The organism is Streptomyces sp. NPDC046925, from assembly GCF_040644915.1.
Classification (GTDB): Bacteria; Actinomycetota; Actinomycetes; order Streptomycetales; family Streptomycetaceae; genus Streptomyces.
In genome coordinates this window covers 389,291-442,795 of the sequence record NZ_JBEYWZ010000005.1, presented here as the reverse complement: position 1 = coordinate 442,795, position 53,505 = coordinate 389,291, and the positions used below count along the sequence as shown (strand labels likewise).

Genomic DNA, 53,505 nt, shown 5'->3' with positions numbered 1-53,505 from the left:
GGTTGAAGAGGCAAGATGCGCCATCGGTCAGTGATCCGCGCCCTGGAAAAACCCTATGGAGGGATCCTCGGGAGTTCCCACGAGCAGGGACCCCACCAGGTTCTTACAAGCTCTCAGCGCCCTTCAGAGGCTCTCAGCGGGGAAGTCCCCGCCACCCCTCCGGGTCCACCCCGCCCGGCACGGGAGCCCCCGCGTCGTACGGCTCGCGCGTGAAGAAGAACGACCCCAGGTCGAGGTGACTCACCGTCCCGTCGGGTCGATGCACCGCCCGCAGGACCTCCCCGGCGAAGTAGCCGTCGAGCCCGGTCCACGTGCCGTCGCCGTTCGGCCGGAACCGCGACCCGCGACCACCGCCGCCGAGGGGCGACAGATTCAACGCTCCCTCGGCCTGCGGGCGCAGGCCGAAGATGCTCGTCCCCCAGTACCAGGGGCCCGCAAGTTCCAGCAGGGCCGGATCCAGCTCGGGCAGCGGCCGCCACGCCTCGGGGATGCGCGGCTCGGCCTCGGCCACGATCTTCAGCAAGTCGAAGGCCAATGCCGTCACAGGAGGGCCGGACGTGCAGTTGGTCAGCGTGACCGCCACCAGACCGTCCTCCTCGCTCGCCCACAGCCCCGCCATGAATCCGGGCAGCGAGCCCCCGTGACCGACCAGGGTGCGTCCCTCCCCGCGGATCAGCTGCGTGCCCATGCCGTACGTCACGTCCCAGTCCCCCGGCTGAGCGGGTGACGCCGGCGCCCGCATCTCACGTACCGAGTCCGCGGACAGCACCCGGTCGTCCCCCTGCAACAGGAAGGCACCGAAGCGCGCCAGGTCCGCCGTCGTGGACCACAGCTGCCCGGCAGGCGCCATGAGGCCCAGGTCTTCGGCAGGCTCGGGCATCATCACGTCCGCCCAGGGATGGACCGCCCAGCCGCCCGCATGCGGCGCCTGTGGCTGCGCGCTCGTACGGTCCAGGCCCAGCGGCTCCAGGATCTCGCGGCGCAGCACGGCTTCCCACGCGTCGCCCCGCAGCGCCTCGACCAGCGAACCGAGCAGCGTGTAGCCGGGGTTGGAGTAGTGGAACCGTCGGCCGGTGGGGTGCTTGAAGGGCTGCTCGCCGAGGACGTCTCCCAGCTCGGGGCGCTGCGATCCCGGCGTACGCTCCCACCACTCCCCGGGGGTCTCGGCCGCCAGCCCGCTGGTGTGCGCGAGGAGTTCCGCGATGGTGGCGTCACCCGCGGCCGTTCCCGGAAGGTGCTTCTCCAAGGGGTCGGAGAGGTCAAGGACGCCCTCGTCCCGCAGCCGCATCACCAGCACGGCGGTGAAGGTCTTGGTGATCGAGCCGATGCGGTACTGCACGTCCTCGTCCGGTGCGTGCCCCTCGACGCAGGTGCGCCCCTCCGTCCACACCAACTCGCCGTCCCTGAGCACCGAGGCGACGAGTGAGGGCGCCCGTCCCTCCGCCTGGGCGGTGGCGACGCGGTGCAGCAGGGCTCGGCGGGTGGTGGGCAGCAGCTCTTCACGGGGAGATGTCATGGCCCTAGTCCACCCGCGCAGAAGCCGTGAGTCGAGCGAATTCCGCCGTGCGCCCTACGCGGACCGCGTACCCGTGGCCTTGAAGAACGTGTAGTGGAAGGTGCCGTCGTCGTCGGCGGTCCTGCGCAGATCGGCGATCCCGTGCTCCCAGTCGGCTTCGGTGATGAGGGCGGCGGCCAGCGCGTCGTCCCTGACGGATTCGATCATGGCGATGAACGTACTGCGGGTGAAGCCGTCAACCAACTCGGGCCGGGTCCTGTCCGCATAGACGGTGCACGGCCGCACGCGGACGTCGTCGTATCCGGCCTGCGCGATGAGCGGTTGCAACTGCCGCCCGACCAGGGAGTTTCCACCGCCGTCGGCCTGGAGCCGGACCAGGCAGTCGATCGTCGCGCGGGCGTAGGCGCTGTCGGGGTGGAAGAACGCCGAACCGTGATCCCCCTCGATGACGGTGATGGTCCCGCCGGGCCGCAGCAGCCGCCGCAGTCCGGCGAGCGCCTGCTGGGCCGCGGCCAGATGCTCCAGGACGAAGCAGACGAAGATGTGGTCGAACTCGGCGTCCGGGAAGGGGAGAGCGAAGAGGTCCGCACGGCACCACCGCACATCGGCGTCGGGCGCGTGCGCCGTGACGCGGGCACGGGCCTTCGCCAGTGAGTCCGCCGAACGGTCGACGGCCGTGAAGTGCGCACCGGGACTGGAGTCGACCAGGTGGACGGTCTGGGCGCCGACCCCGCAGCCGACCTCCAGGACCCGGCTCCCCGCGGGATACGCCGTCCCGTCGTGCAGCAGCGCGGCGAGTGTGTCCGCCTGGTCCCCCAGCCTGCGGGCCTCACGGGGCGAGTATCCATGGACGTAGTCAACTGCCGTTCGGGCGGCGGGTTCTGGCGTCGGGAGGGTGGTGCCGGTGGTTGCGGCTGCTGCTGTCTGCATGACTTCACCCTGCTGCCACTATGGCCCGGTGAACAGGTCCAATGACCGTGCTGCCGACCGGTCCATAACCGCCGACGGGGTGGAGCGCGCAGCGCAGGAGGCCGGCTCCGCGTCCGTCTCTGGTTCCGTGCCTGGTTCCGTGTCCGGACCCGCATCTGGTTCCGGCTCCGGCTCCGGGACGTACGCGGCACCGGCGGGCGCGGACTTCCTTCAGCTGCGCATCGACGATGCCCCCGCGGGCGGACGCGCGGACTGGCTGGCCCGGCAACTTCGCCTCGCGATAGCGGACGGCCGCCTGGCGGTGGGCAGCAAGCTCCCGGCGACGCGGGTCCTTGCAGGCGAGCTCCGCGTGTCCCGCGGCGTGATCACCGAGGCCTATCAGCGCCTCGGCGAGGACGGGCACGTTGCCGGGCGCGGCAGGAACGGCACCGTGGTGGTCGCCGCACCGGCGAAGGCCCGGCCCGCCGTCTCCGCGGTCCCGCCTCCGCCTCCTCCTCCGGACGCTCTGTTCGGTGCCCCGCCCGGCACGGACATCTTCGACGCGCTGCGGGACACTCCGGCCCGCATCGACTTCTCACCCGGCGTTCCCGACCTCGCCGCGTTCCCCCGCACCGCATGGCTTCGCGCCGAACGCACCGTACTCAGAGAGCTTTCGGCGTCCGCCTTCGGATACGGCGACCCGCGCGGAGCACCGGCGCTGCGGATCGCCGTCGCCGACTGGCTGGCCCGCAACCGGGGCATCCGCGCCGATCCGGCCGACATCGTCATCGCCGCGGGCACGGCCCAGACCCTCACCCTGCTCGGCCGGGTACTGCACGACGACGGCCTGCGCGCGGTGGCCGTGGAGGACCCCGGCTCGCTCGGAGCCCGCCAGCATCTGCGCAACGGCGGCCTCGACACCCCGCCGGTCCCGGTCGACGCCGACGGCATCCGCGTCGACGAACTGCGTGCCACGGATGCCTCCGCGGTGCTGCTGACTCCGGCGCACCAGTTCCCGACGGGGGTCGTGCTCGGCGGCGAACGGCGTCGCGATCTGATGCGCTGGGCCACCGAGCGCGACGGGCTGATCATCGAGGACGACTACGACGCCGAGCACCGCTACGACCGCGCTCCGGTCCCCGCCCTGCGCTCCCTGCTCGCCGAACATGTCTGCTACGCCGGGAGCGTGTCCAAGCTCCTTGCGCCTGCCCTGCGCATCGGCTGGGTCCTCGCGCCGCCGAAGTACCGGGACGCGCTGGTCGCCGCCAAACGCTTCGCCGATCTCGGCAACGCCGTGCTGCCGCAGCTGGTCCTGGCTCAGCTGATGGAATCCGGAGCCCTGGAACGCCAGCTGCGCCTGCTGCGCGGCCGCCACCGACGCCGCCGGGACGCGATGATCGCCGCGGTCCGAACCCATCTGCCGCACGCCGTCGTGCATGGCGCCGCGGCGGGCCTGCACCTGACGATCACCTTCGACGCCGGCTTCAGCGACACGGACCTCGCCACGGCGGCCCTCGCCCGCGGTGTGAAGGTCCATCCCCTGTCCTGGCACGGCCAACGACCGCACCGCCCCGGCCTGGTACTCGGCTACGCCGCGCCCACCGCCACCGACATCGCCGAGGGCATGGCGACCCTCGGCGAAGCCTTGCGGCACCTGCGCCGACGCACCGACGTCCCTGCTACGTCTGCGCCATGTCCACGAAGCGGGAGTAATGGCCCTGGAAGGCGACGGTGATCGTCGCCGTCGGGCCGTTACGGTGCTTGCCGACGATGATGTCCGCCTCGCCCGCGCGCGGTGATTCCTTCTCGTACGCGTCCTCGCGGTGCAGCAGGATCACCATGTCCGCGTCCTGCTCGATCGAGCCGGATTCACGCAGGTCGGAGACCTGGGGCTTCTTGTCCGTGCGCTGCTCGGGACCACGGTTCAGCTGCGAGAGCGCGATGACCGGGACTTCGAGCTCCTTGGCGAGCAGCTTCAGGTTTCGCGACATGTCCGAGACTTCCTGCTGGCGGCTCTCGGCACGCTTGGAACCACCGGACTGCATCAGCTGCAGATAGTCGATGATCACCATCTTGATGTCGCTGCGCTGCTTGAGGCGACGGCATTTCGCGCGGATCTCCATCATCGACAGGTTCGGGGAGTCGTCGATGTAGAGCGGAGCCGCCGAGACCTCGGGCATCCGGCGTGCGAGCCGGGTCCAGTCCTCGTCCGTCATCGTGCCGGAGCGCATGTGGTGCAGCGCCACCCGTGCCTCCGCGGACAGCAGACGCATCGCGATCTCGTTGCGCCCCATTTCCAGGGAGAAGATGACGCTGGGGAGGTTGTGCTTGATGGACGCGGCGCGCGCGAAGTCCAGCGCCAGCGTGGACTTACCCATGGCGGGACGGGCGGCGATGACGATCATCTGGCCGGGGTGCAGGCCGTTCGTCAGCGAGTCGAAGTCGGTGAAGCCCGTGGGCACACCGGTCATCTCACCGCTGCGCGAACCGATCGCCTCGATCTCGTCGAGCGCGCCCTCCATGATGTCGCCGAGCGGGAGATAGTCCTCGCTGGTGCGCTGCTCGGTGACCGCGTAGATCTCGGCCTGGGCGCTGTTGACGATCTCGTCGACGTCTCCGTCGGCCGCGTATCCCATCTGGGTGATGCGCGTGCCCGCTTCGACGAGACGGCGCAGGACCGCCCGCTCGTGGACGATTTCCGCGTAGTACTCGGCGTTCGCCGCCGTCGGCACCGTCTGCACCAGCGTGTGCAGATACGAGGCCCCGCCCACCTTGGTGATCTCGCCGCGCTTGGTGAGCTCCGCCGCGGTGGTGATCGGGTCGGCCGGCTCGCCCTTGGCGTACAGGTCGAGGATCGCCGTGTAGATCGTTTCGTGCGCCGGGCGGTAGAAGTCGTGGCCCTTGAGCACCTCGACGACATCGGCGATGGCGTCCTTGGAGAGCAGCATGCCGCCCAGCACCGACTGCTCCGCGTCGAGATCTTGCGGCGGTACGCGCTCGAAGGCGGTGCCTCCGCCGTCCCAGCCGCCGCCTTCACGGCCGCGGTCGTGCTGCTCGTCGCGGTTCCTGCCTCCGTCGCGGCGCTGGCGGGAGGCGGGCAGACGGTCACTGGGACCGCTGTCGGCCCAGGGGTCGTCCAAGGGCTCGGAGATACTCACCGGGCCACCTCCCTCACGTCCGCCGAGCGGACCTCGCCGTGCCCTTCTTTCTTACGGCACGACACTGACAAATGAGCGGCCCAACTCCGGTTCTGACGCGTCGGTTTTACGGGCTTTCCGAGGTCGGATCACGAGGGGGGCGCCGCACTACGGTAGGGCCGTGGGCACCGTCAGCCAATCTGGTTATCCACAGGCGGTGTGGATGACGGGCGCGTTGCTGTGGAGAACTCAGCCAAACCTGTGCACGGCCCGGTGGACAGGCCTGTGAACAAGCACTCAGCGCTCTCCACAAATACAGTCTGACCTGCGACTTTCCCGTCCACTGGCTGTGCAGAAGAAAAACTTTCCCCATCGGCCCAAGATCGTGCCGAACAGCGCTCCGAAGAGTGCCCCGCTCCAGACTGAGTAAGGGTCTTTCGGGCATTGCATCTCTTACCTGTGGAAGATTAGATTGGTGCCCATGACACAGGCTCCCGCGGCGACCAAGGCCGCTCGGCGACAGCATGACCGCGAGATCATCGCGCTCGCCGTTCCCGCCTTCGGCGCACTCGTCGCCGAGCCTCTCTTCGTGATGGCCGACAGCGCCATCGTGGGGCATCTCGGCACCGCACAACTGGCCGGACTCGGCGTCGCCTCGGCGCTCCTCACCACCGCCGTGAGCGTCTTCGTCTTCCTCGCCTACGCGACCACGGCCGCCGTCGCCCGCCGAGTGGGCGCCGGAGATCTCCAGTCCGCCATCCGCCAGGGCATGGACGGCATCTGGCTCGCTCTCCTGCTCGGCGCCGCCGTCATCGCCGTCGTCCTTCCCTCCGCACCCGCGCTCGTGGAACTCTTCGGCGCATCGGACACCGCGGCCCCGTACGCGATCACCTACCTCCGCATCTCCTCGCTCGGCATCCCCGCCATGCTCGTCGTGCTCGCCTCCACCGGTGTGCTGCGCGGGCTGCAGGACACAAAGACCCCGCTGTACGTGGCGATCGGCGGCTTCGTCGCCAACGGCGTTCTCAACGTCGGCCTCGTCTACGGCGCCGGCCTGGGCATCGCCGGTTCCGCCTGGGGCACCGTCATCGCCCAGTGCGCGATGGCAGCCGTGTACCTCTTCGTCGTCGTACGCGGCGCCAGACGCCACGGCGCCTCACTGCGCCCCGACGCCGCCGGCATCAGGGCCTGCGCCCAAGCAGGCGCACCCCTTCTCGTCCGTACGCTCTCGCTGCGGGCGATCCTCATGATCGCGACGGCGGTGGCCGCACGCCTCGGTGACGCCGATGTGGCCGCCCACCAGATCATCCTGTCCCTGTGGAGCCTGATGGCTTTCGCGCTCGATGCCATCGCCATCGCCGGCCAGGCGATCATCGGCCGCTACCTCGGGGCGAACGACGCCCAAGGCGCACGCGACGTCTGCCGCCGCATGGTGCAGTGGGGCATCGGCTCAGGGGTCCTGCTCGGCGTGCTGATCGTCCTCGCTCGTCCGCTGTTCATCCCGCTCTTCACCGGCGATTCCGTCGTCCAGGACGCCGCCCTGCCCGCGCTCGTGGTGGTGGCCATCGCCCAGCCGGTGTGCGGCATCGTCTTCGTCCTCGACGGTGTCTTGATGGGAGCGGGCGACGGCCCCTATCTGGCGTGGGCGATGCTCGCCACACTGGCGGTCTTCGCTCCGGTGGCGCTCCTGGTGCCGGTCCTCGGCGGCGGCCTGGCCGCCGTCTGGGGAGCGATGACGCTGATGATGACGGTCCGCATGCTCACCCTGTGGCTGCGCACGCGCTCCGGCCACTGGATCGTCACCGGCGCCACCCGCTGACACACGCCCGGCCGTTTCACGTGAAACAGCCGCGTTCCGTGAAACACGTTGGGCCGCCCCCCAGAGGGTGCGGCCCAACGGTTGCTTCAGCTCTGCCAAGCGCAGCGCTTAGGCGGAGACGACCTCGATGTTGACCTGAGCGGCAACCTCGGGGTGCAGACGCACGGACGTCGCGTGGGCGCCCAGCGTCTTGATCGGCGCGCCGAGCTCGACACGACGCTTGTCGATCTTCGGACCACCAGCGGCCTCGATCGCCGAAGCGACGTCAGCCGGGGTGACGGAACCGAAGAGACGACCGGCGTCGCCGGAGCGGACGGCCAGACGGACCTTGACGCCCTCGAGCTTGGCCTTGACCTCGTTGGCCTGCTCGATGGTCGCGATCTCGTGGATCTTGCGAGCACGACGGATCTGCTCGACGTCCTTTTCGCCACCCTTGGTCCAGCGGATCGCAAAGTTCCGCGGGATCAGGTAGTTGCGGGCGTAGCCGTCCTTGACGTCTACGACCTCGCCGGCGGCACCGAGGCCGGAGACCTCGTGGGTGAGGATGATCTTCATTATTCGGTCACCCTTCCCTTATCGCGCGGTGGACGTGTAGGGCAGCAGCGCCATCTCACGGCTGTTCTTCACGGCCGTGGCGACGTCACGCTGGTGCTGCGTGCAGTTGCCGGTCACGCGGCGGGCACGGATCTTGCCGCGGTCGGAAATGAACTTCCGCAGCATGTTCGTGTCCTTGTAGTCCACGTACGTGACCTTGTCCTTGCAGAATGCGCAGACCTTCTTCTTAGGCTTGCGCACAGGCGGCTTCGCCATGGTGTTTCTCCTGTGTGATCAAGAAGTGTGGGAACGGCCCACCCTTGGCCCTGAGGCCTAGAAGGGGGGCTCGTCCGAGTAGCCGCCGCCGGAGCCGCCGGAGCTTCCGCCCCAGCCACCGCCGCCGCCCTGCTGCTGGCCGCCGCCGGCCGGCGCACCGGTCGCCCAGGGGTCGTCGGCGGGAGCACCGCCGCCACCCTGCTGCTGACCGCCACCGGAGCCGCCGCCCCAGTTGCCGCCGCCCTGCTGGCCGCCACCGCCGCCGAATCCGCCGCCGCCCTGGCCGCCTCGACCGGTGGTCTTGGTGACCTTGGCCGTGGCGTTCTTCAGGCTGGCGCCGACTTCCTCGACGTCCAGCTCGTAGACCGTGCGCTTGATGCCCTCACGGTCCTCGTAGGACCGCTGCTTCAACCGGCCCTGCACGACGACGCGCATGCCTCGCTGAAGCGACTCCGCGACGTTCTCCGCCGCCTGACGCCAGACCGAGCAGGTAAGGAAGAGGCTCTCGCCGTCCTTCCACTCGTTGGTCTGACGGTCGAAAGTGCGGGGAGTGGACGCGACACGGAACTTCGCGACCGCCGCACCGGACGGGGTGAAGCGCAGCTCGGGGTCATCGACAAGATTGCCGACGACCGTGATGACGGTCTCGCCTGCCATGGGGGAACCTCTCGGCGGGTTTGCTGCTGGCTGCTTTTGCTGCTGCTACTCGGATCCCGATTACCGCTGAGCTAGAAAGCTCAGTGGGTCTCGGGACGGAGGACCTTGGTCCGGAGGACCGACTCGTTCAGGTTCATCTGGCGGTCGAGCTCCTTGACGACCGCAGGCTCGGCCTGCAGGTCGATGACCGAGTAGATGCCCTCGGGCTTCTTCTTGATCTCGTACGAGAGACGACGACGGCCCCAGGTGTCGACCTTCTCGACCTTTCCGTTGCCCTCACGGACGACGGAAAGGAAGTTCTCGATCAACGGGGAGACAGCGCGCTCCTCGAGATCGGGGTCGAGGATGACCATCACTTCGTAGTGACGCATGTGGAACCCACCTCCTTTGGACTCAGCGGCCACGGTCGTTCCGTGGCAGGAGGGTCGTGATGCGTAAGCAACGGTATCGGCAGCCACTGACAATCGGGCTTCCCGGATCAGTAGGCCGATCGGGAGTCCCTGCCATGGTCTGGGCAGACACCGGTGCAGACGGTACACACTACCCGCACCCGGGCTTCCGGTTGAAATCCGGCTACCGGAGGGGAGAATCTGTACACATCGGGTGTGCATGGCGCTACGATGCGCCGCCTTACGCAGGAGGTGCCTTATGGCACAGACGTTGCGACCGAATACCGCTGGTTCCCTCTTCGCCACGGACGGCAAGGGCCATCCCATGCAGGACGCGCTGGTCGGCGTGACCCTGGTGCTGGGCGTGGTCGCCTTCGTCACGGCGATGTTCCACAACCTCCATCTGCTCAGTTCATGGGCCGGCCTGCTGGGGATCGCCACGGGCACGTGGGGACATGTCATCTCGGAAACGACCCGCGAGCGCTTTGGCCTGATCATCGGCCTCGGCGCCTCGGCAGTCGGATTCTTCCTGGGTATGGCCCACGGCGGACTCTTCGGCGGGCTCTGGTAACCGCCGCTCGACGCCCCCGCCCGGCATAGGCCGGGGGCGTAGGTGCCGTACGCCCAGACGGGGCGCTCTCGGGGCACAGTAGGCTTCGGCGCGAGAGCCGGAGCCCCTGTACCCATGGGGACACACCAGCCCGAGGAGCGCCCCGAATGAGTCTGACCCTGAGGACCATCAGTCGCGAGCAGCATCTGGCGTATATCCAGAGCCTGCCGTCGGCAAGTCATTGCCAGGTCCCGGCATGGGCGGATGTGAAGAGTGAATGGCGTTCGGAGAACCTGGGCTGGTTCGACGACCGGACCGGCGAACTCGTCGGCGCGGGCCTCGTGCTCTACCGGCAACTGCCCAAGGTGAAGCGTTACCTGGCCTACCTTCCCGAGGGCCCGGTCATCAATTGGTACGCACCCAACCTGGACGACTGGCTGCAGCCGATGCTCGCGCATCTGAAGCGGCAGGGCGCCTTCTCCGTGAAGATGGGCCCGCCGGTCGTCATCCGGCGCTGGGACGCTCCCGCGATCAAGTCGGGCATCCAGAACCCCGAGGTGAAGCGCCTGCGGGACGTGGAGGCCTCGCACATCGAACCGCGTGCCTTCGAGGTCTCCGACCGGCTGCGGAAGATGGGCTGGCAGCAGGGCGAGGACGGCGGCGCCGGCTTCGGTGACGTACAGCCGCGTTATGTCTTCCAGGTGCCGCTGGCCAATCGTTCCCTGGACGAGGTCCTCAAGGGCTTCAACCAGCTGTGGCGACGCAACATCAAGAAGGCCGAGAAGGCCGGCGTCGAGGTCGTCCAGGGCGGCTACGAGGACCTCGCCGAATGGCAGCGCCTGTACGAGATCACCGCGATCCGCGACAAGTTCCGGCCGCGGCCGCTGGGCTACTTCCAGCAGATGTGGCAGGCCCTCAACTCCGAGGACCCCAACCGCATGCGGCTGTACTTCGCGCGGCACAACGGCGTGAACCTGTCCGCGGCGACGATGCTCGTCGTCGGCGGGCACGTCTGGTACTCCTACGGCGCGTCGGACAACATCGGCCGCGAGGTCAGGCCCTCGAACGCGATGCAGTGGCGGATGCTCCGGGACGCCTACGCGCTCGGCGCCACCGTCTATGACCTTCGGGGCATCTCCGACTCTCTGGACGAGACGGACCACCTGTTCGGCCTGATCCAGTTCAAGGTGGGCACGGGTGGAGAGGCTGTCGAGTACATCGGCGAGTGGGACTTCCCGCTCAACAAGCTGCTCCACAAGGCCCTCGACATCTACATGTCACGCCGCTGACCGCGCTGACCCGGCACAATTCACAGAGTCACAAACAGTCCTCTTACCTCTGATACACGGCAGCCACGAGAAAGGTTCCGGGATCCGGCCATGGCGCTCACGCTCTATGTCGACACCGCGCGCTGGCGGGCACACCACAAGCACGTGCTGGAGCAGTTCCCGGGAATCGTCCCGGTCTGCAAGGGCAACGGCTACGGCTTCGGCCATGAGCGCCTCGCGGAGGAAGCGACCCGCTTCGGCTCCGACGTCCTCGCCGTCGGCACCACGTACGAAGCCGCCCGGATCAAGGACTGGTTCAGCGGTGATCTGCTGGTCCTGACCCCGTTCCGGCGGGGCGAGGAGCCGGTGCCGCTGCCCGACCGCGTCATCCGCTCCGTGTCGTCCCTGGACGGCGTACACGGCCTCGTGGGCGCCCGCGTCGTCATCGAGGTCATGTCCTCGATGAAGCGGCACGGCGTGAGCGAGCAGGAGCTGTCACAGCTGCACGCGGCCATCGAGGACGTGCGGCTCGAGGGCTTCGCGATCCACCTGCCGCTGGACCGCACCGACGGCTCGGACGCCGTCGAGGAGGTCATCGGCTGGATGGACCGGCTGCGTGCCGCCCGCCTTCCCCTGCACACGATGTTCGTCAGCCACCTCAAGGCCAATGAACTCGCCCGCCTGCAACAGCAGTTCCCCCAGACACGCTTCCGTGCGCGCATCGGCACGCATCTGTGGCTGGGCGATCACGAGGCCACCGAGTACCGCGGCGCCGTCCTGGACGTCACGCAGGTGACCAAGGGCGACCGCTTCGGCTACCGCCAGCAGAAGGTCGCCTCCGACGGCTGGCTGGTCGTCGTCGCGGGCGGTACGTCGCACGGCGTCGGCCTGGAGGCCCCGAAGGCGCTGCACGGCATGGTGCCGCGCGCGAAGGGTGTGGCCCGCGCGGGACTGGCGACGGTCAACCGCAACCTGTCGCCGTTCGTCTGGGGCGGCAAGCAGCGCTGGTTCGCGGAGCCGCCGCACATGCAGGTCTCCATCCTCTTCGTGCCGTCGGACGCTCCCGAGCCGAAGGTGGGCGAGGAACTGGTGGCCCATCTGCGGCACACCACCACCCAGTTCGACCGCATCGTCGACCGCTGAGCACAGCCGGCCCGACTCCACGCCGAGCAGCCGGACCGACCACAGGCCGAAGGGCCGGGAGCGACAAGCGTCGCTCCCGGCCCTTCGGTCTTTCCCGACCGCCTCTGCGGCCTGTTCGCTCAGGGTGAAACGTCGGTAGGCGCCGCCGATCCCCACCGCACCGACGCCCCCTCGGTGGCGTGGGCCGCGTGCCGCGGGGGATGCGCCGCCTGCCCCAGGACGAAGACGTCCTGTGCGCCGTCCAGGACGCCCCCTGAGGGGTCATCGTCGCCGGACCGCCGCACCGGGTCCCTCTCCGGCATCAGGATGTCGCGCACGACCACGGCGCACAGGTACAGCGTCCCCAGCAGGTGGACCGCGATGGCGAGCTGATAGCCCTCGGTCGGCAGGCCCTTGTGGGCGTCTCCGCTCGTCGTGTACGCGAGGTACAACCAGATCCCCAGGAAGTACGCGACCTCGCACGCCTGCCAGATCAGGAAGTCACGCCAGCGCGGCCGGGCCAGCGCGGCGAGGGGGATCAGCCACAGTACGTACTGCGGCGAGTAGACCTTGTTGGTGAGGATGAACGCGGCGACCACCAGGAAGGCGAGCTGCGCGAAGCGCGGACGGCGCGGCGCGGTCAGACCCAGCGCGCCGACTCCGAGGCAGGCCAGGAGCATCAGCGCCGTCGCCAGGGTGTTGACCGTGTCCGTGGACAGCGGTTCGTCCATGCGCTGGGAGAGGATCAGCCAGAACGATCCGAAGTCGACGCCCCGCTCCTGGCTGAAGGTGTAGAACTTCGCCCAGCCCTCGCGGATGTGGAAGCCCGTCGCGTCGTGCGTGATCATGACGGGCAGGTTCACCACGAGCCAGGCCCCCACCGCGGCTCCGGCGGTCGTACAGAAGGCCCGCCAGCGCCCCGCCCGCCAGCACAGGATGAGCAGCGGGCCCAGGAGCAGTGCCGGGTAGAGCTTCGCGGCGGTCGCAAGGCCGAGCATGATCCCCGCCGAGAGCGCCCCTCCGCGGGCCCACATCAGCATCGCGGCGGCCGTGAGAGCGACGGCGAACAGATCCCAGTTGATGGTGGCGGTCAACGCGAAGGCGGGCGCCAGGGCGACCAACAGGGCGTCCCAGGGGCGGCGCCGGTGGGTGCGGGCGACACAGACGGCGATGACCGCCGTGCAGGCCATCAGCATCCCCGCGTTGACCATCCAGTAGAACTTCTCCTGGTGCTGGATGCTGCCGCTGCCGGGCGTCAGCCAGGAGGCCACCTCCATGAACACACCGGTCAGCACCGGGTACTCGAGGTACTCCATGTCGCCCGGCAGCTTGTCGAAGTAGGGCACGAGCCCGTCGGCGAAGCCACGCCCCTGGTAGAGATGCGGGATGTCGGAGTAGCAGGCGTGCGTGTACTGCGAGCTCGCACCCTGGAACCAGGCGCCGTCGTAGCACGGCAGCTTCTGCACCATGCCGAGCGCGAACATTCCGATGGCAATGAGCGCAATGACGCGTACGGGAGTCCACCACGTCGCCGCGTACAGCACTCTGCGGCCGATGGGACCGCCGATCAGCTCACTGCCGGCCGCGGCGACCTCATCCTCCTTGGTCGGCCGTACGGGATCCGGCTGTTGTGCACTAGTCGTCGTGTGCACGCTCGTGCGCGTCGTCTCTGCACTGGGCATGCCGCACATCCTGCCGTACGCACCTGAGAACACGGAGAGGGCCGCCACACCGGTGCGGTGCGGCGGCCCTCATCGGCCCGTATCGGCGCCCCCGGCGCATGTTTCACGTGAAACCGTACGTTTCACGTGAAACACCCGCGCGGAGAACCTCCGTCAGCCTGACGATCCGCGGATGAAGCCTCCGTCGTCCCCACCGTTCTGGCCCGGCGGATCAGGCGTGGTCGGCGGCGACTCCCCGCCGGTACTGCCGTCGGTGTCCCCGCCTTCCGTGGCACCGCCGTCGTTCTCGCACTGCCAGTCCCAGTCGGAACAGGACTCAGTGGGGTCCGGACTGCCGGAGGGAGTCGGGGACGTCCCGGTGTCCGAGGGGGTCGGCGTCGGTGACTTATCCGGCTCCTCGGTCTTCGACGGGGTCGGGGTCGGGGTAGGCGGCGGAGTCTCACCGACGACCGTGCCGATCTCCTTCGGCACAGGGAAGTTGATCACGGACTCGCCCTTGAGGGCCTGCTCCATGTAGTCGTGCCAGATCTCCGCGGGGAACGAGGCACCGTGGATCTTCTTCTGGCCACCCGTGCCGAACATCTCCAGGAACTCTCGCTTCTTGTTCCCTTCGTTGTCGTCGAGCCGGTACATGCTGATCGCGGTCGACAGCTGCGGGGTGTACCCGACGAACCAGGCCGACTTGTTGCCGTCGGTCGTACCGGTCTTGCCCGCGACCTGGCGGCCGCTCAGCTTCGCCGAGGTGCCTGTGCCCTTGTCGACGACGGTCCGAAGGACATCGGTGACGTTGTCGGCGACCGTCTCGTCGAAGGCCCGCTTGGTCTGCGTCTCGTGCTCGAAGACGGTGTTGCCCTTGTGCTCGACTTCCTTCACCGAGTACGGATCGTTCTGCTTGCCGCTGCTCGCGAAGGTGGAGTACGCGCCGGCCATCCGGATCGCGCTCGGAGAGGACGTACCGAGCGAGAAGGACGGGTAATTGGCGCTGGCCAGGCTGTTCTCCTTGATGCCGGAGTCGATGGCCGCCGCCTTCACCTTGTCCAGACCGACGTCCATGCCGAGCTGCACATAGGCGGAGTTGACCGACTCCCGCATCGCCTCGCGGAGATCAATCTGATAGGTCGGCGCGTTGTAGTCCGCACCACCATCGTTGGTCTGCAGCCACTCCTTGCCTTCCTTGTCCTTCCAGATACTGCCGTCGTAGTTCTGGATCTTGAGCTTGTTCTTGCCGCTGTAGAGGCTCTTGGGGTTGACGATGGTGCGCTCGCCCTCGGCCTGATCCGGCAATCCGTCCGGGTCGCGCGTTCCGTCCTTGAACGCCGCCGCAAGCACGAAGGGCTTGAACGTGGAGCCGACCTGGGCACCGGTCTGGTCCGCGTTGTTGGTGAAGTGCTTGGTCGCGTCCTCACCGCCGTAGATGGCCTCGATCGCGCCGTCCTTGGGATTCACGGACGCGCCACCGAACTGGACGTGTTTGTCCTTGTCCGGTCGCAGCTTGGTGTTGAGGTTCGCCTTGCGGACCTTGATCACGGCCTTCTCGAGCTTCTCGACCTTCCGCTTGTCGAAGGTCGTGTGAATCTCGTAGCCGCCCTGCTGAAGGTCGTTGGCCGTGATCCGGCCATCGCTGTTGTTGATCACGTACGCCTTGGCGAGGTCGACCAGATAGCCGACCTGCCCGCCCAGCTGAGCGTTGGAGCGGGGGTTCTCCAGCTTCGGGAACGTCTTGTACTTGGCCCGCCTCTCGGCGGTCAGGTGGCCGTCCTTGACTTCCTCGTCGAGGATCCACGTCCAGCGCTTGGTGGCCCTGGCAGTGTTGGCTTCCCGTGAGGCCGCCGGGTCGACCTCGGGCGAACCCGCGGGGTCGTAGTACGTGGCGCCCTTGAGCACCGTCGCCAGGAGCGCGCTCTGGCTGGGGTCCAGCTCCTTGGCGTCCACGCCGAAGTAGGCACGGGCGGCGGCCTGGATGCCGTAGGCCCCACGGCCGTAGTAGGCGGTGTTGAGGTAGCCCGCCATGATCTCTTCCTTGGAGACCTGCCGGCCGACCTTTATGGAGATGAAGAGCTCTTTGAACTTACGCGTGAACGTCTGCGACTGGTCGCCCAGGCGCGCGTTCTTCACGTACTGCTGGGTGATGGTCGAACCACCCTGGGTCTCTCCGCCCTTGGCCATGTTGACCAGGGCACGCGTGATGCCCATCGGGTCGACACCCTTGTCGTCCTCGAACGTCTTGTTCTCGGCCGAGATGACGGCGGTGCGCATCTCCTTGGGGATGTCTTCGTAGTCGATGATCTGGCGGTTCGTCTCACCACCGGTCGCGACCATCTGCTTGCCGTTGGCCCAGTAATAGACGTTGTTCTGCGCCGTGGCCGCATCGTCGACCTTGGGAACTCCCACCAAGGCGTACGCGATCCCGGTGACCGCCATCAGGCTTCCGAGGAACCCGACGAACAGGCCGGTGACCAGACGCCAGGACGGGACCCAGCGCCGCAGACCGTCCTTCTCCGCGCGCGGGTAGTCGATGAACCGCTTCTTGCGGGGCTCATGACCGCCGCGGCCCCGGCCGCGGCCCGGCCCGTTCGGGCCACCGCCACCGCGCCGGCCGCCTCCGCGCCCGGCACCTGCCCCGTCGGACGCCCTGCGGCGACCGCCGGAGCCGACGGAACCGCTGCGCTGCGCGGCACGACGGGCCTCGGCACGGCCGCCGTAGGACCGGTCCCCGTCGTCGGGGGCCCCTGATCCGTGCGAGCCGGTTGAGGAAGAGGGCGATCCAGTGGCGCCACGCGGTGCCGCGCGGCGACCCGACGACGCGCCTGGGACGCCGCGTCTGGCCGCGGCGCGTCCGCCGCCCTGCGGCTGCGGCGGTTTGCGACGGTGCTCGCTCATCGAACGATTACTCCTCGGGCAGGCGCAGGTATCCGCGCCTGGAAACGGCGGCTGGTTTCCGGTCCCCCCGAAGTACGTATGAGCCCGTCCCGGCACTCATCCGCACTACACCAGGGACAACGACGCCCTCAGGTGTCACGTGGTTCCCGGCGGTCTGCATGGCGCACAGACTACGCACCGTCAAAACCCTCTTAGGGCAGAAGTTCACCCCAAATCAGGCAAGTTACTTCCTACGAATCGGTGATGTGACGCCGTTCACCGTTTCCCCCCTTGTCTCAGCAAGGAGGCCGTTCTATCGTCTCGATGTATCGAGTCGATACATCAGCTCGGCATAAAGACCGTGTCGACAGACGCCGGCAGACGGGAGGCGAAGATGAGCAGGCGCTCCGGCATCCTCGAGTTCGCCGTCCTCGGCCTGCTGCGCGAGTCCCCGATGCACGGCTATGAGCTGCGTAAACGACTCAATACTTCGCTGGGAGTGTTCCGCGCCTTCAGCTACGGGACGCTCTACCCCTGCCTCAAGACGCTGGTCGCCAACGGCTGGTTGATCGAGGAATCGAGCGGCACCTCCGAGGAGGCCCTCGCGGCCCCGCTCTCCGGGCGCCGCGCCAAGATCGTCTACAGGCTGACGGCGGAAGGTAAGGAGCACTTCGAGGAACTGCTCTCCCAGACCGGCCCGGACGCGTACGAGGACGAGCACTTCGCCGCCCGCTTCGCCTTCTTCGGGCAGACATCGCGGGACGTACGCATGCGGGTGCTCGAGGGGCGTCGCAGCCGCCTCGAGGAGCGTCTGGAGAAGATGAGCGCCTCCCTGGCCCGTACCCGGGAGCGCCTGGACGACTACACGCTTGAGCTGCAGCGGCACGGAATGGAGTCCGTGGAGCGCGAAGTGCGCTGGCTGAACGAGCTCATCGAGAGCGAGCGAGCGGGACGGGACCAGCAACGGTCCGCCCCGGACAGCTCCGCTCAGCACGACAGCACATCTGGGGAGTCGGGCGGCCTGCCCCGGCGGCGGGGCGATAACCCGCCGCCGGATCCGTCCGATGACACCGCCAAGTGAGACCCCGCGATCCGCAGGGTCTCATCCGGAATACACGAATCACACAGGGAGCAACCGGAATGGGTTCGGTTCGCGTAGCCATCGTCGGCGTGGGCAACTGCGCCGCCTCGCTGGTCCAGGGCGTCGAGTACTACAAGGACGCAGACCCGGACGCCAAGGTCCCGGGCCTGATGCACGTCCAGTTCGGCGACTACCACGTCGGTGATGTCGAGTTCGTCGCCGCCTTCGACGTCGACGCCAAGAAGGTCGGCCTCGACCTCTCGGACGCCATCGGCGCCAGCGAGAACAACACCATCAAGATCTGCGACGTGCCGAACAAGGGCGTCAGCGTCCAGCGCGGCCACACCCACGACGGCCTGGGCAAGTACTACCGCCAGACCATCGAGGAGTCCGCCGAGGCCCCCGTCGACGTCGTCCAGATCCTCAAGGACAAGCAGGTCGACGTCCTCGTCTGCTACCTGCCCGTGGGTTCCGAGGACGCCGCGAAGTTCTACGCGCAGTGCGCCATCGACGCCAAGGTCGCCTTCGTCAACGCCCTCCCGGTCTTCATCGCCGGCACCAAGGAGTGGGCCGACAAGTTCACCGAGGCGGGCGTCCCGATCGTCGGCGACGACATCAAGTCCCAGGTCGGCGCCACCATCACGCACCGCGTGATGGCGAAGCTGTTCGAGGACCGCGGTGTCCGTCTCGAGCGCACGATGCAGCTGAACGTCGGCGGCAACATGGACTTCAAGAACATGTTGGAGCGCGACCGCCTCGAGTCCAAGAAGATCTCGAAGACGCAGGCCGTCACCTCGCAGATCCGCGACCGCGAGCTCGGCGAGAACAACGTCCACATCGGCCCGTCGGACTACGTCGCGTGGCTCGACGACCGCAAGTGGGCGTACGTCCGCCTCGAGGGCCGTGCCTTCGGTGACGTCCCGCTGAACCTGGAGTACAAGCTCGAGGTCTGGGACTCCCCGAACTCGGCCGGTGTCATCATCGACGCCCTGCGCGCCGCGAAGATCGCCAAGGACCGCGGCATCGGCGGCCCGATCCTCTCCGCGTCCTCGTACTTCATGAAGTCCCCGCCGGTGCAGTACTTCGACGACGAGGCGTACGAGAACGTCGAGAAGTTCATCAAGGGCGAGGTCGAGCGCTAGAGCTCGCCGCTCGAACGATTGTTGAGGGCCCCCGGGTGATCTGCCGGGGGCCCTTCTCATATGTGAGGCTGTGACCATGGCTGTCGTCGGTGACCTGGGCGTATTACTGCGTCTGCGGGATTTCCGGCGCCTGCTCGCCGTCCGGCTGATCTCCCAGGGCGCGGACGGCGTCTATCAGGTGGCCCTCGCCACGTACGTGGTCTTCTCCCCGGAGAAGCAGACCTCGCCGGCCGCGATCGCCTCCGCGATGGCGGTGCTGCTCCTCCCTTACTCCCTGATCGGCCCCTTCGCCGGTGTGCTCCTCGACCGCTGGCCACGCCGACAGGTTTTTCTGTACGGCAATCTGCTGCGGGCCGCTCTTGCTTCGGTGACCGCGGTGCTGATGCTGAGCGGCGTGCCCGACTGGCTCTTCTACGCTTCCGCGCTCTGTGTCACGGCCGTGAACCGTTTTGTTCTCGCCGGGCTTTCGGCAGCACTGCCGCGGGTGGTCGATGCCGAACGCCTGGTGATGGCCAACTCCCTCTCGCCGACCGCGGGGACGCTGGCAGCCACCGTGGGCGGCGGTCTCGCCTTCGTCGTACGCCTGGTGGGGTCCGACTCGGACGCGGCGGTGGTGCTCCTCGGGGCGGCGCTGTACCTGTGCGCGGCGCTCGCCTCGCTGCGGATGGCGCGTGAGCTCCTCGGTCCGGACCCCGAGTTGATGAGGCCACGCCTCACAGCGGCGCTGGCCGGTACGGCGCGGGACCTGGTGGCCGGAGTGCGGCATCTGTCGCAGCGGCGCCCGGCCGCCCGCGCGCTCCTCGCGATGACGCTGATGCGGTTCTGCTACGGCGCCCTGTCGGTCATGGTCCTGATGCTCTGCCGGTACGCGTGGTCGTCCTCGGAGTCCGACGGACTCGCCCTGCTCGGGCTCGCCGTGGGGGTCTCGGGGGCGGGCTTCTTCGCGGCGGCCGTGGTGACTCCCTGGGCGGTGAGCCGGTTGTCGGCCGGCGGCTGGATCGTCGTCTGCGCGGGTGCCGCGGCGATCCTGGAACCGGCGCTCGCCCTCCCGTTCGCACCCGTCCCACTGCTGATCGCCGCGTTCCTGCTGGGCCTCACGACGCAGGGAGCGAAGATCGCCACGGACACGGTGGTGCAGTCGTCGGTGGACGACAGTTTCCGTGGCCGGATCTTCTCGGTCTACGACGTCCTCTTCAACGTCGCGTTCGTCGGCGCGGCGGGAGTAGCGGCCCTGATGCTGCCGCCTGACGGACGGTCGGTTGCTCTGGTGGTCACGGTAGCCGTTATCTACGCAGCGATTGCTGCCGCTATGGCCAGATTTGACGCGCAGTAAGTGTCACATCAATGCCACAGTGCCCCTCTGAGCTTTAGAGATGTCACTGCCTCCCTATAACTTACGGACGTCGCATCCGCGCCATCGCGCTTTCGTTCTAGGGGGACCCCCAAGTGACCACACCGCCCCAGGGCCAGAATCCGTACGGCCAGGGCGTGCAGCCGCACCCCGGTCAGCCGGGACAGCCCGGCCAGCCCGGCGTTCCGCAGCAGCAGCCCTACCCGCCGTACAACCAGGGCGCCCCGGTTCCGCCTCCGGCCGCTCCGAGTGGCGGCCGACGCGTCAACAAGCTGGTCCTGCGGATAGGTGCCGTCATCGTCATCGGCATCGTCATCGCTGTCGTCAAGTGGCAGCTGGGCAAGAGCGATGCCGAGACCACCGCCGTCGGCGACTGCCTGCACAACAAGGGCACGCAGTCGCAGCCGGACCTCAAGAACACCGACTGCTCCTCGAGCGACGCCGAGTTCGAGGTCATCGAGAAGTTCGACAGCACGAGCAGCGTCAGCAAGTGCGACGCGGTCAAGGGGACCGAGGTCTCCTACTACCAGACCGGTGGCGGCCACGACGTGGTGCTCTGCCTGAAGAACAAGTAACGGCATACGCGAAGGGGGCACTGTTTCACGTGAAACAGTGCCCCCTTCGCATGTCCGGATCCGGCGTCATGTTTCACGTGAAACATGACGCCGTTCCGCACCTCACTCCTGCTCGGCCCACCACTCCTTGAGCGCCGCGATCGCCGCGTCCCTCTCCATCGGCCCATTTTCCAGCCGCAGCTCAAGCAGGAACTTGTACGCCTGGCCGATCACCGGACCCGGCCGTACGTCCAGGATCTGCATGATCTCGTTGCCGTCCAGGTCGGGGCGGATCGAGTCCAGCTCCTCCTGCTCCTGAAGCCGCGCGATGCGCTCCTCAAGGCCGTCGTACGCACGCGACAGCGCATTGGCCTTGCGCTTGTTACGCGTCGTGCAGTCGGACCGGGTCAGCTTGTGCAGCCGGTTAAGGAGGGGGCCTGCGTCGCGTACGTAGCGCCGCACGGCCGAGTCCGTCCACTCGCCCGTCCCGTAGCCGTGGAAGCGCAGGTGCAGCTCCACCAGGCGCGAGACGTCCTTCACGAGCTCATTCGAGTACTTGAGCTCCGTCATGCGCTTCTTGGCCATCTTGGCGCCCACCACCTCGTGGTGGTGGAAGGAGACCCGGCCGTCGTCCTCGAAGCGCCGCGTTCGCGGCTTCCCGATGTCGTGCAGCAGCGCGGCGATCCGCAGCGTCAGGTCGGGACCGTCCTCCTCGAGCGCCATCGCCTGCTCCAGGACGATCAGCGAGTGGTCGTAGACGTCCTTGTGACGGTGGTGCTCGTCACTCTCCAGACGCAGTGCCGGAAGCTCGGGCAGCACACGGTCGGCGAGGCCCGTGTCGACAAGTAGAGCAAGTCCCTTCGCCGGGTTCGGCGAGAGAAGCAGCTTGTTCAATTCGTCACGTACGCGCTCCGCGGAGACGATGTCGATGCGCTCGGCCATCGCCTTCATCGCGGCGACGACGTCCGGAGCCACCTCGAAGTCCAGCTGCGCTGCGAACCGCGCGGCCCGCATCATCCGCAGCGGATCATCGGAGAAGGAGTCCTCCGGGGTTCCGGGGGTGCGCAGGACACGCTCCGCCAGGTCCTCGAGACCGCCGTGCGGGTCGATGAAGTCCTTCTCGGGAAGCGCGACGGCCATCGCGTTGACCGTGAAGTCACGGCGCACGAGATCTTGCTCGATGGAGTCGCCGTACGACACCTCGGGCTTGCGCGACGTCCTGTCGTACGCCTCGGAACGGTAGGTCGTGACCTCGATCTGAAAGCTCTGGTCAGCGTCTCCGACGCGGGCAACCTTCTGACTCCCGACCGTGCCGAAGGCGATCCCGACCTCCCACACCGAATCCGCCCACGGCCTGACGATCTTCAGTACATCCTCGGGGCGGGCGTCGGTCGTGAAGTCCAGGTCATTGCCGAGCCGGCCAAGGAGCGCATCTCTGACCGATCCGCCGACCAGGGCGAGGGAGAACCCGGCCTCCTGGAAACGGCGGGCGAGGTCGTCCGCGACAGGGGACACACGCAGCAGTTCACTGACCGCGCGGCGCTGCACCTGGCTCAGTGCGCTGGAATTTTCTTCATTGGCGTTCGGCACAACAGAAAAGGGTACGTGCCCCGGACACCGCCGGCCGCCCGGTTTTCGGCGGGCAGCCCGGGCCGCGCGCCCCTCCCCGGCCAGGTCTTCCGATCATGTGGAGCAGTCCGCGGCACTTCGCCACAGCGCACCTCGTTACCATGCGTGGACGCACAACCGACGACCACTGACGACGACGAGGACGGGCAACGCGTGGCCGAGGCGGCAGACTTCCCGGGGACCAGTCCCTCACCTGCCCGCCGGTGGCTGCGGCGTACGGCAGCGTTGCTGGCTGCGGCCCCATTGCTGACCGGCATGCTGCAGCTGTCGGCGGAGCCGACCGCACACGCCGCGGCACCGACCGCGGCGGCGAGTGCCACCGGTTCGAGAACCGTGGACGTCTCGCTCGACTCCCTCACACCCGCCGCCCCGACGGACGGCGACACGGTCACCGTCCGCGGGACGGTCACCAACGACGGCAAGCAGCCGGTGACGGGAGCCGAGGTCGGGCTGCGCCTGGGGCCGGTCCTGAACGGCCGCAGCGCGATCGACTCCGCCGCCAAGCGCACCGGCTACCAGCAGGGAGCCGACGGCACGGAGGTCGGCGGCAAGTACGTCGAGAAGTTCTCCAAGCTCGCCCCCGGCGTTCCGCAGGACTTCAGCATCTCCGTGCCGGTCAAGGCTCTGGACCTCGGCGAGGACGGCGTCTACCAGCTCGGGGTCTCGCTGTCGGGCCGGACCAGCGCCCAGCCGTGGTCCCAGGTGCTCGGCTTCGAGCGGACCTTCCTGCCGTGGCAGCCGGACGCCGCCGGCACGAAGACCAAGACGACCGTCCTGTGGCCGCTCATCTCCACCTCGCACCTCACGGCGGAGACCGGCTCGGACGAGCAGCAGACGCCCGTCTTCACGGATGACGACCTGGCCAAGGAGCTCGCTCCGGGCGGTCGCCTGGAGCAGATGCTGTCCAAGGGCAGCGAGCTCGACGTCACCTGGGTCATCGACCCCGATCTGCTGACCTCGGTCGACCGCATGACGCGCAGCTACCGCGTGCAGGACGCCGACGGCAAGGGCACCACCGCGGGCAAGCACCAGGCGGTCGCCAGGGAGTGGCTCAACAAGCTCGAGCAGACCGTGAAGGACAAGAAGGTCGTCGCGCTGCCCTTCGCCGACCCCGACCTCGCCTCGCTCGCCCACAACGGCAGGTCCGTCACCGGCTCACTGGGCCAGCTCAAGGACGCCACCGACGCGGGTGCGAAGGCCGTGGAGGTCACCCTCCACGTCAAGCCGCAGTCGGACTTCGCATGGCCCGTGAACGGCGCCATCGATCCGTCGATCGTCGATGTCTCCACCTCCGCGGGTGCCCACACGGTGATCGCCCGGAGCGACAGCCTGCGCGAGTCCAGCGGGCTGCCCTACACGCCCAACGCCGCCCGCCCCATCGGCGGCGGCACAACGGCCGTAGTGGCCGATGCCCGCCTCTCCACGGCCTTCCAGGGCGACATGACGCGGGCCGAGAACTCCACGCTCGCCGCACAGAAGTTCCTCGCCCAGAGCCTGATGATCACGCTGCAGAATCCGGACAAACAGCGCAGCATCGTCGTCGCCCCGCAGCGCATGCCGTCCGCCAGCCAGGCCCAGACGATGGCGAAGGCGCTCACCGCCCTCTCCGACGAACGCTGGTCGGAGCCGCAGGGACTCTCGGCCGCCGCGAAGGCGAAGCCGGACTCGTCGGCCTCGACCCAGGTGCCTTCGGCCGGTTCCTATCCGGCGTCGCTGCGCAAGCAGGAACTCCCGAAGGATGCCTTCAAGTCCATCCAGAGCACCCAGAACAAGCTCAACCGCTTCCAGACGATCCTCAGCGAGCCCGACCGCGTGATCACGCCCTTCGGGCGCGCCATAGACCGCGAGATGTCGACGTCCTGGCGCGGCCGGGCCGTTGAGGCGGGGACATTCCGCAAGGGCGTGGAGACGTACCTGAACACGCTCGTCAAACAGGTGGCGCTGATCTCGAAGTCCGACGCGAAGCTCTCCGGACGCAGCGCGACGATCCCGGTGACGGTGCAGAACAACCTGGTCCAGGGCGTCGACAACCTGGTTCTGCGCCTGACGTCGTCGAACCCGACGCGTCTGAAGATCGGCGACAAGGCCTACTACGAACAGCCGGTCAAGGTCGCGGGCGGCCACGCCCAGTCGGTGAAGTTCACCACCACGGCCAATGCCAACGGCCCGGTCGAGGTCTATGCCCAGCTCTACACCCAGGACGGCCAGCCATACGGCGATGCGGTCTACTTCGACGTGAAGGTCACCGAGATCACCCTCACCGTGATGCTGGTCATCGCGGGCGGCGTGCTGCTCCTGGTGCTCGCGGGATTCCGGATGTACACCCAGCGCAAGCGGGCCGCCCGCCAGCAGGCCGAGGAAGACCCGGAGGACGGCCCCGACGGCGAGTCCGGCACCGAGCCGGGGGAGGACGACCCCGAGCAGCCGAGTGACCCGACACCGGACACCGCTCCGGAAAGCGCCGACCCGTCGGACACGGGTGAGAGAGTGGACCGTTGAGCGATGTCGTGGCCGGTGGGCCCGGGGACGATGAGGTGGGGTAATCCATGAACGCGCCGTACGACGGTGACCGTGGCCAGGGGGCCGGCGACGCCGGTCCTCCTGAGGGCGAGCAGGTGCCACCGCAGCCTGCCCCGGACCTGTACCTCCAGGACGCCTACGACCAGGATCCCTACCGGGCACAGGACCTCACCGCCCAGGACCCGGTGACCGAGGCGCTGTACGACCGCGCCGCGCACCCCCCGCCGCCTCCCGGCTACTACCAGGACCCTCAGCCGCTCTACGCCCAGCCGCCGTCCCCGCAGCACGCCCCGGACCCCCGCGTGTGGGCCCAGACCCCGGCCCCCGAGCCCGAAGGCCCGACCCGGCACCTCCCGTACGGCGACGACGCCCGTACGACGCAGTTCGTGGGCGTCGACGACCTGGTCACCCAGGCCGGTGAGGAACGCCACGAGCCGGACGCTTTCGCTCACCTCTTCCGCGACCAGCAGCCCAGCGGCTACCGCGAGCAGCCCGGCGGGTACCAGCAGGAGGGCTACCCCCAGGGCAACGGCTATCCCCAGGGCAACGGCTACCAGCAGCAGGACGGCTACCCCCCTCAGGGCGGCTACCAGCCCGCCGAGCCCCCGATGGTCCCGGCCCCGGCAGCTCCCCCGGCTCCCTCCCCGGCTCCCCCGAAGTCGGGCGGCGGCGGACGGGCGGCGAGCCTGCTGAAGTCGAGCGCGGTGATGGCCGCGGGCACGCTGGTGTCACGCCTCACCGGCTTCGCACGCACCCTGGTCATGGCCGCAGCGATCGGCGTCGGCACCCTCAACGACTCCTACCAGGTCGCCAACGTCCTTCCGACGATGATCTACGTCCTCGTCGGCGGCGGCGCCCTGAACGCGGTCTTCATCCCGCAGCTCGTGCGCGCCATGAAGAACGACGACGACGCCGGCGAGGGCTACGCCAACCGCCTGCTGACGCTCATCATGGTCCTCCTCGCGGGCGTCACCGTTATCTGTGTGGTGTTCGCGCCACTGCTCGTCCGCATGATGTCGCCGACGATCGCGAGCGACCCCGTCCGGATGGACGTCACGGTCACCTTCGCGCGCTTCTGCATCCCGACGATGTTCTTCATGGGCGTGCACATCGTGCTCGGCCAGGTCCTCAACGCACGCGGCCGCTTCGGCGCGATGATGTGGACGCCGGTCCTCAACAACATCGTGGTCATCACCACCTTCGTGGCGTTCATCTGGGCCTTCGGCAGCTTCAACGACACGGACATCGACGCCACCACCATCACTCCCGAGGGCGCCCGCCTGCTGGGCATCGGCACCCTGCTCGGCCTCGCCGTGCAGGCCCTGGCGATGCTGCCGTACCTGCGCGAGACGGGATTCAAGATCCGGCTCCGCTTCGACTGGCGCGGTCACGGCCTCGGCAAGGCCGCGCGGCTCGCCAAGTGGACCCTCTTCTTCGTCCTCGCCAACCAGCTCGGCATGATCGTCGTCACTCAGCTGGCCACCAGCGCGGGTGCGACCGCCGAGAAGCTGGGGCACCCCGGTACCGGTATCACCGCTTACAACTACGCACTGCTCCTGTGGCAGATGCCGCAGGCCATCATCACGGTCTCCGTCATGACCGCGGTGCTGCCCCGAATCTCTCGCTCCGCCAATGACGGAGACCCCGCCGCGGTCCGGGACGACATCTCCTACGGCCTGCGCACCTCGGCCGTGGCGATCGTGCCGTGCGCCTTCGCCTTCATCGCCCTGGGCGTCCCGATGGCGACCCTGCTCTACGCCAGCTCCGGCTCCGGCGCACTGAACATCGGCTACACCCTGATGGCCTTCGGCCTCGGCCTGATCCCGTACTCGGTCCAGTACGTCGTCCTGAGGGGCTTCTACGCCTACGAGGACACGCGCACGCCGTTCTACAACACGGTCATCGTCGCGGCCGTCAACGCGGCGGCATCGGCCGTCTGCTTCTATGTCCTGCCCGCCCGGTGGGCCGTCGTCGGCATGGCGGCGTCCTACGGCCTCGCCTACGCCGTCGGTGTAGGCGTCGCCTGGCGCCGGCTGCGCAAGCGGCTGGGCGGCGACCTGGACGGCGCACAGGTGGCACGTACGTACACGAGGCTCATCGGAGCCTCGATCCCGGCGGCGCTCCTCGCCGGAGCCGTTGGTTACGGAATCCTCAAGACTTTGGGCAGCGGCGCCGGTGGTTCACTCATCGCGTTGGTGGTCGGCGGAGTCGTCCTCGGAGGGGTGTTCTTCATCGCCGCCCGAAAGATGCGGATTGCGGAGCTGAATTCCATGGTCGGCATGGTCCGCGGCCGTCTCGGACGGTGAGATCGGGGAGTTCGCACAACCATCACCGGCTACTGCGTGTCGTGCATAGCGCCGGACTGTGGGCACAATTGGCTTTGGCGTCTGACGAAGCGCGATGGATGGGGAGGCAGGAACGACGGTGGCGGAACGGAGCACGGCTGCCGTCGACGTGGCAGACAACAGCGGCGATGAGCCGCTGACCGCGAAGGCGGACGAGGCCACGGCCGACGGGGTGGCCCAGACCCGGGAGCGGGAAACGGCAGAAGAAGGCACGGCTGAGACCGATGAGCCCATGAGCCCGGGGGCAGCATCACCCCCCGAGCTGCACAGCGGTCACAAGCTCGCCAGACGCTACCGACTCGAAGAGTGCGTCACCCGTCTGGACGGTTTCAGCAGCTGGCGTGCGGTGGACGAGAAGCTCCGCCGCGCCGTCGGAGTGCACCTGCTGCCCGCCGACCATCCCCGGGCACGATCAGTACTCGCCGCGGCCCGCTCGTCGGCGCTGCTCGGCGACCCCCGCTTCGTGCACGTCCTGGACGCGGTCGAGGAGAACGACCTCGTCTACGTGGTGCACGAATGGCTGCCCGACGCCACGGAACTCACCGCGCTGCTCGCTGCGGGCCCTCTCGAGGCGCACGACGCGTACCAGCTCGTCAGTCAGGTCGCCCAGGCCATGGCGGCCGCCCACCGTGAGGGTCTCGCCCACCTGCGGCTGACCCCGAGCGCGGTGCTGCGGACGTCCACCGGTCAGTACCGCATCCGCGGCCTCGCCGTGAACGCGGCGCTGCGCGGCATCAGCTCGGACACCCCGCAGCGCACGGACACCGAGGCGATCGGCGCACTGCTGTACGCCTCGCTGACCCAGCGCTGGCCGTACGAGGACGACGCGTACGGCCTCTCCGGGCTACCCAAGGGCGTCGGCCTCATCGCACCCGACCAGGTGCGCGCAGGCGTGCACAGGGGCCTCTCCGAGCTCGCCATGCGCGCGCTGGTGAACGACGGCGCGACGGCCTCCCGCCAGGAGCCGCCGTGCACGACGCCGGAGGAGCTGGTGAAGGCGATCGGCGAGATGCCGCGCATCCGCCCGCCCGAGCCCGTGTTCACCGCACCGCCCGAGTACCAGCGCACGACCTATCAGCAGGGCACGTACGGCCGCACCACGCCTCGTCCTCCGGGCGCAACCCAGACGATCCCGTCCCCGCCGCCTCCGCTGCAGAGCCGTACCGGCAAGGCCCTCAAGTGGGCCGTGTCCGCGCTGCTGATCGCGGCCCTGGGACTCGGCAGCTGGCAGCTGGCGGACGCGCTGATGGACCGGAACAACTCCGATGAGCCCGGCAGCTCGGACACCTCCGACGAGGGCGACAAGAGCGAGCCGAAGACCGCGCATCCGATCAAGATCGCGAGCGGCGAGGAGTACGTCCTCGAGGGCGGCCCGCAGGATCTTCCGGGTGTCCCCAATACGTACGACGGCGACGAGTCGACGTACTGGCGGTCCAAGAGCTTCATAGAGGGCCCCAAGCTGGCTCCCTACAAGCCCGGCGTCGGGATCGTCTACGACCTCGGCAAGGAAGAGGACGTGTCGACCGCGTCGCTCGGGCTCCGCTACACCGGCGATCACACGACGGTCGAGCTGTACGCCGCCAACTCGATGTCCTCGTCGACGCCTCCGAGCTCGATGAAGAAGATCGGGACCGTCACGACCTCGGGCAAGAGTGCCCAGATCAAGGCGAAGAAGCCGGTCAAGACGCGGTATGTGCTGGTGTGGCTCACCGATGTCCCGAAGTCACCCGGTGATGAGTACAGCAGCGCCGGGTACAAGCAGGCCATCACGGACGTGAAGTTCGCAGGCTGAGACCGAAGCTCACCGGGGGAGGGGGGTTCGACGGTGGACGACACCAGGCACGGCGAGATGGGCGATCAGGACCTCCTGGCCGCCCACGTGGCTGGGGACAACGACGCCTTCGGTGAGCTCGTCAGGCGCCACCGCGACCGTCTGTGGGCCGTGGCCCTACGCACGCTGGGCGACCGCGAGGAGGCCGCTGACGCGGTCCAGGACGCTCTGGTATCCGCCTACCGTGCCGCGCACACCTTCCGCGGCCAGTCGGCCGTCACGACGTGGCTGCACCGGATCACGGTGAACGCCTGTCTCGACCGGGCACGCAAGGCCGCGTCCCGTAAGACCTCTCCCATCGACGACACCGAACGGCTCGAGCAGCTCCTCGAACCGCACGAGTCAGCGGAGGCCCCCGTCGAGCGGGGCGATCTGCACCGCCAGCTCATCGAGGCGCTGGGCACCCTGCCGCACGACCAGCGCGCCGCCCTCGTCCTGGTGGACATGCAGGGCTATCCGGTGGCCGAGGCGGCCCAGGTGCTCGATGTGCCCACCGGCACCGTGAAGAGCCGCTGCGCACGCGGCAGAGCAAGATTGCTGCCGCTGCTCACCCATCTGCGCACGGAGGCACGTACGCGGCCTGGAGACAGCGGCGACGACCAGGACGGCAAGAAGTCGGACCCGGGAAGGAACCGGTCGCAGGGGACATCCGTCCCACCTGCAGCGGGACCACGGGATGCGGGACCAAGCGATTCAGCTGCTGTGAAGGGCGGAGGTGGGCGAGCGTGACAACCACGACCGACTCGACCGGGCACCCGGAAGTCGCTGAGATCTCCGACCTCACCGAGGGGCTGCTGCCCCCGTCGCGGACCGTCGATGTACGACGCCACCTGGACGGCTGCACGCTCTGTGCCGACGTCTACGACTCCCTGGAAGAGATCCGCGGCATGCTCGGCACGCTGCCGGGACCGCCACGGATGCCGGCCGATGTCGCCGGACGTATCGACGCGGCACTGGCGGCGGAAGCACTGCTGGACTCCATCGCCCCCGGCTCCGTCGAATCGACCGAACCGGGTCCGCTCGAGCCTGCGACCGCCGAACGTGTTTCACGTGAAACATCGCCCGCCTCCGATGAGCCCCGCAAGTCTGCCGAGCCGTCCGAACCGTCTCGCACCCCTGCCTCCGGCTCATCCGTGGACCGGCCCGCAGGACACCCTCGCGCCGCCACGGGTCCCGGACGTGGAAGCCGCTTCCGGTCCGGCCGCCGACGCAACGTAGTCCTCGGCGCCGTTCTCACGGCGGCCGCCATCGGCCTCGGTTCCTTGTTGATACAGAACGTGGGCGGTGACTCGGGCGGCAAGAGCGATACGGCGTCGGAACGCGGCGACTCCGCGCATGCCTTCTCCGAGGGCAAGCTCAAGGGTCAGGTGACCGACCTGCTCGCCAAGTCACCCACCGTCGGACCCGATGCCGGCAGCCCCAAGCCGTCCTTCGATGTGCGGTCCAGCCCGGAGTCCCCGAAGGACAAGACCATGCCGAAGCGCGGGACCGCGGTCACCGTGCCGCAGTGCATCCAGCTCGGCCTCGGCAACCGGACTCCGCTCGCCGCGGAAGAGGGCACCTACAAAGGCAAGGACGCCTACCTCGTCGTGGCGTCCCATGACTCCGACAGCACGAAGGTCTCCGCGTACGTCATCGACGCGGCCTGCGTGGACAAGGCGTCGTCCGACACCGCTGCGGGCAAGGTACTGCTGACCAATTCCTACGCGCGGCCCTGACCCTCACACCGCTTCGGCGGGACTCACACCGCCTCGGCGGGAGACTCGGCTGAGCGTGGCATCCTGGCGTCCCTGACATGCTTCCGTGCGCTCGGACACGTCGGGAATGCATGCCCCGTAGGATCCGTTGGGTGGGATGAGAGACCTGAGACAGGCACCCACCAGCACTACGCAGCAGTCTCCAGAGACGAGGAATCAAGCCGTGACCGACGTCCGTAACGTGATCATCATCGGCTCCGGGCCCGCCGGCTACACGGCGGCGCTCTACACCGCGCGAGCGTCGCTGAAGCCCCTGGTGTTCGAGGGCGCCGTCACCGCGGGTGGTGCGCTGATGAACACCACCGAGGTGGAGAACTTCCCCGGCTTCCAGGACGGCGTCATGGGCCCCGACCTCATGGACAACATGCGGGCGCAGGCCGAGCGCTTCGGCGCCGAGCTGGTGCCGGACGATGTGGTCTCCGTTGACCTCACCGGAGAGATCAAGACCGTGACGGACACGGCGGGCACCGTGCACCGCGCGAAGACCGTGATCGTGACGACGGGCTCCCAGCACCGCAAGCTCGGCCTGCCGAACGAGGACGCGCTCTCCGGCCGCGGCGTCTCCTGGTGCGCCACCTGCGATGGCTTCTTCTTCAAGGACCAGGACATCGCCGTGATCGGCGGCGGCGACACCGCGATGGAAGAGGCGACCTTCCTCTCGCGCTTCGCCAAGTCCGTGACGATCGTCCACCGCCGCGACACCCTGCGTGCGTCCAAGGCGATGCAGGAGCGCGCGCTGGCCGACCCGAAGATCAGCTTCATCTGGGACAGCGAGGTCGCCGAGATCAAGGGCGAGCAGAAGCTCTCCGGGCTGACGCTGCGCAACCTGAAGACGGGCGAGACCTCCGAGCTGCCCGTCACCGGCCTGTTCATCGCCATCGGCCACGACCCGCGCACGGAGCTCTTCAAGGGCCAGCTCACGTTGGACGACGAGGGCTACCTCCAGGTTGACGCGCCTTCGACCCGGACGAACGTGCCCGGCGTCTTCGGCGCCGGTGACGTGGTCGACCACACGTACCGCCAGGCGATCACGGCGGCCGGCACCGGCTGCTCCGCTGCTCTCGACTCGGAGCGGTTCCTCGCTGCCCTCGTGGACAGCGAGACGGCCGCAGCGACCGTCTGACATCCCATCCTCCCCACCGCACCACAAAGTTAAGGAGCCCGCCGTGGCCGGCACTCTGAAGAACGTGACTGACGCCTCCTTCGAGGAAGACGTCCTGAAGAACGACAAGCCCGTCCTGGTGGACTTCTGGGCCGCTTGGTGCGGCCCGTGCCGCCAGATCGCGCCGTCCCTCGAGGCGATCGCGGCCGAGCACGGTGACAAGATCGAGATCGTCAAGCTCAACATCGACGAGAACCCCGGCATCGCCGCCAAGTACGGCGTCATGTCCATCCCGACCCTGAACGTGTACCAGGGCGGCGAGGTGGCCAAGACGATCGTCGGCGCCAAGCCGAAGGCCGCTCTTGAGCGCGACCTCGCGGACTTCATCGCCGAGTAACGAGCGACGCCGCGACGAGCGGCGCGTGGCGATGTTTCACGTGAAACACGAATGGGCCAACCCTCCGGGGTTGGCCCATTCGCATGACAGGGGTCGTCAGGGGTGAGATCAGAGCGGTCGGAGCACGGGCTCCTTCTGCACCGCCCCGAGCAGCCTGTCGAGCGCCATCTCGACGTCCTCCTTCCAGGAGAGCGTCGTGCGCAGTTCGAGCCGCAGCCGTGGATATGAGGGGTGGGTACGGACGGTCTTGAATCCCACCGCCAGCAGATGATCCGCCGGGAGCACGCAGGCGGGCTTCTCCCATCGGGCATCACCGAAGGCTTCGATCGCCTTGAACCCGCGCCGCAGCAGATCCTTCGCGACCGTCTGAACGATGACGCGGCCGATCCCCTGACCCTGATAGCCCGGCATGATCCAAGCGGTCATCAGCTGCACGGCATCGGGCGAGACAGGGCTCGTCGGAAAGGCGGTGGCGCGAGGCACGTACGCCGGCGGGGCGTACAGTACGAAGCCGACCGGAACATCATCGACGTAGACGACTCGGCCGCAGGATCCCCACTCCAGGAGGACGGCGGAGATCCACGCCTCCTTCTCGAGCTCCGGCGTACCGGCTTTTACCGCGGCCTGGCCCCTGACCGGATCCAGCTCCCAGAAGACACACGTCCGGCAACGCTGGGGAAGGTCCGGAAGGTTGTCCAGCGTGAGCGGTACGAGCCGACGCCCCATGAAGGCTGTTCCTCACTTCCTTCGCCCGCCGCATCACGGGCGGCAGTCAGAGCGCTCCGTTCCTTCAGCAAGCTGCCGACGAATCCGCCGACCGCTCCCAGCCCAAGGCCCGCAGTCATCAATCCGGTGCGGCTCACCGATCGCATGGCCCTCCCCTCCCCAATGAGGTGCCGCCAGCTGGATGCGCCATACCCAATCGCATCGTATCCACGATGCGATTGCACCGATACCGTAAGAAAGCAAAGAGCGGGCCGTGTTCCGGTACACACCGGACACGGCCCGCTCTCGGCGGACTGCTGGTGAGGCTCAGTCCTTTTCGGCCTCGGCCGTGCCGTCCTCGGCAGGCTCGTCGGCGGATTCCTCAGCGAGCCCGTTCGTCAGGACCGGACCCTCGCCCGGGGCGAGGGTTGCGAGGATGCGCTCCAGGTCCTCCAGCGAGGCGAAGTCGACGACGATCTTGCCCTTCTTCTGCCCCAGGTCCACCCGCACGCGGGTCTCGAACCGGTCGGAGAGACGAGTGGCGAGGTTGGTCAGCGACGGCGACACCCGAGCGCCCGCACGCGGCCCCTTGGCCCGCGGAGTGCTCTGCGGCCGCGAACCCATGAGGGTCACGATCTCCTCGACGGCCCGCACCGAGAGCCCCTCGGCCACGATCCGGTGCGCCAGACGGTCCTGCTCCTCCGAGTCCTCGACGGACAGGAGGGCACGGGCGTGGCCCGCGGAGAGCACTCCGGCAGCCACCCTGCGCTGCACCGCCGGCGACAGCTTGAGGAGCCGCAGCGTGTTCGAGACCTGCGGGCGGGAACGGCCGATACGATCCGCCAGCTGATCGTGCGTGCAGTTGAAGTCCTTGAGCAGCTGGTCGTAGGCGGCAGCCTCTTCCAGCGGGTTCAGCTGCGCACGGTGCAGGTTCTCGAGGAGCGCGTCCAGGAGAAGCTTCTCGTCGTCCGTCGCGCGGACGATCGCCGGGATGCGCTCGAGACCGGCCTCACGGCAAGCCCGCCAGCGCCGCTCACCCATGATGAGCTCATAGCGTGAGGGCTCCACCTGGCGTACGACGACAGGCTGGAGAAGCCCGACCTCCTTGATGGAGGTCACGAGCTCGGCGAGAGCGTCCTCGTCGAATACCTCGCGGGGCTGCCTCGGGTTGGGCGTGATGAAGTCGAGAGGCAGTTCGGCGAAGTGCGCACCGACCGGGCTCTCCTCGGGCTCCACCACTCCGTTCGGCGGCTGCTCCGTTTCATGTGAAACAGGGCTCTGCGGGAGCGCCGCCACCTTCGCGGCCGCCACCCCCCGCTCAGCCGTGAGTACGGGTGCAGCACTGGGCGAAGCCGTAGCTCCGCCCATGGCCTGGGCGGTCGACTTCTCCGTCGGGGCCGCAGGGATCAGGGCGCCGAGTCCACGACCCAGCCCTCTCCGTCGCTCGCTCACTGCATCCCCTCCGTCGTGCTGTGCTGATCATTCTGGGCGCCCATGTGGGCATGCTGTACGTCGTAGCGAATGCCGACGCCGCGTAGCGCGATCTCCCGGGCCGCCTCGAAGTACGAGAGGGCACCGCTCGACCCTGGATCGTAGGTCAGCACGGTCTGCCCGTAGCTCGGCGCCTCGGAGATACGGACCGAGCGCGGAATGCTCGTCCGCAGAACCTCTTCGCCGAAGTGGCTGCGCACCTCGTCCGCCACCTGTGAGGCGAGCCGGGTCCGGCCGTCGTACATGGTGAGCAGGATCGTCGAGACGTGCAGGTTGGGGTTGAGGTGCCCCCGTACCAAGTCCACGTTGCGCAGGAGCTGTCCCAGGCCCTCCAGTGCGTAGTACTCGCACTGGATGGGGATCAGCACCTCCGCGCCGGCGACCAAGGCGTTGACCGTCAGCAGACCGAGCGACGGCGGGCAGTCGATGAGGATGTAGTCCAGCGGCTGCTCGTACGCCTGGATGGCCCGTTGCAGACGGCTCTCCCGCGCCACCAGCGACACCAGCTCGATCTCCGCACCGGCGAGATCGATGGTGGCCGGGGCGCAGAAGAGTCCCTCTACATCGGGAACCGGCTGTACAACTTCGGACAGCGGCTTGCTCTCGACCAACACGTCGTAGATCGAAGGAACTTCGGCGTGGTGGTCGATCCCGAGAGCCGTGGAGGCATTGCCCTGCGGGTCGAGGTCGACGACCAGGACGCGCGCGCCGTGCAGAGCGAGCGAAGCGGCGAGGTTGACGGTTGTCGTCGTCTTGCCCACTCCACCCTTCTGGTTGGCAACCACCATGACTCGGGTCTGCTCGGGTCGTGGCAGGCCTTCGCCGGCACGACCCAGGGCTTCCACCGCCAATTGGGCAGCACGACCGATGGGGGTGTCGTCCATCGGGGGCGGTGTTTCACGTGAAACATCCTCCCCCGCCGACTCGGTACGGGGACCGGGGACCGGATCGGTCATCGGTCCCGCGATGTTGGCGTCGGACCGCAAGGATTCACTCTCCTCGACTTCAGGCTCGCAATGAACAGAGCCTCCCATGCTTTGAGGGTCATGAACCAGCGAGGCCCGGTCTTCTGTGGACGAATCCACCTCTGTGGACAACTCCGTTCCCTTATCGAGGGAACCGAGTGGCCGCCGATCGCGAGGTTCCGCAGCGCGGCCGCGACTGATGATGCCATGCAGCAGTGAGCGACGTTTCACGTGAAACACGATGCACGGCAGCCGGGGTGCCGCTTGCGCGACACCCCGGTATGCGTACGTTTGGCAGCTTTTGTGGAGTACGGCTCGTCGTCAGGACGGATGAACGACGAGAGTCGAACCACTCAGGAGGCGAGGCTCGAACCACTCATGAGACGAGGGTCGAATCGCTCGCGAGCCGAGAGGCCAGAGCGAGCCCTCAGCGGCGACGTCGTGTCCGCCCCGTCCGGGCAGCCTTCGCGCGCTTGGCCGCGAAGCGGACACCGCCGGGGCTCTCCCCGACCTCCACCCGCACGACCGTGGACAGCGGGTCCACCACGCCCTCACCGACGTGCAGCACCGACGTGGTCACCGCGCCGAGCTTGCTCAGGGCGGCCCCGGCGGCCTTGACCTCTTCCTCGGCCGTGTCGCCCTTGAGCAACAGCATCTCCCCGTAGGGACGCAGGAGCGGCACGCCCCAGGCCGCGAGGCGGTCCAGTGGCGCCACTGCCCGCGCGGTCACCACGTGGACGGGAGGCAGCTTGCCAAGGACCTCCTCGGCGCGGCCACGCACGACGGTCACGTGGTCGAGGCCGAGCAGCTCGACCACTTCGGTCAGGAAGGTCGTCCGTCGCAGCAGCGGTTCAAGGAGCGTGATCTTCAGGTCCGGTCGGACCAGGGCCAGCGGAATGCCCGGCAGACCCGCCCCCGAGCCGACATCGCACACCATCACGTTCTCCGGCACGACCTCGGAGAGGACGGCGCAGTTCAGCAGATGCCGCTCCCACAGCCGAGGCACTTCGCGGGGACCGATCAGCCCGCGCTGCACTCCCGCGTCGGCCAGCAACTCCGCGTACCGGACCGCGTCCGAGAAGCGCTCACCGAATACCGCCCGGGCCTGCTCGGGCGCCGAGGGGAGCTCCGCTGCCTCCGTCACGAGGACCGTCCTTCCGTACCGCACTGGTGTGGCTGACTATCAGGCTGACAAAGACCGGCCCCGCCTGCGAACAGACGGGGCCGGGAAAACAACGTGCGATCAGGCAGGAAGCACGACGACGAAGCGCTGCGGCTCCTCGCCCTCGGACTCGCTGCGCAGACCGGCGGCCTTGACCGCATCATGCACGACCTTGCGCTCGAAGGGCGTCATCGGCTTGAGGTTGACCGGCTCGCCCGAGCTCTTCACCTCGGCCGCTGCCTTGGCGCCCAGTTCGGAGAGCTCCTCGCGCTTCTTGGCGCGGTAGCCCGCGATGTCCAGCATCAGGCGGCTGCGGTCACCGGTCTCACGGTGCACCGCGAGGCGCGTCAGCTCCTGGAGCGCTTCCAGGACCTCACCGTCACGGCCGACGAGCTTCTGCAGATCGCGGCTGTTCGAGTCGCTGATGATCGAGACAGCGGCGCGGTCGGCCTCGACGTCCATGTCGATGTCGCCGTCGAGATCGGCGATGTCCAGCAGACCCTCGAGGTAGTCCGCCGCGATCTCACCCTCCTGCTCAAGACGGGTGAGAGTGTCGCCGGCCTCGACCTCGGCCTCGGCGGGGGCGGTGGTGCCTTCCGTCACGGGATGGACTCCTTCTACTTCTTGGACGGGTGCTTGGGCCGCTGCTGGCCCTTGCGCTGCCCCGACTTGGCTTGGCGTGCGTTACCTGACCCGGACTTGCCACCCGCGGGCTTGCCCTGGGGAGCGGCGTCCTCAGGCTCGTCCTGAGTCTTCTCCAGGGACGTCTTCGCATCCGAAGCCGTCTCCGCGCTGCCCTCCGCCTTGCTGTGGGCAGCGGCGGACTGGCGCTGCGACTTGCTCTGGCGCTTGGGCTGCTGGCGCTTCGGGGCGCCGCCTGCGGCCGGCGTGCCGTCCTCGGTGTCCGTGGCGACAGAGGACTCGCTGAGCGCGACCGTGCCGTCGGTCTGGGCCACCAGGCCTTCCTTGCTCAGACCGTTGATGAACTTGCGCTCGAACTCGTTGCGGTCGCGGCCCTTGGCGACGATGGCCTTGATGACGTTCGTGTTGCCGCGGCCGCGCACCTTCTTGGAGTGCGAGATCTGCTTCTGCAGGCGCTCGAGGAAGGCGGCCTGGGCCTTGGAGCCGGGCGTCGGGTTCCGGCGGATGACGAACATCTGCTGACCCATGGTCCACACGTTGGTGGTCAGCCAGTAGACGAGGACACCGACGGGGAAGTTGATGCCGAACACGGCGAACATGATCGGGAAGACGTACATCAGCATCTTCTGCTGCTGCATGAACGGCGTCTTGACCGTGGTGTCCACGTTCTTCGTCATCAGCTGGCGCTGCGTGAAGAACTGCGACGCCGACATCAGGATGATCATGATCGCGGTGACGACGCGGACATCGGTCAGCGAGGCGTGGAGCGCCTGGACCTTCTCCTCGCTGTCCATGAACTTCGCAGCCAGCGGAGCGCCGAAGATGTGCGCCTTCTGCGCGCTCTCGAGCAGCGGCTTGTCGATGACGCCGATGGTGTCGTTCGACGCGATGCCGGAGAGCACGTGGTACAGGGCGAAGAAGAACGGCGACTGCGCCAGGATGGGAAGGCACGAGGAGAGCGGGTTCGTACCCGACTCCTTGTACAGCTTCATCATCTCTTCGGACTGACGCTGCTTGTCGCTCTTGTAGCGTTCCTGGATCTTCTTCATCTCGGGCTGCAGCGTCTGCATCGCCCGGGTGGCCTTGATCTGCTTCACGAAGAGCGGGATCAGGCAGATACGGATCAGGATCACCAGGGACACGATGGACAAGCCCCAGGCCCAGCCCGTGTCAGGACCGAAAATGGCCCCGTACAGCGAGTGGAACTGGACGATGACCCAGGAAACGGGTGTCGTGATGAAGCTGAACAGACTGGCAATCGTGTCCACTAATCAGGCTCCTTGAGCATGGGACGGAGTCTCGGCGGCCGGGCCAGGGGTATCCGGGGATTTCTCCTCGGACGGCACGCCAGCGGCGGAGGTCCCGCCCTTGCGTTCGCGCCACATGGCGCGCAGCATCTCGTGCCACCGCGGGCGCTTGCGCGGCGGGACATGGTCGACACCACCGAGCGACCACGGATTGCACCGCAGGATGCGCCAGGCCGTCAGCGCCGTTCCCTTGATCGCACCGTGCCGGTCGATGGCGAGGTAGCCGTAGCGGGAGCACGACGGGTAGTACTTGCACACCGGGCCAAGCAATGGACTGATCGTCCACTGGTACAGCTTGATCAGAGCCAGCAGTGGGTACTTCATCGAGCGCCCCCTCCCAGCAGCCGCTGAAGAGCGGCATCCAGGTCTTGGGCCAGCTGTGCATGGGCGGCGTCACCCGCACCGGGCAACGCTCGTACGACTACCAGGCTACCGGGGGGCAGCTGAGCCACCCGGTCACGCATCAGATGGCGAAGCCTGCGCTTCACCTTGTTGCGTACGACTGCTCCGCCAATGGCCTTGCTCACGACGAAACCCGCACGCGTCGGGGAAACGCTCTCCCCAGGCGCGTGCGGGTCCGTTGCACCGCTACGAAGATGGACGACGAGAAGCGGGCGTCCGGCCCGTCGTCCTCGGCGTACCGCGGTCGCGAAGTCTTCGCGCCGCCTCAGCCGATGCTCGGTAGGCAGCACGACGTCATGACCTAATGCGATCAGGCGGAAAGGCTGGCGCGACCCTTGCCACGACGGTTCGCGAGAATCGCGCGGCCGGCACGGGTGCGCATCCGCAGGCGGAAGCCGTGGGTCTTGGCGCGACGGCGGTTGTTCGGCTGGAAGGTGCGCTTGCTCACTCGGGGGCTCCAGAAATGATTGTGTGGTGGCGGGACATCGCCTGGCTGTCACCGTGCGCCCACGAGAAGCTCGCGAATACGCACCGAGTGCACCGCTTCACAATCACAGATCGTGATCTTTGCCCATCGGAGGCAGGCGGCAGCAGCCATCGACAACTCGACCTGGTCACGGTACGCGGGGCTACGCCATCCGGTCAAACCGACCGTCAGGGGGAGACACTGTGCACAGCCTGTGGACAACAACTTGAACCGCAGCCGTTGCCCTGACTACCGTGGCCAAACTCCGATTCATTCCCTTCTCCCTCCCCATCCCGATTTCCGTCCCTAGAAACCACACCTTCGTGGGACCCCGTGAGAGAGCGTGCCTTGTGGCTGACGTACCTGCCGATCTTGCCGCAGTGTGGCCACGAGTTCTGGAGCAGCTGCTGGGTGAGGGGCGGGGGCACGGTGTCGACGCGAAGGACGAGCGCTGGATCAAGCGCTGCCAGCCCCTTGCGCTGGTCGCGGACACCGCACTGCTCGCCGTACCGAACGAGTTCGCCAAGGGCGTCCTCGAGGGGCGGCTCGCACCCATTGTCAGCGAGTCGCTGAGCCGCGAGTGCGGCCGCCCCATCCGTATCGCCATCACGGTGGACGACTCGGTCGGCGACCCCATGGACCGGCCCACCCCGCCGGCGCCGCCGCTCCAGCAGCAGTCTCTCCAGCAGCAGCCGGGCCAGCACCAGCCCGGTCAGCACCAGCCCGGCCAACAGCAGCAGCGCTACGAAGACCCCGAGCCGCACCAGGGCCCCGGCCAGGGACACGAGCCGTACGACGGTTACGGGCGCCGCGCCCCGGACGAGCACTCCTCGGGCCGCGGGCCGGGAGACCAGCTGCCGACCGCCCGCCCCGCGTACCCCGACTACCAGCGCCCCGCACCCGGCGCCTGGCCGCAGCAGCACCAGCCCCAGCACCAGCAGCACCAGTCCCAGCAGGACGACTACGGCTGGCAGCAGCAGCGGCTCGGCTTCCCCGAGCGGGACCCGTACGCGAGCCCCCCGCAGCCCCAGCACGACTACCGGTCGCAGCCCCCGCAGCACTCCCCGTACGAGCAGCACCGCCAGGAGCGGCAGGACCGCCAGGACCAGCAGGATCACCACGACCGGCGGGAGCGGCACGAGCAGCCCCCCGGCTCCGGCGGGCACTCCGGTCCCAGGGGCGGCGGTCACGGCAACGGCCACGGAGTGCACGGAAGCGGCGCCCCCGGCCCGCTCGCCGCGCAGCCGGCCCCCGCTTCGGCCCCCGGCGAGCCCACCGCGCGACTCAACCCGAAGTACCTCTTCGACACCTTCGTGATCGGTGCGTCGAACCGTTTCGCGCACGCGGCGGCCGTCGCCGTCGCCGAAGCGCCCGCCAAGGCGTACAACCCTCTCTTCATCTACGGAGAGTCCGGCCTCGGCAAGACGCACCTTCTGCACGCCATCGGGCACTACGCCCGCAGCCTCTATCCCGGCACGCGCGTGCGCTATGTGAGCTCCGAGGAGTTCACGAACGAGTTCATCAACTCCATCCGCGACGGCAAGGGCGACACCTTCCGCAAGCGGTACCGCGAGATGGACATCCTGCTCGTCGACGACATCCAGTTCCTCGCGAGCAAGGAGTCGACGCAGGAGGAGTTCTTCCACACCTTCAATACGCTCCACAACGCGAACAAGCAGATCGTGCTCTCCAGTGACCGGCCGCCCAAGCAGCTGGTGACCCTGGAGGACCGGCTGCGCAACCGCTTCGAGTGGGGGCTGATCACCGACGTCCAGCCGCCGGAGCTCGAGACGCGTATCGCCATCCTTCGTAAGAAGGCGGTGCAGGAGCAGCTGAACGCCCCGCCGGAGGTCCTGGAGTTCATCGCGTCCCGTATCTCACGCAACATCCGTGAGCTCGAGGGCGCGCTGATCCGGGTCACGGCCTTCGCCTCGCTCAACCGGCAGCCGGTGGACCTGGGTCTGACGGAGATCGTCCTCAAGGATCTGATCCCTGGTGGCGAGGACGCGGCCCCGGAGATCACGGCGACGGCCATCATGGCCGCGACCGCGGACTACTTCGGCCTGACGGTGGACGACCTCTGCGGATCCTCGCGCAGCCGCGTCCTGGTGACGGCCCGCCAGATCGCGATGTACCTCTGCCGCGAGCTGACGGACCTCTCCCTGCCCAAGATCGGGGCACAGTTCGGCGGCCGCGACCACACGACCGTCATGCACGCGGACCGCAAGATCCGCGCGTTGATGGCGGAGCGGCGCTCGATCTACAACCAGGTCACCGAGCTCACCAACCGCATCAAGAACGGCTGACGCACGCTCCGAAGAAGCGTCCTCGGCTTCTCGCGGAGCAGGCTTCTCTCGGAGCAGGCTTCTCTCAGAGCCACTGAGAGTTCTCCCAGAGCCGCTGAGAGCCGTTCCCGCACCTCCCCGACACGCCGCAGAAGGGCGCCCCGGAACAACTTCCGGGGCGCCCTTTGCCGTTGTGCACGCGCGCGTGGAGCCCGTCCGACCCTCTCCGCTGTTCGATTTCCCCAGCTGAGGGGCGTGTTCTCCACAGATCTGCGGACTTTTTTCCTTCCACACCCCGGGGACCGGGAAGTTGTCCAGATGATGTCCACAGGGGACCCTGCTGAGGGATCATCAAGCCAGGTCAGGTGGTTGTGGATTGGTGGACGACGGCCCTCCACAGGGTGTGGACGAAAATCTCGTCCACAGGGTGTGCATGAACTTGTCCACCGGCAACCCACAGGCTCGGGCCGGTTGTCCCCAGCTTTCCCCAGCTTCTCCACACGGCTGTCCACTGTTCGGCAACGCAACGCGCCCCGTCACCGTGCCGAGTGAAAGGCGTCACACCAAGGAGGTCGGTTGGCCTGTGGGGAAGGTGGGTAAAGCTGGGGACAGCGCTGGGGAGAAGTGGCCCCTCCCTGTGCACCGGGTGTGCAGAACTTTCGCCCGTCCACAGAAACCACCGGTTGTCCACTGCCTCCGCCCACAGGCGCAGTGGATAAAAAATCGGCTCTGACCTGCGAATACGCGGTTATCCACGGTATCCACAGCCCCTACTACTACTCCCACTTAGAGTCACCGGGGAATTCGCTTGGAAGGGGGGCCTGTGCACAACTTGCTCTCCGGACCTCCGACGCCGCTCGTCACGACTTGACCCCGACGGGCACCCACTGTCAGTGCGGTGCGTCAGACTGGTCCCCAGTGCCAGCAACAGCAGGAGGGCGGCTAAGTGAAGATCCGGGTGGAACGCGACGTACTCGCGGAGGCAGTGGCGTGGGCGGCGCGCAGTCTCCCGGCCCGGCCTCCGGCTCCCGTCCTGGCGGGCCTGCTGCTGAAGGCCGAGGAAGGCGCACTGAGCCTCTCCAGCTTCGACTACGAGGTCTCGGCGCGTGTCTCCGTCGACGCGGAGGTCGACGACGAGGGCACGGTCCTCGTCTCCGGCCGGCTGCTCGCCGACATCTGCCGCGCCCTTCCCAACCGCCCGGTGGAGATCTCCACAGACGGTGTACGGGCCACGGTGGTCTGCGGCTCCTCGCGATTCACACTCCACACACTTCCTGTGGAGGAGTACCCCGCGCTGCCGCAGATGCCCACCGCGACCGGCACGGTCCCCGGTGAGGTCTTCGCCTCCGCCGCCTCCCAGGTGGCCATCGCCGCGGGCCGCGACGACACGCTGCCCGTCCTGACCGGCGTGCGCATCGAGATCGAGGGCGACACGGTCACCCTGGCCTCCACCGACCGCTACCGCTTCGCGGTCCGCGAGTTCCTGTGGAAGCCGGAGAACCCCGAGGCGTCCGCGGTCGCCCTGGTCCCCGCCAAGACGCTCCTGGACACCGCCAAGGCGCTCACGAGCGGCGACACGGTCACTCTGGCGCTGTCCGGCTCCGGTGCCGGTGAGGGCCTGATCGGCTTCGAGGGCGCGGGACGGCGGACGACCACGCGTCTCCTGGAGGGCGACCTCCCGAAGTACAAGACGCTTTTCCCCACCGAGTTCAACTCGATCGCGGTCATCGAGACCGCGCCGTTCGTCGAGGCCGTCAAGCGCGTGGCCCTGGTGGCCGAGCGGAACACCCCGGTGCGGCTCAGCTTCGAGCAGGGCGTGCTGATCCTGGAGGCCGGTTCCAGCGACGACGCACAGGCTGTGGAGAGGGTCGACGCCCAGCTCGAGGGCGACGACGTCTCGATCGCCTTCAACCCGACCTTCCTGCTCGACGGCCTGAGCGCGATCGACTCCCCTGTCGCCCAGCTGTCGTTCACGACGTCGACGAAGCCCGCGCTCCTCAGCGGCCGGCCGGCGGTGGATGCGGAGGCCGACGAGGCGTACAAGTACCTGATCATGCCGGTACGTCTGAGCGGCTGAGCCCACAGGTGTGAGCGGGCGTCCGGGCGTAGGCTCGGACGCGGGTACGAAGGTGCCTCCACGCCACATCGCTACTTAAGGAACCACTGATGGAGCTCGGTCTCGTCGGCCTCGGCAAGATGGGCGGCAATATGCGTGAGCGCATCCGCCGCGCAGGCCACACCGTCATCGGATACGACCGCAACCAGGACGTCGCGGATGTCCACAGCCTCGAAGAGCTTGTGGGCAAGCTCAAGGGCCCGCGCGTCGTCTGGGTGATGGTTCCGGCCGGAGCCGCGACCCAGTCCACCGTGGACGAGCTGGCCGAGCTGCTCCAGCCGGGTGACGTCGTCGTGGACGGCGGCAACTCCCGCTGGACCGACGACGAGAAGCACGCCGAGGAGCTGGCGGCCAAGGGCATCGGATTCGTCGACTGCGGCGTCTCCGGCGGCGTCTGGGGCCTGAAGAACGGCTACGCGCTCATGTACGGCGGCGACGCCGAGCACATCGAGAAGGTCCAGCCGATCTTTGACGCCCTCAAGCCCGAGGGCGACTTCGGTTCCGTGCACGCCGGCAAGGTCGGCGCGGGCCACTTCTCCAAGATGGTTCACAACGGCATCGAGTACGCCATGATGCAGGCCTACGCCGAGGGCTGGGAGCTCCTGGAGAAGGTCGACTCCGTCACGGACGTGCGCGAGGTCTTCCGCTCCTGGCAGGAGGGCACGGTCATCCGTTCCTGGCTGCTCGACCTCGCGGTCAACGCCTTGGACGACGACGAGCACCTGGAGAAGCTGCGCGGCTTCGCGCAGGACTCCGGAGAGGGCCGGTGGACGGTCGAGGCCGCCATCGACAACGCCGTGCCGCTGCCCGCGATCACGGCCTCGCTCTTCGCCCGGTTCGCCTCGCGGCAGGACGACTCCCCGCAGATGAAGATGATCGCGGCGCTGCGCAACCAGTTCGGCGGCCACGCCGTCGAGTCCAAGAGCGAGAACTGATCCACAGCCTGTGCGGGAAGCCGCACAGGTCGCTCAGCAAGTGAAGCAGGCCGGAAGTGAAGTAGGCCGGGGGAGGTCGGCGCACACCATGCACGTCACGCATCTGTCGCTGGCCGACTTCCGCTCGTACGCCCGGGTCGAGGTCCCTCTCGATCCGGGCGTCACCGCGTTCGTGGGCCCGAACGGCCAGGGCAAGACCAACCTCGTCGAGGCCGTCGGCTATCTCGCCACGCTCGGCAGCCACCGGGTCTCATCGGACGCCCCGCTGGTGCGCATGGGCGCCGAGCGTGCCGTCATCCGGGCCCAGGTCCGGCAGGGCGAGCGGCAGCAGCTGGTCGAGCTCGAACTCAACCCGGGCAAGGCCAACCGCGCCCGCATCAACAGGTCGTCGCAGGTCAGGCCCCGTGACGTGCTCGGGATCGTGCGCACGGTGCTGTTCGCGCCCGAGGACCTGGCCCTGATCAAGGGCGACCCCGGTGAGCGCAGGCGCTTCCTCGACGAACTGATCACGGCACGCTCCCCTCGTATGGCAGGCGTCCGGTCCGACTACGACCGCGTGCTGAAGCAGCGCAACACCCTCCTGAAGTCGGCGGCCCTGGCGCGGCGGCACGGCGGGCGCTCCATGGACCTGTCCACGCTCGACGTCTGGGACCAGCACCTCGCGAACGCCGGCGCCGAACTGCTCGCCCAGCGCCTCGACCTGATCGCCGCGCTCCAGCCGCTCGCCGACAAGGCGTACGAGCAGCTGGCCCCCGGCGGCGGCCCCGTCACGCTGGAGTACAAGCCGTCGGCGCCGGGCGACGGCCACACGCGCGAGGCCCTGTACGAGCAGCTGATCGCCGCTCTCGAAGAGGCCCGCAAGCAGGAGATCGAGCGGGGCGTGACGCTGGTCGGGCCGCACCGCGACGACCTGATCCTGAAACTGGGCCAGCTCCCCGCGAAGGGGTACGCGAGCCACGGCGAGTCCTGGTCGTACGCCCTGGCGCTGCGCCTCGCCTCGTACGACCTGCTGCGGGCCGAGGGGAACGAACCGGTGCTCGTCCTGGACGACGTGTTCGCGGAGCTCGACGCGCGCCGCAGGGAGCGCCTCGCGGAGCTGGTGGCGCCGGGTGAGCAGGTCCTGGTCACGGCCGCGGTGGACGACGACGTGCCGGCCATGCTCGCCGGGACGCGGTTCGAGGTGTCGAACGGCGTGGTGGAGCGCGTATGACGTGCCCGATCCGGGAGCACGCATGAGCGACGAAGAGCCCGCGAAGGGCACCCCTCGTACCCCTCAGGACGCTCCCGCCGACCCGCCCAAGAAGACGCCCGAGCCCTCCGGCGTCGACCTCGCCCGGGTAGCCCTGCGTGCCGCCAAGGAACAGGCACGCGCGCGTGGCGACGCGGCGCAGCAGAAGAAGCAGGCCCGCAGGGGCGGACTGCGCTCCGGCGCGCGCGCCGACGGACGTGACCCGCAGCCGCTCGGCTCCGCGATCAACCGCCTGATCACCGAGCGCGGCTGGGAGACCCCGGCGGCGGTCGGCGGGGTGATGGGCCGCTGGCCGCAGATCGTCGGCGACGACCTGGCCAATCACTGCGTCCCGCAGCGGTACGACGAGAACGAGCGCACCCTGACCGTCCAGTGCGACTCCACGGCGTGGGCGACCAACCTGCGCCTGCTGGCTCCCCAGCTGGTCGCGCGCCTCAACGAGGACCTCGGTCACGGCACCGTGCGCCTCATCAAAGTCCTCGGTCCCGGCGGCCCCTCGCGTCGCTTCGGACCCTTGCGCGCACCGGGCAGCACGGGCCCCGGGGACACCTACGGCTGAGGCCGTACCGGGTGGTAGCTCGGGGTTGACACCTCAAAGCGCTGAGTGCCGCTGTGAGCCTCTTAGAGCCCCAGGCCGCATATGGGGAGTCGGATGAGGCCGGTTCAGGACGGCACATGCGGACTCAGGTACCGGCAAACCCCCATCACTGTCGGCGCTACCGGTAGACTGGAAGCTAATCCCGCCCCACTTGTGGGACGCACCGAGCAACGCTGACTATCGCTGAACGACGCAGCCGCTCCGGCCACCGCCGGGTGCTTGGCTTGTGCTGTGCCAGAAAGGGCGCTTCGTGGCCGATTCCGGCAACCCCAACGAGAACATCCCGTCCACCGCCGCCGGCGAGAACGGCGAGGTCACAGCCTCGTACGACGCCAGCGCGATCACCGTCCTCGAGGGTCTGGACGCGGTCCGCAAGCGACCTGGCATGTACATCGGGTCGACCGGTGAGCGTGGCCTGCACCACCTCGTGCAAGAGGTTGTCGACAACTCCGTCGACGAAGCCCTCGCGGGGCACGCGGACACGATCGACGTGACGATCCTCGCCGACGGCGGCGTACGCGTCGTCGACAACGGCCGTGGCATCCCCGTCGACATGCACCCGGTGGAGAAGAAGCCCGCGGTGGAGGTCGTCCTGACCGTCCTGCACGCGGGCGGAAAGTTCGGCGGCGGCGGGTACGCCGTCTCCGGTGGTCTGCACGGCGTCGGCGTCTCCGTCGTGAACGCCCTGTCCACCAAGCTCGCGGTCGAGATCAAGCGCGACGGCTTCCGCTGGACCCAGGACTTCAAGCTGGGCGTGCCGACGGCCCCGCTGGCCAAGCACGAGGCGGTCGACACCTCGGGCACCACGGTCACCTTCTGGGCCGACCCGGACGTCTTCGAGACGACCGAGTACTCCTTCGAGACGCTGGCACGGCGCTTCCAGGAGATGGCGTTCCTCAACAAGGGCCTGACCATCAACCTCACCGACGAGCGCGAGTCGGCGAAGGCGACGGCGGGCGCGGACTCGACCGAGGCGACCGATGACGCCGCCGACGAGGCCCGCACGGTGTCGTACTACTACGAAGGCGGCATCGTCGACTTCGTGAAGTACCTCAACTCCCGCAAGGGCGAGGTCATCCACGAGACCGTCATCGACGTCGAGGCCGAGGACAAGGAGCGCATGCTCTCGGCCGAGATCGCCATGCAGTGGAACTCGCAGTACACCGAAGGGGTCTACTCCTTCGCGAACACGATCCACACGCATGAGGGCGGCACGCACGAAGAGGGCTTCAGGGCCGCGCTGACGGGCCTTGTCAACCGCTACGCGCGCGACAAGAAGCTGCTCCGCGAGAAGGACGACAACCTCACGGGCGAGGACATCCGCGAGGGTCTGACCGCGATCATCTCGGTGAAGCTGGGCGAGCCCCAGTTCGAGGGCCAGACCAAGACCAAGCTGGGCAACACCGAGGCGAAGACCTTCGTGCAGAAGGTCGTGCACGAGCACCTCACGGACTGGTTCGACCGGAACCCGAACGAGGCCGCGGACATCATCCGCAAGGGCATCCAGGCCGCCACGGCCCGTGTCGCCGCCCGCAAGGCGCGCGACCTGACCCGCCGCAAGGGCCTCCTGGAGACCGCCTCGCTGCCGGGCAAGCTGAGCGACTGCCAGTCGAACGACCCGACGAAGTGCGAGATCTTCATCGTCGAGGGTGACTCCGCCGGTGGTTCGGCGAAGTCCGGCCGCGACCCGATGTACCAGGCGATCCTGCCCATCCGAGGCAAGATCCTGAACGTCGAGAAGGCCCGCGTCGACAAGATCCTGCACAACCAGGAAGTCCAGGCGCTGATCTCGGCCTTCGGCACGGGTGTGCACGAGGACTTCGACATCGAGAAGCTCCGCTATCACAAGATCATCTTGATGGCGGACGCCGACGTCGACGGACAGCACATCAACACGCTGCTCCTGACCTTCCTCTTCCGCTTCATGCGGCCGCTGGTCGAGGCCGGGCACGTCTACCTGTCGCGCCCGCCGCTCTACAAGATCAAGTGGACGCGGGACGACTTCCAGTACGCGTACTCCGACCGGGAGCGCGACGCCCTGGTGGAGCTCGGCCGCCAGGCCGGCAAGCGCATCAAGGACGACTCGGTCCAGCGCTTCAAGGGTCTCGGCGAGATGAACGCCGAGGAGCTGCGCGTCACGACGATGGACCAGGATCACCGCGTTCTCGGCCAGGTCACCCTGGACGACGCGGCGCAGGCCGACGACCTGTTCTCGGTGCTGATGGGAGAGGACGTCGAGGCGAGGCGCTCGTTCATTCAGCGCAACGCCAAGGACGTCCGCTTCCTCGACATCTGAGTCGGCCGTACAAGCCGCACCTCGAAAGGACTTTGACCAGCAATGGCCGACGAGAACACCCCTGTGATGCCCGAAGAGGAGCCCGCCGTTCCCGGCGTCGGCATGCGTGTCGAGCCCGTCGGGCTCGAGACGGAGATGCAGCGCTCCTACCTCGACTACGCGATGTCCGTCATCGTGTCGCGTGCGCTGCCCGACGTACGGGACGGCCTGAAGCCCGTCCACCGCCGCGTCCTGTACGCGATGTACGACGGCGGCTACCGCCCCGAGAAGGGCTTCTACAAGTGCGCCCGCGTCGTCGGCGACGTCATGGGCACCTACCACCCGCACGGCGACTCCTCCATCTACGACGCCCTGGTGCGCCTGGCCCAGCCGTGGTCGATGCGGATGCCGCTCGTCGACTCCAACGGCAACTTCGGTTCCCCGGGCAACGACCCGGCGGCCGCCATGCGGTACACCGAGTGCAAGATGGCGCCGCTGGCCATGGAGATGGTCCGTGACATCGACGAGGAGACCGTCGACTTCACGGACAACTACGACGGCCGCAACCAGGAGCCGACGGTCCTGCCGGCGCGCTTCCCGAACCTGCTGATCAACGGCTCGGCGGGCATCGCGGTCGGCATGGCGACGAACATCCCGCCGCACAACCTCCGCGAGGTCGCGGCGGGCGCGCAGTGGGCCCTGGAGCACCCCGACGCCTCGCACGAGGAGCTGCTCGACGCCCTCATCGAGCGCATCAAGGGCCCCGACTTCCCCACCGGCGCACTGGTGGTGGGCCGCAAGGGCATCGAGGAGGCGTACCGCACGGGCCGTGGCTCCATCACGATGCGCGCGGTCGTCGCGGTCGAGGAGATCCAGAACCGCCAGTGCCTGGTGGTCACCGAGCTCCCGTACCAGACCAACCCCGACAACCTCGCGCAGAAGATCGCCGACCTGGTCAAGGACGGCAGGGTCGGCGGCATCGCCGACGTCCGCGACGAGACGTCCTCGCGTACGGGCCAGCGCCTCGTCGTCGTCCTGAAGCGCGACGCGGTCGCCAAGGTCGTGCTCAACAACCTCTACAAGCACACCGACCTCCAGTCGAACTTCAGCGCCAACATGCTGGCCCTGGTCGACGGCGTGCCGCGCACCCTCTCCCTGGACGCGTTCATCCGCCACTGGGTGACGCACCAGGTCGAGGTCATCGTCCGGCGTACGAAGTTCCGGCTGCGCAAGGCAGAGGAGCGCGCCCACATCCTGCGCGGCCTCCTCAAGGCCCTGGACGCCATCGACGAGGTCATCGCGCTCATCCGGGCCAGCCAGACGGTCGACGTCGCGCGTGAGGGCCTGATGGGCCTCCTCTCGATCGACGAGATCCAGGCCAACGCCATCCTCGAGATGCAGCTGCGCCGGCTCGCCGCCCTGGAGCGCCAGAAGATCGTCGCCGAGCACGACGAACTCCAGGCGAAGATCAACGAGTACAACGCGATCCTGGCCTCGCCCGAGCGGCAGCGCCAGATCATCAGCGAGGAGCTCGCGGCGATCGTCGACAAGTTCGGCGAGGACCGCCGCTCGGCGCTCGTGCCCTTCGACGGCGACATGTCCATGGAGGACCTGATCGCCGAAGAGGACATCGTCGTCACCATCACGCGCGGCGGCTACATCAAGCGCACCAAGACCGAGGACTACCGCTCGCAGAAGCGCGGCGGCAAGGGCGTGCGCGGCACGAAGCTGAAGCAGGACGACATCGTCGACCACTTCTTCGTGTCGACGACGCACCACTGGCTGCTGTTCTTCACGAACAAGGGCCGCGTCTACCGCGCGAAGGCGTACGAGCTGCCCGACGCGGGGCGCGAGGCCCGCGGCCAGCACGTCGCCAACCTGCTCGCCTTCCAGCCGGACGAGCAGATCGCCGAGATCCTCGCGATCCGTGACTACGAAGCGGTGCCGTACCTGGTGCTCGCCACCAAGGGCGGCCTGGTCAAGAAGACCCCGCTCAAGGACTACGACTCGCCTCGCTCCGGTGGCGTCATCGCCATCAACCTCCGTGAGACGGACGACGGCAAGGACGACGAGCTGATCGGCGCCGAGCTCGTCTCTTCCGAGGACGATCTGCTGCTCATCAGCAAGAAGGCGCAGTCGATCAGGTTCACCGCAACGGACGATGCGCTGCGTCCCATGGGCCGCGCGACCTCGGGCGTGAAGGGAATGAGTTTCCGCGGTGGCGACGAACTGCTCTCGATGAATGTTGTCAGGCCGGGTACTTTCGTCTTCACCGCAACCGACGGCGGGTACGCGAAGCGGACCAACGTCGACGAGTACCGCGTCCAGGGTCGCGGTGGCCTCGGGATCAAGGCCGCCAAGATCGTGGAGGACCGCGGCGAACTCGTGGGGGCGCTGGTGGTGGAGGAGACCGACGAGATCCTCGCCATCACCCTGAGCGGCGGTGTGATTCGTACGCGAGTCAACGAGGTCAGGGAGACGGGCCGTGACACCATGGGCGTCCAACTGATCAACCTGGGCAAGCGCGATGCCGTGGTCGGTATCGCTCGTAACGCCGAGGCCGGGCGCGAGGCTGAGGAAGTCGACGGTGACATCGTCGTCGAATCGGCAGACGGCGAGCCGGCCGCCGGTACGGACGAGGGCACGGAGTCCGCGGCCGAGTAGCGCGAGGAGAGAGTCATCGTGAGTGGAGCCACGGGCGCCGGAGCAAGTGGAACCGGTCCAGCCGGTACAGACGGTGTCCGTGGCTCCGCCACTGATTCTCCCGACTCGCATGAGTCCCGTGGATCCCAGGGGGGAACCGTGACCGACACCCGAGGGCCGCAGTCGGCCCAGTCACCGCAGTACGCCGGCGGGGGGCAGGGGGCCCAGGGGGCTTCGAACGCCACCGGTGCGCTGCCCGGTGAGCGCCAGCCCCAGCAGCAGGCCTCCCAGCCGTACCACCCGCCGCAGGCCTATCAGCAGGGCTCCCAGACGGGTTCCGTGCGCAGGCCGCGGACGGGGGCGCGTACGACGCCCCGTACGCGCAAGGCGCGGCTGCGGGTGGCCAAGGCCGACCCGTGGTCGGTGATGAAGGTCAGCTTCCTGCTCTCCATCGCGCTCGGCATCTGCACGATCATCGCGGCCGCCGTGCTGTGGATGGTCATGGACGCCATGGGCGTCTTCTCGACGGTGGGCGGCACGATCTCCGAGGCGACGGGCTCGAACGAGTCCAACGGCTTCGACCTGCAGTCCTTCCTGTCGCTGCCGCGCGTCCTGATGTTCACGACGATCATCGCGGTCATCGACGTCGTCCTCGCGACGGCGCTCGCGACGCTCGGCGCCTTCATCTACAACCTCTCCGCGGGCTTCGTGGGCGGCGTCGAGCTGACGCTGGCCGAGGACGAGTAGTTCTCTTCCCGCTCTTTTCTTCTCCTTCGTAGGGCTGCGCGGAGCCGCTTTGCATGGCTGCGCAGAGCCGCACAGCCCTACGCGTGTCTACGTAGGACCAGGGTCTCGCCCCTCACCGGGCGGGGCCCTGTTCTGCTTCCCGGCCCCCTCCGGGGTATCGATTTTGGGACTGGCCCGCACGTGCGCTAATCTTCAGAGGTCAGCGCGCGGGACACACCGCAGCGCGGCGGGGCTATAGCTCAGTTGGTTAGAGCGCATCCCTGATAAGGATGAGGCCACAGGTTCAAATCCTGTTAGCCCCACAGACACGAAGAAGGCCCCCAGCCGATTGGCTGGGGGCCTTCTTCGTGTCTGTTTGGGTGCCCTGGGGGCTGCGGCCGGGCCGGCCGGGGCCGTGATTACGGCTCTGCGGCGAGCCCGCCCGGATCGGCCTCGGCCTCGATCGCCGTCTCCGTGTCGTCCGTGGGGAGGTGGCGGCAGCTGGGCGACGATCCGTGGGCCTCGGCGCGGATGCGCTGCTTCATCGTGGGCGGCAGGGACCGTTCGTACGCTGCTGCCCAGTAGGCCGCCAGTGGTGCCGTCATGGTCGGCGCGCTCTTGCATGATTCCGTGGCCTGCTGCACCGGCGTGGCCGCCGTTGCCGTCGTGGTGAATCCCAGCGTGGCGAAGAGTGCGAGGAAGGCGGTGATGAGCGTGGTCCACAGCTTCATGGCCTTGGAGCCGGTCATGGCGTCTCACTTTCGGGTTGGGCGATTTGCGTACTTTCCTCATGATGTGTATGCGGGGCCGAGAGTGGGGGACCGACGCTCGTGGCGCGTCGATGTTCAGATGAACACCACCCGAATGGCCGTAAAAGGGCCCTGAGGGCCCCGGGAGGGGCTCGGGTGAGGTCAGGAGCATCGAACATCTCAGCGGGCCGTGAGGCGCCAAAGGGGCGGTGATGCCCGAATCGACTGCTGTGGCGGGAGCGGGAGTTGGGGTGGATCCAGGTCACCGATCGATATCGATCGGTGTGTATAGTCGGGCGCCAGAGGTCCCTTACGTCAAGAAAGACGAGGTCGCGCGGTGAAGAAGCTTCTCCTGGTCGCAC

Annotated in this window: 45 protein-coding genes and 1 tRNA gene (1 of these 46 running past the window's edge); 26 read left to right on the top strand and 20 right to left on the bottom strand. The window is 68.1% G+C overall.

Features of this window, described 5'->3' with window-relative positions:
• Window positions 1-133: 133 nt before the first annotated feature.
• Together ABZ906_RS23480 and ABZ906_RS23475 are read right to left on the bottom strand one after the other, a co-directional pair.
• Entirely contained in the window at window positions 134-1,516 is a 1,383-nt protein-coding gene (locus ABZ906_RS23480) for a serine hydrolase domain-containing protein (RefSeq protein WP_361385544.1), read from the bottom strand.
• Between the two features lie 54 nt (window positions 1,517-1,570).
• Window positions 1,571-2,446: a methyltransferase domain-containing protein gene (locus ABZ906_RS23475; RefSeq protein ID WP_361385541.1), complete on the bottom strand. Its 876-nt coding sequence runs from the start codon at window positions 2,444-2,446 to the stop codon at window positions 1,571-1,573.
• Window positions 2,447-2,585: 139 nt separating this feature from the next.
• On the opposite strand from ABZ906_RS23475, the gene ABZ906_RS23470 reads away from it, so the two are divergent.
• Window positions 2,586-4,160 (top strand): PLP-dependent aminotransferase family protein, encoded by a 1,575-nt coding sequence (locus tag ABZ906_RS23470; RefSeq protein ID WP_361385538.1) that lies wholly within the window; start codon window positions 2,586-2,588, stop codon window positions 4,158-4,160.
• On the opposite strand, the gene dnaB is transcribed toward ABZ906_RS23470, so the two are convergent.
• A complete protein-coding gene (gene dnaB / locus ABZ906_RS23465; RefSeq protein WP_361193751.1) occupies window positions 4,105-5,583 on the bottom strand; it encodes a replicative DNA helicase in 1,479 nt (492 codons plus the stop codon). The genes ABZ906_RS23470 and dnaB overlap by 56 nt on opposite strands.
• Window positions 5,584-6,043: 460 nt before the next feature.
• Between dnaB and ABZ906_RS23460 the strand changes: the two genes are divergently transcribed.
• Window positions 6,044-7,381 carry an MATE family efflux transporter gene (locus tag ABZ906_RS23460; protein WP_361385535.1) on the top strand — a complete coding sequence of 446 codons (1,338 nt, stop codon included), beginning with the start codon at window positions 6,044-6,046 and terminating at the stop codon, window positions 7,379-7,381.
• Window positions 7,382-7,489: 108 nt separating this feature from the next.
• Here the strand turns inward: ABZ906_RS23460 and rplI are convergent, their stop codons facing one another.
• The 4 genes from rplI to rpsF all read right to left on the bottom strand — a co-directional run bounded on the left by rplI (window position 7,490) and on the right by rpsF (window position 9,219).
• Complete coding sequence (gene rplI / locus ABZ906_RS23455; protein ID WP_361385532.1) at window positions 7,490-7,936, bottom strand: 50S ribosomal protein L9; 447 nt, start codon at window positions 7,934-7,936, stop codon at window positions 7,490-7,492.
• Window positions 7,937-7,954: 18 nt separating this feature from the next.
• Entirely contained in the window at window positions 7,955-8,191 is a 237-nt protein-coding gene (rpsR, locus tag ABZ906_RS23450) for a 30S ribosomal protein S18 (RefSeq protein ID WP_003949403.1), read from the bottom strand.
• A 57-nt stretch (window positions 8,192-8,248) separates the two neighbouring features.
• Window positions 8,249-8,848, bottom strand: a complete 600-nt coding sequence (locus tag ABZ906_RS23445) for a single-stranded DNA-binding protein (protein ID WP_361385529.1) — start codon at window positions 8,846-8,848, stop codon at window positions 8,249-8,251.
• An 80-nt stretch (window positions 8,849-8,928) separates the two neighbouring features.
• Window positions 8,929-9,219, bottom strand: coding sequence for a 30S ribosomal protein S6 (gene rpsF / locus ABZ906_RS23440; RefSeq protein WP_006604399.1), 291 nt, complete (start codon window positions 9,217-9,219; stop codon window positions 8,929-8,931).
• A gap of 277 nt (window positions 9,220-9,496) precedes the next feature.
• Between rpsF and ABZ906_RS23435 the strand changes: the two genes are divergently transcribed.
• The 3 genes from ABZ906_RS23435 (at window position 9,497) to ABZ906_RS23425 (ending at window position 12,198) form a co-directional block, all read left to right on the top strand.
• Window positions 9,497-9,808, top strand: coding sequence for a hypothetical protein (locus ABZ906_RS23435; protein WP_361193759.1), 312 nt, complete (start codon window positions 9,497-9,499; stop codon window positions 9,806-9,808).
• Between the two features lie 146 nt (window positions 9,809-9,954).
• The gene (locus tag ABZ906_RS23430; RefSeq protein ID WP_361193760.1) at window positions 9,955-11,076 is read left to right on the top strand and encodes a peptidoglycan bridge formation glycyltransferase FemA/FemB family protein; all 1,122 of its coding nucleotides are present in this window, start codon (window positions 9,955-9,957) and stop codon (window positions 11,074-11,076) included.
• 90 nt (window positions 11,077-11,166) lie between these two features.
• The gene (locus ABZ906_RS23425; RefSeq protein WP_160506093.1) at window positions 11,167-12,198 is read left to right on the top strand and encodes an alanine racemase; all 1,032 of its coding nucleotides are present in this window, start codon (window positions 11,167-11,169) and stop codon (window positions 12,196-12,198) included.
• A 119-nt stretch (window positions 12,199-12,317) separates the two neighbouring features.
• On the opposite strand, the gene ABZ906_RS23420 is transcribed toward ABZ906_RS23425, so the two are convergent.
• Both ABZ906_RS23420 and ABZ906_RS23415 read right to left on the bottom strand, forming a co-directional pair.
• Window positions 12,318-13,868, bottom strand: coding sequence for a glycosyltransferase 87 family protein (locus tag ABZ906_RS23420; protein WP_361385527.1), 1,551 nt, complete (start codon window positions 13,866-13,868; stop codon window positions 12,318-12,320).
• Between the two features lie 144 nt (window positions 13,869-14,012).
• Window positions 14,013-16,739, bottom strand: coding sequence for a transglycosylase domain-containing protein (locus ABZ906_RS23415; protein ID WP_361385524.1), 2,727 nt, complete (start codon window positions 16,737-16,739; stop codon window positions 14,013-14,015).
• A gap of 373 nt (window positions 16,740-17,112) precedes the next feature.
• Here ABZ906_RS23415 and ABZ906_RS23410 point away from each other — a divergent pair, with 373 nt between their 5' ends.
• From ABZ906_RS23410 to ABZ906_RS23395, 4 genes are all read left to right on the top strand, one after another.
• Entirely contained in the window at window positions 17,113-17,799 is a 687-nt protein-coding gene (locus ABZ906_RS23410; protein ID WP_361385521.1) for a PadR family transcriptional regulator, read from the top strand.
• A 59-nt stretch (window positions 17,800-17,858) separates the two neighbouring features.
• Window positions 17,859-18,941, top strand: coding sequence for an inositol-3-phosphate synthase (locus tag ABZ906_RS23405; RefSeq protein WP_361193770.1), 1,083 nt, complete (start codon window positions 17,859-17,861; stop codon window positions 18,939-18,941).
• 76 nt (window positions 18,942-19,017) lie between these two features.
• Entirely contained in the window at window positions 19,018-20,274 is a 1,257-nt protein-coding gene (locus ABZ906_RS23400; RefSeq protein ID WP_361193773.1) for an MFS transporter, read from the top strand.
• A gap of 113 nt (window positions 20,275-20,387) precedes the next feature.
• Window positions 20,388-20,867: a hypothetical protein gene (locus tag ABZ906_RS23395; RefSeq protein WP_361385518.1), complete on the top strand. Its 480-nt coding sequence runs from the start codon at window positions 20,388-20,390 to the stop codon at window positions 20,865-20,867.
• 102 nt (window positions 20,868-20,969) lie between these two features.
• Here the strand turns inward: ABZ906_RS23395 and ABZ906_RS23390 are convergent, their stop codons facing one another.
• Window positions 20,970-22,436: a CCA tRNA nucleotidyltransferase gene (locus tag ABZ906_RS23390; protein ID WP_361385515.1), complete on the bottom strand. Its 1,467-nt coding sequence runs from the start codon at window positions 22,434-22,436 to the stop codon at window positions 20,970-20,972.
• Window positions 22,437-22,628: 192 nt separating this feature from the next.
• Between ABZ906_RS23390 and ABZ906_RS23385 the strand changes: the two genes are divergently transcribed.
• The 7 genes from ABZ906_RS23385 (at window position 22,629) to trxA (ending at window position 32,427) form a co-directional block, all read left to right on the top strand.
• Window positions 22,629-24,974 carry a DUF6049 family protein gene (locus ABZ906_RS23385; RefSeq protein ID WP_361385871.1) on the top strand — a complete coding sequence of 782 codons (2,346 nt, stop codon included), beginning with the start codon at window positions 22,629-22,631 and terminating at the stop codon, window positions 24,972-24,974.
• A 47-nt stretch (window positions 24,975-25,021) separates the two neighbouring features.
• On the top strand, window positions 25,022-27,301 hold the full coding sequence (gene murJ, locus ABZ906_RS23380) for a murein biosynthesis integral membrane protein MurJ (protein WP_361385512.1): 2,280 nt from the start codon (window positions 25,022-25,024) through the stop codon (window positions 27,299-27,301).
• 118 nt (window positions 27,302-27,419) lie between these two features.
• On the top strand, window positions 27,420-29,132 hold the full coding sequence (locus tag ABZ906_RS23375; protein ID WP_361385509.1) for a protein kinase family protein: 1,713 nt from the start codon (window positions 27,420-27,422) through the stop codon (window positions 29,130-29,132).
• A gap of 33 nt (window positions 29,133-29,165) precedes the next feature.
• A complete protein-coding gene (sigM, locus tag ABZ906_RS23370) occupies window positions 29,166-29,900 on the top strand; it encodes an RNA polymerase sigma factor SigM (RefSeq protein WP_361385506.1) in 735 nt (244 codons plus the stop codon).
• Window positions 29,897-30,889, top strand: a complete 993-nt coding sequence (locus tag ABZ906_RS23365; RefSeq protein WP_361385503.1) for a hypothetical protein — start codon at window positions 29,897-29,899, stop codon at window positions 30,887-30,889. The genes sigM and ABZ906_RS23365 overlap by 4 nt, the downstream gene beginning before the upstream one ends.
• A 202-nt stretch (window positions 30,890-31,091) precedes the next feature.
• Complete coding sequence (gene trxB, locus ABZ906_RS23360) at window positions 31,092-32,051, top strand: thioredoxin-disulfide reductase (protein ID WP_361193792.1); 960 nt, start codon at window positions 31,092-31,094, stop codon at window positions 32,049-32,051.
• A 43-nt stretch (window positions 32,052-32,094) separates the two neighbouring features.
• Window positions 32,095-32,427, top strand: coding sequence for a thioredoxin (trxA, locus tag ABZ906_RS23355; protein WP_135332065.1), 333 nt, complete (start codon window positions 32,095-32,097; stop codon window positions 32,425-32,427).
• 108 nt (window positions 32,428-32,535) lie between these two features.
• On the opposite strand, the gene ABZ906_RS23350 is transcribed toward trxA, so the two are convergent.
• From ABZ906_RS23350 to rpmH, 9 genes are all read right to left on the bottom strand, one after another.
• The gene (locus ABZ906_RS23350) at window positions 32,536-33,153 is read right to left on the bottom strand and encodes a GNAT family N-acetyltransferase (protein ID WP_361193795.1); all 618 of its coding nucleotides are present in this window, start codon (window positions 33,151-33,153) and stop codon (window positions 32,536-32,538) included.
• A 306-nt stretch (window positions 33,154-33,459) separates the two neighbouring features.
• The gene (locus ABZ906_RS23345) at window positions 33,460-34,584 is read right to left on the bottom strand and encodes a ParB/RepB/Spo0J family partition protein (protein ID WP_361385500.1); all 1,125 of its coding nucleotides are present in this window, start codon (window positions 34,582-34,584) and stop codon (window positions 33,460-33,462) included.
• Window positions 34,581-35,657: a ParA family protein gene (locus tag ABZ906_RS23340; RefSeq protein WP_361193801.1), complete on the bottom strand. Its 1,077-nt coding sequence runs from the start codon at window positions 35,655-35,657 to the stop codon at window positions 34,581-34,583. Before ABZ906_RS23340 ends, ABZ906_RS23345 begins: the two co-directional genes overlap by 4 nt.
• A 358-nt stretch (window positions 35,658-36,015) precedes the next feature.
• A complete protein-coding gene (gene rsmG / locus ABZ906_RS23335; protein WP_361193803.1) occupies window positions 36,016-36,732 on the bottom strand; it encodes a 16S rRNA (guanine(527)-N(7))-methyltransferase RsmG in 717 nt (238 codons plus the stop codon).
• Between the two features lie 99 nt (window positions 36,733-36,831).
• Window positions 36,832-37,353, bottom strand: a complete 522-nt coding sequence (locus ABZ906_RS23330; protein ID WP_135332061.1) for a R3H domain-containing nucleic acid-binding protein — start codon at window positions 37,351-37,353, stop codon at window positions 36,832-36,834.
• Between the two features lie 14 nt (window positions 37,354-37,367).
• Complete coding sequence (gene yidC, locus ABZ906_RS23325) at window positions 37,368-38,660, bottom strand: membrane protein insertase YidC (RefSeq protein ID WP_361385497.1); 1,293 nt, start codon at window positions 38,658-38,660, stop codon at window positions 37,368-37,370.
• Between the two features lie 3 nt (window positions 38,661-38,663).
• On the bottom strand, window positions 38,664-39,023 hold the full coding sequence (gene yidD, locus ABZ906_RS23320; RefSeq protein WP_361193808.1) for a membrane protein insertion efficiency factor YidD: 360 nt from the start codon (window positions 39,021-39,023) through the stop codon (window positions 38,664-38,666).
• The gene (gene rnpA, locus ABZ906_RS23315; RefSeq protein WP_361193810.1) at window positions 39,020-39,391 is read right to left on the bottom strand and encodes a ribonuclease P protein component; all 372 of its coding nucleotides are present in this window, start codon (window positions 39,389-39,391) and stop codon (window positions 39,020-39,022) included. Before rnpA ends, yidD begins: the two co-directional genes overlap by 4 nt.
• A gap of 20 nt (window positions 39,392-39,411) precedes the next feature.
• Complete coding sequence (gene rpmH / locus ABZ906_RS23310; protein WP_006381191.1) at window positions 39,412-39,549, bottom strand: 50S ribosomal protein L34; 138 nt, start codon at window positions 39,547-39,549, stop codon at window positions 39,412-39,414.
• Between the two features lie 368 nt (window positions 39,550-39,917).
• On the opposite strand from rpmH, the gene dnaA reads away from it, so the two are divergent.
• The 9 genes from dnaA to ABZ906_RS23265 all read left to right on the top strand — a co-directional run bounded on the left by dnaA (window position 39,918) and on the right by ABZ906_RS23265 (window position 52,717).
• The gene (gene dnaA, locus ABZ906_RS23305; RefSeq protein ID WP_361385494.1) at window positions 39,918-41,873 is read left to right on the top strand and encodes a chromosomal replication initiator protein DnaA; all 1,956 of its coding nucleotides are present in this window, start codon (window positions 39,918-39,920) and stop codon (window positions 41,871-41,873) included.
• Between the two features lie 925 nt (window positions 41,874-42,798).
• The gene (dnaN, locus tag ABZ906_RS23300; protein WP_361193817.1) at window positions 42,799-43,929 is read left to right on the top strand and encodes a DNA polymerase III subunit beta; all 1,131 of its coding nucleotides are present in this window, start codon (window positions 42,799-42,801) and stop codon (window positions 43,927-43,929) included.
• Window positions 43,930-44,018: 89 nt separating this feature from the next.
• Window positions 44,019-44,903 carry a phosphogluconate dehydrogenase (NAD(+)-dependent, decarboxylating) gene (gene gnd / locus ABZ906_RS23295; protein WP_190082993.1) on the top strand — a complete coding sequence of 295 codons (885 nt, stop codon included), beginning with the start codon at window positions 44,019-44,021 and terminating at the stop codon, window positions 44,901-44,903.
• An 88-nt stretch (window positions 44,904-44,991) separates the two neighbouring features.
• Complete coding sequence (gene recF / locus ABZ906_RS23290) at window positions 44,992-46,113, top strand: DNA replication/repair protein RecF (RefSeq protein WP_361385491.1); 1,122 nt, start codon at window positions 44,992-44,994, stop codon at window positions 46,111-46,113.
• Between the two features lie 22 nt (window positions 46,114-46,135).
• Window positions 46,136-46,711 carry a DciA family protein gene (locus ABZ906_RS23285; RefSeq protein WP_361385488.1) on the top strand — a complete coding sequence of 192 codons (576 nt, stop codon included), beginning with the start codon at window positions 46,136-46,138 and terminating at the stop codon, window positions 46,709-46,711.
• 265 nt (window positions 46,712-46,976) lie between these two features.
• Complete coding sequence (gene gyrB / locus ABZ906_RS23280; protein WP_361385485.1) at window positions 46,977-49,046, top strand: DNA topoisomerase (ATP-hydrolyzing) subunit B; 2,070 nt, start codon at window positions 46,977-46,979, stop codon at window positions 49,044-49,046.
• A 42-nt stretch (window positions 49,047-49,088) separates the two neighbouring features.
• A complete protein-coding gene (gene gyrA, locus ABZ906_RS23275; protein WP_361193827.1) occupies window positions 49,089-51,689 on the top strand; it encodes a DNA gyrase subunit A in 2,601 nt (866 codons plus the stop codon).
• An 18-nt stretch (window positions 51,690-51,707) separates the two neighbouring features.
• Window positions 51,708-52,415 (top strand): DUF3566 domain-containing protein, encoded by a 708-nt coding sequence (locus ABZ906_RS23270; protein ID WP_361193829.1) that lies wholly within the window; start codon window positions 51,708-51,710, stop codon window positions 52,413-52,415.
• Between the two features lie 228 nt (window positions 52,416-52,643).
• A tRNA-Ile gene (locus ABZ906_RS23265) sits at window positions 52,644-52,717 on the top strand.
• A gap of 96 nt (window positions 52,718-52,813) precedes the next feature.
• On the opposite strand, the gene ABZ906_RS23260 is transcribed toward ABZ906_RS23265, so the two are convergent.
• Window positions 52,814-53,143 carry a DUF6344 domain-containing protein gene (locus ABZ906_RS23260; protein ID WP_361200336.1) on the bottom strand — a complete coding sequence of 110 codons (330 nt, stop codon included), beginning with the start codon at window positions 53,141-53,143 and terminating at the stop codon, window positions 52,814-52,816.
• A 337-nt stretch (window positions 53,144-53,480) separates the two neighbouring features.
• Between ABZ906_RS23260 and ABZ906_RS23255 the strand changes: the two genes are divergently transcribed.
• Window positions 53,481-53,505, top strand: the start of a protein-coding gene (locus ABZ906_RS23255) for a DLW-39 family protein (RefSeq protein WP_003999697.1). It continues 104 nt past the right edge of the window; 25 of the gene's 129 nt are visible here — the first part of the coding sequence; it begins with the start codon at window positions 53,481-53,483; its stop codon lies beyond the right edge, outside the window.

Excerpts from the sequence above, each read along its gene's own strand:
- ABZ906_RS23480 (WP_361385544.1), bottom strand. The coding sequence starts at position 1,516 with ATGACATCTCCCCGTGAAGAGCTGCTGCCCACCACCCGCCGAGCCCTG.
- ABZ906_RS23475 (WP_361385541.1), bottom strand. The coding sequence starts at position 2,446 with ATGCAGACAGCAGCAGCCGCAACCACCGGCACCACCCTCCCGACGCCA.
- ABZ906_RS23460 (WP_361385535.1), top strand. The coding sequence starts at position 6,044 with ATGACACAGGCTCCCGCGGCGACCAAGGCCGCTCGGCGACAGCATGAC.
- rplI (WP_361385532.1), bottom strand. The coding sequence starts at position 7,936 with ATGAAGATCATCCTCACCCACGAGGTCTCCGGCCTCGGTGCCGCCGGC.
- rpsR (WP_003949403.1), bottom strand. The coding sequence starts at position 8,191 with ATGGCGAAGCCGCCTGTGCGCAAGCCTAAGAAGAAGGTCTGCGCATTC.
- ABZ906_RS23445 (WP_361385529.1), bottom strand. The coding sequence starts at position 8,848 with ATGGCAGGCGAGACCGTCATCACGGTCGTCGGCAATCTTGTCGATGAC.
- rpsF (WP_006604399.1), bottom strand. The coding sequence starts at position 9,219 with ATGCGTCACTACGAAGTGATGGTCATCCTCGACCCCGATCTCGAGGAG.
- ABZ906_RS23435 (WP_361193759.1), top strand. The coding sequence starts at position 9,497 with ATGGCACAGACGTTGCGACCGAATACCGCTGGTTCCCTCTTCGCCACG.
- ABZ906_RS23430 (WP_361193760.1), top strand. The coding sequence starts at position 9,955 with ATGAGTCTGACCCTGAGGACCATCAGTCGCGAGCAGCATCTGGCGTAT.
- ABZ906_RS23425 (WP_160506093.1), top strand. The coding sequence starts at position 11,167 with ATGGCGCTCACGCTCTATGTCGACACCGCGCGCTGGCGGGCACACCAC.
- ABZ906_RS23420 (WP_361385527.1), bottom strand. The coding sequence starts at position 13,868 with ATGTGCGGCATGCCCAGTGCAGAGACGACGCGCACGAGCGTGCACACG.
- ABZ906_RS23415 (WP_361385524.1), bottom strand. The coding sequence starts at position 16,739 with ATGAGCGAGCACCGTCGCAAACCGCCGCAGCCGCAGGGCGGCGGACGC.
- ABZ906_RS23410 (WP_361385521.1), top strand. The coding sequence starts at position 17,113 with ATGAGCAGGCGCTCCGGCATCCTCGAGTTCGCCGTCCTCGGCCTGCTG.
- ABZ906_RS23405 (WP_361193770.1), top strand. The coding sequence starts at position 17,859 with ATGGGTTCGGTTCGCGTAGCCATCGTCGGCGTGGGCAACTGCGCCGCC.
- ABZ906_RS23400 (WP_361193773.1), top strand. The coding sequence starts at position 19,018 with ATGGCTGTCGTCGGTGACCTGGGCGTATTACTGCGTCTGCGGGATTTC.
- murJ (WP_361385512.1), top strand. The coding sequence starts at position 25,022 with ATGAACGCGCCGTACGACGGTGACCGTGGCCAGGGGGCCGGCGACGCC.
- ABZ906_RS23350 (WP_361193795.1), bottom strand. The coding sequence starts at position 33,153 with ATGGGGCGTCGGCTCGTACCGCTCACGCTGGACAACCTTCCGGACCTT.
- ABZ906_RS23340 (WP_361193801.1), bottom strand. The coding sequence starts at position 35,657 with ATGGGAGGCTCTGTTCATTGCGAGCCTGAAGTCGAGGAGAGTGAATCC.
- yidD (WP_361193808.1), bottom strand. The coding sequence starts at position 39,023 with ATGAAGTACCCACTGCTGGCTCTGATCAAGCTGTACCAGTGGACGATC.
- gnd (WP_190082993.1), top strand. The coding sequence starts at position 44,019 with ATGGAGCTCGGTCTCGTCGGCCTCGGCAAGATGGGCGGCAATATGCGT.
- recF (WP_361385491.1), top strand. The coding sequence starts at position 44,992 with ATGCACGTCACGCATCTGTCGCTGGCCGACTTCCGCTCGTACGCCCGG.
- ABZ906_RS23285 (WP_361385488.1), top strand. The coding sequence starts at position 46,136 with ATGAGCGACGAAGAGCCCGCGAAGGGCACCCCTCGTACCCCTCAGGAC.
- gyrA (WP_361193827.1), top strand. The coding sequence starts at position 49,089 with ATGGCCGACGAGAACACCCCTGTGATGCCCGAAGAGGAGCCCGCCGTT.
- ABZ906_RS23260 (WP_361200336.1), bottom strand. The coding sequence starts at position 53,143 with ATGACCGGCTCCAAGGCCATGAAGCTGTGGACCACGCTCATCACCGCC.